43 protein-coding genes are annotated in these 56,640 nt (G+C 58.7%); 36 read left to right on the top strand and 7 right to left on the bottom strand.

From position 1 onward, the window contains the following. The 16 genes from ACWI6D_RS03795 to ACWI6D_RS03720 form a co-directional block, all read left to right on the top strand. Positions 1-773: S1C family serine protease (locus ACWI6D_RS03795; protein ID WP_449133709.1), on the top strand; the 773-nt coding region annotated here is incomplete at its 5' end. A gap of 558 nt (positions 774-1,331) precedes the next feature. Then, complete coding sequence (locus ACWI6D_RS03790) at positions 1,332-1,862, top strand: signal peptidase I (RefSeq protein WP_302937641.1); 531 nt, start codon at positions 1,332-1,334, stop codon at positions 1,860-1,862. Between the two features lie 84 nt (positions 1,863-1,946). Then, a complete protein-coding gene (locus tag ACWI6D_RS03785) occupies positions 1,947-2,672 on the top strand; it encodes a SipW-dependent-type signal peptide-containing protein (protein ID WP_449133708.1) in 726 nt (241 codons plus the stop codon). Positions 2,673-2,781: 109 nt separating this feature from the next. Further along, positions 2,782-3,501 carry a hypothetical protein gene (locus tag ACWI6D_RS03780; RefSeq protein ID WP_449133707.1) on the top strand — a complete coding sequence of 240 codons (720 nt, stop codon included), beginning with the start codon at positions 2,782-2,784 and terminating at the stop codon, positions 3,499-3,501. A gap of 3 nt (positions 3,502-3,504) precedes the next feature. Continuing rightward, positions 3,505-9,021: a hypothetical protein gene (locus ACWI6D_RS03775; RefSeq protein ID WP_449133706.1), complete on the top strand. Its 5,517-nt coding sequence runs from the start codon at positions 3,505-3,507 to the stop codon at positions 9,019-9,021. Position 9,022: 1 nt separating this feature from the next. Beyond that, positions 9,023-9,616, top strand: coding sequence for a hypothetical protein (locus ACWI6D_RS03770; RefSeq protein ID WP_337368094.1), 594 nt, complete (start codon positions 9,023-9,025; stop codon positions 9,614-9,616). Continuing rightward, on the top strand, positions 9,613-10,353 hold the full coding sequence (locus ACWI6D_RS03765; protein WP_449133705.1) for a hypothetical protein: 741 nt from the start codon (positions 9,613-9,615) through the stop codon (positions 10,351-10,353). The genes ACWI6D_RS03770 and ACWI6D_RS03765 overlap by 4 nt, the downstream gene beginning before the upstream one ends. A gap of 171 nt (positions 10,354-10,524) precedes the next feature. Further along, positions 10,525-11,940: an L-cystine transporter gene (locus ACWI6D_RS03760; protein ID WP_449133704.1), complete on the top strand. Its 1,416-nt coding sequence runs from the start codon at positions 10,525-10,527 to the stop codon at positions 11,938-11,940. A gap of 118 nt (positions 11,941-12,058) precedes the next feature. Further along, a complete protein-coding gene (gene pyrH / locus ACWI6D_RS03755) occupies positions 12,059-12,775 on the top strand; it encodes a UMP kinase (protein WP_129423858.1) in 717 nt (238 codons plus the stop codon). A 63-nt stretch (positions 12,776-12,838) separates the two neighbouring features. Continuing rightward, entirely contained in the window at positions 12,839-13,381 is a 543-nt protein-coding gene (gene frr / locus ACWI6D_RS03750) for a ribosome recycling factor (RefSeq protein ID WP_423826684.1), read from the top strand. A 341-nt stretch (positions 13,382-13,722) separates the two neighbouring features. Beyond that, complete coding sequence (locus tag ACWI6D_RS03745; RefSeq protein WP_449133703.1) at positions 13,723-14,505, top strand: isoprenyl transferase; 783 nt, start codon at positions 13,723-13,725, stop codon at positions 14,503-14,505. Continuing rightward, on the top strand, positions 14,506-15,474 hold the full coding sequence (locus ACWI6D_RS03740; RefSeq protein WP_302937656.1) for a phosphatidate cytidylyltransferase: 969 nt from the start codon (positions 14,506-14,508) through the stop codon (positions 15,472-15,474). Between the two features lie 81 nt (positions 15,475-15,555). Further along, positions 15,556-16,770: a 1-deoxy-D-xylulose-5-phosphate reductoisomerase gene (dxr, locus tag ACWI6D_RS03735; protein WP_449133702.1), complete on the top strand. Its 1,215-nt coding sequence runs from the start codon at positions 15,556-15,558 to the stop codon at positions 16,768-16,770. A 416-nt stretch (positions 16,771-17,186) separates the two neighbouring features. Then, positions 17,187-18,302, top strand: a complete 1,116-nt coding sequence (locus ACWI6D_RS03730; RefSeq protein ID WP_449133701.1) for a site-2 protease family protein — start codon at positions 17,187-17,189, stop codon at positions 18,300-18,302. 184 nt (positions 18,303-18,486) lie between these two features. Beyond that, a complete protein-coding gene (gene ispG / locus ACWI6D_RS03725; protein ID WP_337368100.1) occupies positions 18,487-19,623 on the top strand; it encodes a flavodoxin-dependent (E)-4-hydroxy-3-methylbut-2-enyl-diphosphate synthase in 1,137 nt (378 codons plus the stop codon). Beyond that, on the top strand, positions 19,624-21,384 hold the full coding sequence (locus ACWI6D_RS03720) for a proline--tRNA ligase (protein ID WP_449133700.1): 1,761 nt from the start codon (positions 19,624-19,626) through the stop codon (positions 21,382-21,384). A 121-nt stretch (positions 21,385-21,505) separates the two neighbouring features. On the opposite strand, the gene ACWI6D_RS03715 is transcribed toward ACWI6D_RS03720, so the two are convergent. Beyond that, positions 21,506-22,396: a LysR family transcriptional regulator gene (locus ACWI6D_RS03715; protein WP_288284246.1), complete on the bottom strand. Its 891-nt coding sequence runs from the start codon at positions 22,394-22,396 to the stop codon at positions 21,506-21,508. A gap of 281 nt (positions 22,397-22,677) precedes the next feature. On the opposite strand from ACWI6D_RS03715, the gene ACWI6D_RS03710 reads away from it, so the two are divergent. From ACWI6D_RS03710 to ACWI6D_RS03700, 3 genes are all read left to right on the top strand, one after another. Then, positions 22,678-23,646 (top strand): DMT family transporter, encoded by a 969-nt coding sequence (locus ACWI6D_RS03710; protein ID WP_449133699.1) that lies wholly within the window; start codon positions 22,678-22,680, stop codon positions 23,644-23,646. A gap of 114 nt (positions 23,647-23,760) precedes the next feature. Next, on the top strand, positions 23,761-24,147 hold the full coding sequence (locus ACWI6D_RS03705) for a phasin family protein (RefSeq protein WP_302937668.1): 387 nt from the start codon (positions 23,761-23,763) through the stop codon (positions 24,145-24,147). Positions 24,148-24,164: 17 nt separating this feature from the next. After that, a complete protein-coding gene (locus ACWI6D_RS03700) occupies positions 24,165-25,820 on the top strand; it encodes an ABC1 kinase family protein (RefSeq protein ID WP_449133698.1) in 1,656 nt (551 codons plus the stop codon). A gap of 182 nt (positions 25,821-26,002) precedes the next feature. Here ACWI6D_RS03700 and ACWI6D_RS03695 read toward each other — a convergent pair whose 3' ends face one another. From ACWI6D_RS03695 to ACWI6D_RS03685, 3 genes are all read right to left on the bottom strand, one after another. Continuing rightward, entirely contained in the window at positions 26,003-26,419 is a 417-nt protein-coding gene (locus ACWI6D_RS03695) for a hypothetical protein (protein WP_302718814.1), read from the bottom strand. 123 nt (positions 26,420-26,542) lie between these two features. Then, positions 26,543-27,175: an N-acetyltransferase family protein gene (locus ACWI6D_RS03690; RefSeq protein ID WP_449133697.1), complete on the bottom strand. Its 633-nt coding sequence runs from the start codon at positions 27,173-27,175 to the stop codon at positions 26,543-26,545. 72 nt (positions 27,176-27,247) lie between these two features. After that, entirely contained in the window at positions 27,248-27,928 is a 681-nt protein-coding gene (locus tag ACWI6D_RS03685) for an iron chelate uptake ABC transporter family permease subunit (RefSeq protein ID WP_449133696.1), read from the bottom strand. A 604-nt stretch (positions 27,929-28,532) separates the two neighbouring features. Between ACWI6D_RS03685 and pheS the strand changes: the two genes are divergently transcribed. From pheS to ACWI6D_RS03660, 5 genes are all read left to right on the top strand, one after another. Further along, complete coding sequence (gene pheS, locus ACWI6D_RS03680; RefSeq protein ID WP_129423886.1) at positions 28,533-29,615, top strand: phenylalanine--tRNA ligase subunit alpha; 1,083 nt, start codon at positions 28,533-28,535, stop codon at positions 29,613-29,615. A gap of 13 nt (positions 29,616-29,628) precedes the next feature. Continuing rightward, a complete protein-coding gene (gene pheT / locus ACWI6D_RS03675; RefSeq protein WP_449133695.1) occupies positions 29,629-32,124 on the top strand; it encodes a phenylalanine--tRNA ligase subunit beta in 2,496 nt (831 codons plus the stop codon). A 225-nt stretch (positions 32,125-32,349) separates the two neighbouring features. After that, the gene (locus ACWI6D_RS03670) at positions 32,350-33,234 is read left to right on the top strand and encodes a methionyl aminopeptidase (protein WP_302937683.1); all 885 of its coding nucleotides are present in this window, start codon (positions 32,350-32,352) and stop codon (positions 33,232-33,234) included. A 235-nt stretch (positions 33,235-33,469) separates the two neighbouring features. Continuing rightward, a complete protein-coding gene (locus ACWI6D_RS03665; protein ID WP_449133694.1) occupies positions 33,470-33,760 on the top strand; it encodes a hypothetical protein in 291 nt (96 codons plus the stop codon). Further along, entirely contained in the window at positions 33,747-34,589 is an 843-nt protein-coding gene (locus ACWI6D_RS03660; RefSeq protein WP_449133693.1) for a hypothetical protein, read from the top strand. The genes ACWI6D_RS03665 and ACWI6D_RS03660 overlap by 14 nt, the downstream gene beginning before the upstream one ends. A 47-nt stretch (positions 34,590-34,636) precedes the next feature. Here ACWI6D_RS03660 and ACWI6D_RS03655 read toward each other — a convergent pair whose 3' ends face one another. Next, positions 34,637-35,065, bottom strand: coding sequence for an FKBP-type peptidyl-prolyl cis-trans isomerase (locus ACWI6D_RS03655; protein WP_129423896.1), 429 nt, complete (start codon positions 35,063-35,065; stop codon positions 34,637-34,639). A gap of 117 nt (positions 35,066-35,182) precedes the next feature. Beyond that, positions 35,183-36,475, bottom strand: coding sequence for a glutamate-cysteine ligase family protein (locus ACWI6D_RS03650; RefSeq protein ID WP_449133692.1), 1,293 nt, complete (start codon positions 36,473-36,475; stop codon positions 35,183-35,185). A gap of 170 nt (positions 36,476-36,645) precedes the next feature. On the opposite strand from ACWI6D_RS03650, the gene ACWI6D_RS03645 reads away from it, so the two are divergent. The 10 genes from ACWI6D_RS03645 to ACWI6D_RS03600 all read left to right on the top strand — a co-directional run bounded on the left by ACWI6D_RS03645 (position 36,646) and on the right by ACWI6D_RS03600 (position 49,869). Next, positions 36,646-38,469 (top strand): polysaccharide biosynthesis protein, encoded by a 1,824-nt coding sequence (locus ACWI6D_RS03645; protein ID WP_236648260.1) that lies wholly within the window; start codon positions 36,646-36,648, stop codon positions 38,467-38,469. Next, the gene (gene argC / locus ACWI6D_RS03640; protein ID WP_302937694.1) at positions 38,466-39,530 is read left to right on the top strand and encodes an N-acetyl-gamma-glutamyl-phosphate reductase; all 1,065 of its coding nucleotides are present in this window, start codon (positions 38,466-38,468) and stop codon (positions 39,528-39,530) included. The genes ACWI6D_RS03645 and argC overlap by 4 nt, the downstream gene beginning before the upstream one ends. 49 nt (positions 39,531-39,579) lie before the next feature. Next, positions 39,580-40,902 (top strand): bifunctional glutamate N-acetyltransferase/amino-acid acetyltransferase ArgJ, encoded by a 1,323-nt coding sequence (gene argJ, locus ACWI6D_RS03635; protein ID WP_449133710.1) that lies wholly within the window; start codon positions 39,580-39,582, stop codon positions 40,900-40,902. Further along, positions 40,899-41,891 carry an acetylglutamate kinase gene (gene argB / locus ACWI6D_RS03630; RefSeq protein WP_302937697.1) on the top strand — a complete coding sequence of 331 codons (993 nt, stop codon included), beginning with the start codon at positions 40,899-40,901 and terminating at the stop codon, positions 41,889-41,891. Before argJ ends, argB begins: the two co-directional genes overlap by 4 nt. A 41-nt stretch (positions 41,892-41,932) precedes the next feature. Then, positions 41,933-43,192, top strand: coding sequence for an aspartate aminotransferase family protein (locus ACWI6D_RS03625; protein ID WP_449133691.1), 1,260 nt, complete (start codon positions 41,933-41,935; stop codon positions 43,190-43,192). Positions 43,193-43,466: 274 nt separating this feature from the next. After that, the gene (locus ACWI6D_RS03620; protein ID WP_129423908.1) at positions 43,467-43,895 is read left to right on the top strand and encodes an arginine repressor; all 429 of its coding nucleotides are present in this window, start codon (positions 43,467-43,469) and stop codon (positions 43,893-43,895) included. Between the two features lie 250 nt (positions 43,896-44,145). Next, entirely contained in the window at positions 44,146-45,480 is a 1,335-nt protein-coding gene (locus ACWI6D_RS03615) for an argininosuccinate synthase (RefSeq protein WP_288284226.1), read from the top strand. 4 nt (positions 45,481-45,484) lie between these two features. Next, the gene (argH, locus tag ACWI6D_RS03610; protein ID WP_449133690.1) at positions 45,485-46,873 is read left to right on the top strand and encodes an argininosuccinate lyase; all 1,389 of its coding nucleotides are present in this window, start codon (positions 45,485-45,487) and stop codon (positions 46,871-46,873) included. A gap of 170 nt (positions 46,874-47,043) precedes the next feature. Then, entirely contained in the window at positions 47,044-49,323 is a 2,280-nt protein-coding gene (locus tag ACWI6D_RS03605; RefSeq protein ID WP_449133689.1) for a transglycosylase domain-containing protein, read from the top strand. 36 nt (positions 49,324-49,359) lie between these two features. Beyond that, positions 49,360-49,869 carry a hypothetical protein gene (locus ACWI6D_RS03600; RefSeq protein ID WP_129423914.1) on the top strand — a complete coding sequence of 170 codons (510 nt, stop codon included), beginning with the start codon at positions 49,360-49,362 and terminating at the stop codon, positions 49,867-49,869. A gap of 156 nt (positions 49,870-50,025) precedes the next feature. On the opposite strand, the gene ACWI6D_RS03595 is transcribed toward ACWI6D_RS03600, so the two are convergent. Next, on the bottom strand, positions 50,026-52,122 hold the full coding sequence (locus ACWI6D_RS03595; RefSeq protein ID WP_449133688.1) for a transglycosylase domain-containing protein: 2,097 nt from the start codon (positions 52,120-52,122) through the stop codon (positions 50,026-50,028). A gap of 228 nt (positions 52,123-52,350) precedes the next feature. On the opposite strand from ACWI6D_RS03595, the gene ACWI6D_RS03590 reads away from it, so the two are divergent. Together ACWI6D_RS03590 and tyrS are read left to right on the top strand one after the other, a co-directional pair. Continuing rightward, positions 52,351-54,867 (top strand): DUF3656 domain-containing U32 family peptidase, encoded by a 2,517-nt coding sequence (locus ACWI6D_RS03590; protein ID WP_449133687.1) that lies wholly within the window; start codon positions 52,351-52,353, stop codon positions 54,865-54,867. Positions 54,868-54,916: 49 nt separating this feature from the next. Further along, positions 54,917-56,128 carry a tyrosine--tRNA ligase gene (gene tyrS / locus ACWI6D_RS03585; RefSeq protein ID WP_129423920.1) on the top strand — a complete coding sequence of 404 codons (1,212 nt, stop codon included), beginning with the start codon at positions 54,917-54,919 and terminating at the stop codon, positions 56,126-56,128. Positions 56,129-56,640: the final 512 nt, after the last annotated feature.

Genomic DNA, 56,640 nt, shown 5'->3' with positions numbered 1-56,640 from the left:
TGTCCATCGGCAGCCCGTTCGGCCTCGAGCAGTCCGTGGCAACCGGCATCGTGTCGGCCACCAGCCGTTCGCAGATCATGAGCAACGCCGAAAGCAGCGGCAGCGATGGCTATGGCTACGGTTACGGTAACTCGTCCAGCCAGTCTGGCGGCTACACCATCTACCCGAACATGATTCAAACCGACGCGGCCATCAACCCGGGCAACTCCGGCGGCGCGCTGGTTGACTCCAACGGCAAGCTCATCGGCATCAACACGCTGATCACGTCGTACTCCGGCAACTACTCCGGCGTCGGCTTCGCCATCCCGGTGAACTACGCCGTCAACATCGCGCAGCAGATCATCGAAGGCAAAACGCCCACGCACGCGCAGCTTGGCGTGTCGCTTTCAACGGTGAACTCGCAAAACGCGAAGCGCTACGGCCTGAAGGCTGACAGCGGTGCGTACATTGCCGCGGTCAGCGCGGGCTCCGGTGCGGCCGATGCGGGCCTTGAGGAAGGTGACATCGTCACGAAGTTCGACGGCAACACGGTTGATTCCGCCAGCGACCTGATGCTTGACGTGCGCTCGAAGAACCCCGGCGACACGGTGACGCTTGAGGTGAACCGCAACGGCGAAACGAAGCAGCTGCAGGTGACGCTTGGTTCCGACGAGTCCTCGCAGGCTGCGCCCACCACGCAGAACTCCAGCAAGAACGGCTCTAGCTCGGGTTCGAACGAGCTGTTGAACCGTCTGTTCAACAACGGTTCGTCTAGCCAAGGCAACGCTGCCTAAGCTGTAACGGGGCCACGTGCCCTGGGGCTGCCCGGTATCCGGGCGGCCCCGCGCAGGCCGCGCCATGCGCGCAGTCTTCGCGGGGCCAACCACCCCCGTTCCTTTCTCTCCCTTTCCCTTTTTTCGAAGAAGGCGGCCACTTCCCGGGCCGCCTTCTTCATGTTTGGGGCCAGTTCTTTTGCATGTATGCAGAATAATTCCCATTCGATGACCAGCGATGCTTTGAATGCGGAAACACTGATCGAATAGGCAAATGAACAGGAACTTCTTTCGCTGCGGCTTGATGGGCGTGCCGCATTTTTGCTTCTTGCGCAACAACAAGAAATGTTTCGAACAAACAAATATATCTACAAACTAGGATTTATTGTTGACTTTTAGGTACGGGGGGGGGTACGGTGAAAACCGTGAGGACATAAATCCGAACAGGATTCAAGTAACTCTACTCCAATTTTACTGTGAAGCCATTTTTTTATTCACAAGCGGAGACGGCAAAAGGCTTCCGCGAAATTTCTTAGAGCTGGCTGCGGCTGACCCTGGAAGAAAGGAAGGGGCGCCGACATGCTGAAACGTTGTATCAGCAGTCTGGCGCGGGCGTTAGGGGGATTGCTTGCAGCTGCGCTTGTCGCACTCGTCGTTGTCTCGCTGGTTCCGCGCCTCTTTGGATATACACCGTATGCGGTGCTGTCCGGATCCATGGAGCCGGAATACCCTGTTGGCTCGCTGATTTTCGTCCATTCGGTTGATGCGGAAACGCTTCAACCCGGTGATACCGCTACGTTTCACCGCTCCGATGGCGCGGTGGTAACGCACCAGGTTTACGAAGTGGACGCTGATGCCAAGTTGATCGGCACGCAAGGGATTGCGAACGTCAACGCTGATGGAACTATTGCTCATGACGCTGAGAAAACGCCGTTTTCGCAGGTCATTGGATCTCCTGTTTTTTGCATTCCCTATTTGGGCTACGTCAATGCGTACTGCACGACGCCGCCCGGTTTATGCGTGGTCGTTGCCGTAGCGGTCCTGTTGCTGGCTGCATCGGCTTTGCTTGGCAAGGGCGGCGAAGGGGATGCCCGTAAAAGCGCGCGCTGAGAAGGAGCGCGCGTTAAGCGGGTAAGGGTTGCGCTGACGACGGGCACGCGTCGGCAACGCGAAAGCAATCGAAAGGAATCCATGATGGAAAAGGCGAAGATTTCAAAGAAACGCACCGCAATTGTAGCAGCGGTGCTGTGCCTGGCGCTTGCAGCTGGCCTGGGCACGTACGCGTGGTTGACCGCGCAAAGCAGCTTGACGAACACCTTTACGGTGGGCAGCATCAACAACCCGGATCACAAGCCCGATTCGACAAATCCTGACCAGCCGGGCGGTGGTGATTGGGACGTTACCGGCAATTTGATCGAGACGAAGTGGATTGATAACTCCAAACTGACTCCTGGTGCAAGCATCGCCAAGAACCCGAACGTTGGCCTTGGCAAGGGCAGCGACAACTCCTACGTGTTCGTTTACGTTAAGAACGCGCTGGTCACAGCAGGTACGGACCCTGCAAATACGCCGTACTTCACCATCAGCAATGGCTGGACTGCTGTTGAGGGTCAGGTGCAGACGAATGGTACCACCGGTCAGTATATGAGCGGTCTGTTTATGTACACGAAGTCGTCGGCTACCCCCTCTACGGTCCCTGGCTTGCTTACCGCTAGCGAAACGACCGATGTGTTCACCGGCGAGCTGTTTAGCAACGTCGTTGTTCCTGGCTCGTTGACGAAGGACATGGTCAATGGCGCAAATCCGACCATGACGGTTTCCTGCTACATCTTTGGTGGCGATCAAGCTAACGGCGGTACTGACGCAGCCGTAAACGCTCTCGCTCAGGCAAAGGTTTGGGCCGCAAAGCAGGCCGCCTAAGTAGCCAAAACCACCAACAACTCAGCGTTCGAGCCCGAGCGGTCGTGCTAGCCGTCCGGGCTCTGGACGTTGGGCCTTTCGAATTCAACCCCCCGACGGGAGCATCACCATGGGGAACACTTCGCATTTGCGCGAGCAATCCGGCTTCGCTGCGCATTCGACGCGTACGGCCGCGGTCTCGCTTGCATCCAACAATCAGAAACGCATCTTCAATCTGGCCGCATTGGTGGCGCTGGCTTTGGCGGCGCTGCTGGCGGTATTCGGTACCGCCGCATTCACGGTTGGCACGGCTCCGGCCGACAACGTCATCACCTTCGGCAGCGTGAAGATGCGCGTCTGCGAGTTTACGCTCAACGACAGCGGCAGCGAAGTCCCGTTCGATGCGTCCGCTTCGGGCGATTATCCGGCAACAAAGGTTTCTTCGGGGGCAATCAGCCGTATCGTTCGCGTCCAAAACGCCGGCAGCGAGCCCATGTACGTGCGAGCTCGCTTGGCTATGCGCTCTGTTTCGCCTGATGGGAAAACCGCCGATGCCGGAAACGTCGTTCGCCTGAACCTGAACGATTCCGCCGATGCGCCATGGGTGGATGGCGGCGATGGCTGGTACTACTACCGCGGAACGGCGGCAAACCGCGGCGTTGTGAATGCTGGCGAGTACACGGAAAACCTCTTGAACTCAGTGAACTTCGTGGGCAATTACCAAGCGGCTGCGCAAGGCGGAAGCTTCCAGCTGGTCGTTGATGCCCAAGCGGTGCAAGCCAAAAACCAACAAGAAGACGGGACGCCCCTCGACGTGCTTGACGTTGCGGGATGGCCGGAAGCGAGGTAGGCCGTGGAAAAGGGAACAAGCAAGATTGTGCAGCTTGGCATCGCGGCCGTGTTCGCTTTGCTGCTGGCTTTGGTTGCTTGCTGCGCGCTGAAGCCGGCGCAACAAGCATATGCTGACGAGACGGCCGACTCGGGTACGCAGCCCGAAGCTGTGGAAGAGAAGCACATCACCAGCGCGAATGACTTCCTTGCGCTGGTTGCCTTGTCGCGGGAGCGCGACACGTCTAACTGGGTCGTGTACTTGGACAACGACATCACGCTGGGCGACAGCGATATGCAGATGATCGTGAAGGACACGGTGAAGCACCTGTCGCTTGGCAACTCCGAGCACCCGTTTGCAGGCACGTTCGACGGGCAAAACCACACCGTGACGGGCTTGAAGTACGCGAACAACGCGTTTGACCCCGAGCGCGATACGGGCTTCTTCGCCGAAACGAAGGGCGCTACCATTAAGAACTTCCTGGTGAAAGACGCGGATGTGTGGGCCGATTTCCGCGGCGGCATCATCGTGGGCAAAGCGGTTGACACCCATATCGAAAACGTTATGGTCATGGAAAGTACCCTGCATGTGACCTGCGCAAACAATGCATTGAACCTCATCACGAATGCCGGTTTCGAAGGCGGCCTTATTGCCGGCGAACTGTCCGGCTGCACGCTGTATAACTGCGAAGTGCGCGGCGGCCGCGCCGTGAACAGCACAACATCGGGCGTTCAAGCGCTTGGCGGCGAAGGTCTGTACATGGCGGCGCTTGCCGGGTACGTGGACAATTCGACCATCGAGTACAGCCGCGTTACGCCAACGCGCAACGAGGACGGATCGGTGGCGCAGTGCACCGACGTTACCAATAAATACGATGTTGTCGTTGGCGCTTTGGGCGGCAACAACGTGTATGCTTCTGGCTTCGTGGGCCGCATGGGCGGCGGCGCGAAGGTGATCGATTGCTTCTCTACTGCTTCGTGCTATAGCTACTCGGCGTCGTATGTGGGCGTGGTTGCCGTAACGCTGGCGTGGTCGGGCGGCTTGGCAGGTCGCATCGACAAGGCGGACGGCAACGTGATAGAGCGCAGCCACTTTGCTGGCGATCTGAGCTCGCGGCAGTACAACCCTGTTGCCGTTATCCCCATCATCCAAAACGACGTGAACCTTGGTGGCATTGCCGGCCGTGCAAGCGTGGGCGACGCCACCATTACCGACTGCTATTTCAAGCCGAGTGTTAGCTTGAACGGATCAAGCCAGGGCACGGCGGCGAACAAGAAAATCTATGCGTTGGCGAATGACAAAACCGCATCCGGGGCGTCGTTTGGCCCGTGGGACGATGACCGCTACGTTTCTCGCGAGCTGTGGGAAAGCCATGCGTATGACTTTTCAGGCGGAATTGCGCGCTCTACGGACAACGATGCCTACGTTGGCGCAGGTCACGGCAATGCGTGGGCTATGGATTACAAGCTTGGCATTCCCGTGCACGGCGCAAGCGTGAGGGCGACGCTTGATTTCCCGGGTGCGGGCACGGTGGATATCAAGGCTACGAAGCTGGGCGTTGACCAGGCTACGGCCGATCCGTACAACTTTGCAGTGTCGGCGATTCTTGCGGGCACGGCGCAGGGCCTTGCCATGGGCGACACGTCGGTGACATTCGGGCAAGGCACCACGCAGCCCTCTGGTTTAAGCGCAGACAACGGCGGCTACCGCTTCGTGGGCTGGTTCCGCGAGCCCGGTGTTATGGTGACGTCGATTGACGAGGATAACGCCTGGTTCAACGGCAAAACCGACAGCGACGCCATTGAGGCGGGCAAGCAGGTGGAAGCAAATACCGCGCACGATGCAACGTCGACGTATACCGCGGATAACGCTGAAGGCAACAATGGCTTTGCGGGCGATGATCTGTTTATTGCCTCGTATCAGGCTCAGGTGCTGTTCCGTGATGCCAACGGAGTGGTACTTACGGCGGAAACGGGCGTTGAGAACACCGACACCAGCAACGACTGGTATCGGTATGCAACTGGCATCACGCCGGCAATTCCCCAGGTGAAGCCGGCGTCTGAAAGTGCAACATTCATTGGCTGGACAACGAAGGCGAATACCGAAACCGGTTCGAACGGCGGTTACGTGGGCATTTCGTCGACGGATTTGGCGGCTTTGAAGAACGACGGCGCATTCTATCCCGCAGGGCAGACGATCGTAGTGACAAAACCTGCTGATTTCTACCCGGTGTATTCCGATTACGCGTCCAACGTCATCACGGTGTGCGAAGGCAACGAGCAGGATAGCTTGGACGACGCCTCGCAGCGCATTGGTGTTGCCAGAACGAAGGTTGTTTCCGCGTCGACCACTGCATCTACCGAATACACCGTACAGGTGCTGGATGCATCGGGCAAGGCGCTGTCCGAAGACGGCGCGCTGCCCGACGGATATCGCTTCCTGGGTTGGTACGAAACGAAGCAGGTGAACGGGCAAGACGTTGAGGTGCGCGTAAGCAGGGATTCCAGCTACACGTTGCCCGCAGGCGTTGACCTTACGGTGCCGCACACGTACACGGCGCGTTTCGAGTATCGCGTAGACTATTACGGCACCACCACGCGCCTTCAGGATTGCGAGCTCAACAACCCCTTCGTGAAGAAGAACGCTGACGGCACGTTCTCGGCTATTTCGTATGCATCGAATTGGCAGCAGTACAAGTCGGCGTTTGTCGAGCGCAAGGATGCGCCGCTTGATTCGCAGGACGCGTTCGACAGCTGGCACGAGGGCCCGGGCACGGTTGACCGCGGTAAAACGTGTTCGGCTCCAGAGGTGACGTCATCGAAACTGGTCACCGAGCCGTTTACCGTGCACGCGCACGTGGTGGGCGACAACACGACCTATGACATTGCCATTACCGACGATTTCCCGGGTGCGGCGTCGCTCTCCAATACAAGCAGCCCGGGACTTACTAGCTTCGCGGTTGCCGCTAGTGTGAACAGTGGCTATAAATTCCTGTTCTGGGATTGGGAACGTAGCGATATGGGGACCGACAGTACGGATGTAAGTACCGACAACCCTTGGACGACTGGTATTCACCACTCGAATCGTACTTATCTCTATACAGCGCATCTGGTGGCTCAAGTGAACTTCTATTGGAAGAGCGGTGACGTTGTAAATCGACCCATCAACGGAAGGCGCTACCAAGAGAAGCTTCTCGGCGGCGAAGACCATGTGTATACGTATCCTTTTAGCGGGAAGAGCATCGCGAATTGGCAGCATTCGGGCAATCCACAACCTTCAAACGACGAGATGGCTCAGAAGGCTCCCGGCTATAAATTCCTAGGCTGGATAACCACCGCCGAGGTCGAGAAGGACTCTGACGTTTGGAACTACATCTACGACGTGAACGGCGATTCGTTCACCACAAGCGACCCGGCAAAAGCCGCGCCATACCTGGTGACGGACGACTACGTGTGCACGCAACCTCAGGATGTGTATCCGGTGTACGCGAAGTACAACGTGAACTACGACACGAACCTGCATCGCGCCGGTTTTACGGGCACCGATACGGTGAATGCCCCGAACTGGCAGATTACCCCGACCCTCACGGAAACTGATGGTGTTTCGACGGCGTCCGTTGAGCCCGACATCGCCACGACCGTCTACAAGAACGGCACCGAGAAATATGTGCTTGAGAAGGTTGAACTGGAGTGCCCCGACGGCGCAATCCGGCACCTTTACGGTTCGGGCGACGATGGCAACACGTATGCGGCAACCATTGAGGCGGGCGGCTCGTACGCATTTGTTGCCTACTACGCGCCCTTAGCTGTGGTGTATCACCTGAACGCAACCGACATCGACGGCAAGGTGGCGCAACGCGGCGACACGCTGGGCAGTCTTGACGGCGGCATTCCCAAGCCAACGTTCAATGTGGGCGATATTGATGCGGCTGATGGCAACGCGTTCCATGCGTTTGTGGGATGGACGGCGGACAAGCCTGACGGCAATGCCAAGTACGTGATTTGGTCGCAGGCAACGGATATGGTGGACGAGTCAACGGTGGTGAATGCTCCCATGGAGCTGTTCCCGGTGTATCGAGCCACCACGGTGGTTGTGAACTCGAATATCGATTCGGTGCTTGATGACCCATCAAGCGTGCGCGGGCTGACGCGCACGGCGTCGGGCGATCAGGTGTCGCTGCAGGTGAAGGCCGCCGCCGAAGTTCAAGGCAACAACAGCAAAACGTACGACTTCGTTGGATGGTCGCGCGACTACAACGCCGAAGATGGATCGTATACGCTGATGACCAGCGAAAAGGACTATGTGCTCGAAGGATCGGAACCCTTTGCGACGGGCGTGACGTATACGGCGGTGTACAAAGAAACGCCATGGAAGGTGCGCTATCACGGCGCGGACGGCGACGTGCTTTATGAGGCCTCGGTTGACGAGGGCAGCGCCCGTGCGGCAGCGGGATTCGTGCACCAGGTTGAGGTGCCCGTCGTGGACGAAAACGGCAAGCCCGTGTACGACGCCGACGGCAATCAGGAGACTACGGTTAAGAGCGTGGCTTACGACTCGGATGCTTACGTTGACGTGGCGCAAGAACTTGCGGCGCGTGCCGCCGACCACGGCGGAGACTGCAAGGAAATGTTCCTTGAGTGGCACTGGCTTAAGGCTGACGGCACGGTGGAAACGTGGGATCAGTTCAAAAACCAGCCCATCACGGGCGACATGGACCTGTATCCCATGACGTTTTACGTGGTTGCTCACGACACTTCGAACAGCGCTGTTATGGATGCCAAGAACAACGTGACCAGTCAACTTAAGTGGCAGCTTGACCCGAACGCGTCAGGCGAGGTGACGGACGTTTCGGACGGTGCTCCTATTAAGGCATGCTTTGCGGATGCGTTCGACGGGACGCAGCTGACCATCTCGGTTGTTCGCGTGCGCTACGAGCGCGATACGGCGGGTAACCTTGTTGCAAACCAGGAGAAGGTGGACGGCAAGAACGTATCGCTGTACAGCGCGGGTTCGGGTGCTGGCTCGTTCGCGCTTGAGGACAAGCTGGGCACGAAAATCACCGGTGTCGACGATCAGGGTTCTGGCAATGCCGTGTTCGATTTTCCCGCAACGCATACGGTGACCCTGGTGAAGCAGGTGACGGATTCCTCAGCGGCCGGCATGACGTTTAGGTTCAAGGTGACGAAAGAGGCCACGGACTCTCAGCCTGCCCAAATGCGCGACGTGTCCGTGATGGTAAGCGCAACCCCGTCGGCGTATGTTGGCGGCGTGGCGGTGTACTCGGGGGCGGCGAAGATTTCCGTTCCGTCGGGCACGTATACCGTTGTCGAGGACGATGCGTGGGCATGGCGCTATAGCAGCTCGTTGTCGGTTGCGGATTCGGCCCCTGCGTCAAGCGTGACTATGCGGGTGTCGGCGGCAACAAGCGAAAACGATGCAACGGTGACGTGCGTGAACACGCGCACGCACCTGAAGTGGCTTGATGGGGACGCACGTGCAAAGAACGTGTGGTCAGACGGCGTGGTAGGGAAGGCGGAATAGCATGCGCTTTCGGAAAAGAACGGCTGTCGTCGCGCTCGCATGCTTGCTGTGCCTGGCGTGCGTTGGCGGCGCGCTTGCTTGGCTTTCGGCAACGGGCGTGCTGGTGAACCAGTTCGGAATAGGAACGATCTCGCCAGCGGTTGACGAGAAGCTCGATGGCGCGGTGAAAAGCGATGTGCGGGCCAAAAACGATGGTACCGCCCCTGCATTTCTTCGCGCGCAGGTTGATATGTATTGGCAAGATGACGCAGGCGTGCAACTTTGGGAGGAGCCTGAGGAAGGGACCGATTACAGCATAGCGTGGGGGTCCGACGTTTCAGCGGGCGGCTCCACTTCGGCTGAAGGCGCCTGGGTAAAGGGCGCCGATGGCTTTTGGTATTGGACTGCTTCGGTGGCCCCGCTTGGCGAAAGCGGCCAGCTTATTAAGACTGTCAGCGAAAACGGAACGCACGACGGAAGGCACCTGGTCGTTGATGTTGAGGTGCAGGGCATTCAATCGTCGCCCGAACAAGCGGTTTCGGACGCTTGGGGCTGCACGGTGAGCAACGGACTTCTTGTGCCTCCGTCCGGTCAGGCGAAGGGGGAGCGGCAATGAACGGCTTCGCTTTGCGGCTGAAAGGCCGCCGCCCGCTGCTTTTTGCAGCGTTGTTGACTGCTTGCGCGCTGCTGTGCCTTGCGCTGTTTGCGGGGCGCGCGTTCGCGGATGCAGAAACGCCGACGATTGCCTATGATGGCGCTGCCAGGCAGCTGACGGTGCAAGGCGCCCAGGGATCTGCTACGGCAACGGATTTGTTCCCTGCGTTCAAGAACTTGATGCCTGGCGATAAGCGTCAGCAAGATGTTGCTGTGCGTGTGAGTGGCGTTGATTCCGAGGTCAGCGTGTACGCGAAGGCCGTTGTTGATGACGAAACTGCGCAAGCGCTGGTGCCCGTTACCCTTTCTGCCTCCGTTTCTGGCGATGGCGGTGAAATGACGCTCGATGAAGGCTCTGCTGGAAGCGTGTTCTCTGATAGCGTTTGCATTGCGAAGTTCACAGCTGACGGTCAGGCGACGCTGCATTTGCAATTGCAGGTGCCGGTTTCGGTTTCGAATGAGCTGGCAAGCGCGAACGAGCAGGTTCGCTGGGAGATCACGGCAGAAGACGATTCCGGAACCATCGAGCCCACCACGCCTGCTCCTTCAGGTGGCGTTTCTGCAGGGGCGGGGCTAGCAAGCCATTTGACGCAAACGGGCGATAACCTTGCGGCGGTTGTTGCGCTGCTTGTCGGAATAGCCGCAGCGGCTGTGGCGCTATCTGCCTTCGCTGTTTTCTGCATTCGGCGAAAACGATGATGCATTCTCTTGAATAAAAGTAAGCAATCCTATTGAACTACTAGGCGAAGTAGGCGCATAATATTCGGCACGCAAAACAAGGGGCGTGGCGATGTACGCACGGGCGGCGGCTGAAAGAGCCGCCGCCCGTTTGTTCGCCGGCGCGCCCTGCAACCAAAGGAGACGAGAATCATGTCTTTTGACGTAGTGGGACCGGTGCTTGGTGTGCTGGTCATCTTCGCCGCGCTGCTTGCAGTGCTGTGGTACCTGAACCGCAAAGCGAAGAAAAGCTTCACGTTCCGCGTGTTCACCGCGCTTGGCCTGGGCATTGTTCTGGGCGCGGGCATTCAGCTGGCACTTGGCCGCGGCAGCGACGCCGCAACGGTGGCGCTCGACTGGATGTCGTTGGTGGGCACCGGCTACATCGATTTGCTGCGCATGCTGGTTATGCCGCTGGTGTTCGTGGCCATCGTCGGTGCGTTCACGCGCACGAAGGCCGTTGACAACCTGGGCAAAATCGGCGGCTCGGTGCTGGCCGTGCTGCTGATCACCGTGGCCATTGCCGCGCTGTTCGGCTGGGCCACCATCGCGCTGTCGGGCCTGGCCGGCGCCGACTTCACGCAGGGCTCGGTTGACGCCACGAAGCTTGACGCGCTGCAGACGCGCCAGGGCAAGGTTGCCGACACCACCATTCCGCAGACCATCCTGTCCATGATTCCCGTCAACGTGTTCGCCGACCTGGCCGGCACGCGTTCCACGTCCACCATCGCCGTGGTCATCTTCTCGGCCATCGTGGGCCTGGCGTATCTGAAGCTGCGCGACCGCGACTCCGAGCAGGCGCAGTTCTTCAACAACCTCATCGACAGCCTGTATGGCATTGTCATGTGCATCGTGAAGATGGTGGTGGGCCTGACCCCGTACGGCGTGCTGGCGCTTATTGCCAACGTCATGGCCACCAGCGACTACGCCGCCATCCTTGACCTGGGAAAATTCATCATCTTCAGCTACGTGGCCATCATCGCCATGTTCCTGGTGCACCTGCTTATCCTGGCCGGCAACCGCGTCAGCCCCGTCGTGTACCTGAAGAAGGCGTTCCCCGTGCTATCGTTCGCGTTCGTGTCCCGCACCAGCGCCGGCGCCCTGCCCATGAACATCGAGACGCAGTCCAAGGCGCTTGGCGTTGACCCGGCAACGGCGAACTTCGCGGCCAGCTTCGGCATGTCCATCGGCCAGAACGGCTGCGCGGGCATTTACCCGGCCATGATGGCAACGCTCATCGCACCGACCGTGGGCATCAACGTGTTCGATCCCACGTGGGTCATCGGGCTGATTGCCGTCATCGTCATCAGCTCGTTCGGCGTGGCCGGTGTTGGCGGCGGCGCCACGTTCGCCAGTCTAATCGTGCTGGGCACCATGGGCCTGCCCATCGAGATCGTGGGCCTGATGGCGTCCGTTGAACCGCTTATCGACATGGGCCGTACCGCCTTGAACGTCAGCGACTCCATGGTTGCCGGCGTCACGTCGTCGAACTTCACGGGCGGGCTTGACCGCGACAGGTACAACAACCCCGAGGCAACGGTCAGCGCCGATTTCACTGAAACCGCTTAAGCGCTCTTTGTCCTTTGCGTGAATCGCCAAGAAACGGCCGCCATCATAGGCGGCCGTTTTCATTTTCAGGTAAGATAGGCAAGCTAAGCGAATCCAAGTTAACCGGGAGGTTTTACCTATGGCCGAGGAATACCGATATAAGCGCGTGCTGTTGAAGCTGTCCGGCGAGGCATTGGCAGGTGACCTCGGTTATGGCATCGACCCGAAGGTGGTCGATTCGCTGGCTGACGAAATCGCCGACGTGGTGCACGACGGCGTGCAGCTGGCCATCGTCGTGGGCGGCGGCAACATCTTCCGCGGCGTGTCCGGCGCCACCGAGGGCATGGACCGCGCGCAGGCCGACTACATCGGCATGCTGGCCACGGTCATGAACGCCCTGGCGCTGCAGGACGCCTTCGAGCGCCACGGTATTTTCAGCCGCGTGCAAAGCGCCATCAATATGCAGGAAGTGTCCGAGCCCTACATCCGCCGTCGTGCCATCCGCCACATGGAGAAGGGCCGTGTGGTCATCCTGGCCGCCGGCACTGGCAACCCGTACTTCACCACCGACACCACTGCGGCGCTGCGCGCGTGCGAGCTGGACGTCGACGTGCTGATGAAGGCCACGAAGGTTGACGGCGTGTACGACGCCGACCCGGTGAAGAACCCCGACGCCAAGCGCTACGACCGCATCAGCTACATGGAGGTGCTGTCGCAGGGTCTCAACGTCATGGATTCCACGGCTACCAGCCTGTGCATGGACAACAACGTGCCCATGATCGTGTTCGACCTGACCGTTGAAGGTAACATTTCCCGCGCGCTTAAGGGCGAAAACGTGGGAACCACGGTAGAATAGGCATATGCGCGCCCGCTTGGGGGCGGGCGTTTAAGGAAAGGAACCACAATGATCGACGAGATCATGCTGGAAACCGAGGAGAAGATGCAGCGCGCCCTGGGCGGCCTGCACAACGCGTTCGGCACCGTGCGCACGGGCCGCGCGAACGCCATGATCCTCGACCGCATCAAAGTTGACTACTACGGCGTGCCCACTCCCATCAACCAGATGGCCGGCGTGAAAACGCCCGACGCGCATCTGCTGGTCATCGAGCCTTGGGACAAGGGCGTTCTGGGTGCCATCGAGCACGCCATCCTGGAAAGCGACCTGGGTGTCACGCCGAACAACGATGGCTCGGTCATCCGTCTGCCGTTCCCGGCGCTGACGGAGGATCGTCGTCGTGAACTGGTGAAACAGTGCAAGGAATACGCCGAGGAAGCGCGCGTGGCCGTGCGCAACGCTCGCCGTGACGGCAACAGCCACGTGGCGAAGTGCGTCAAGGAAGACAACCTTCCCGAAGACGAGCAGCGCCGCGCCGAGGCTGAGATCCAGAAGCTCACGGACAAGTACGTTGCCGAAGTGGATGCTGCCTTCAAAAAGAAGGAAGCAGAAGTAATGGAGATCTAGGTGGTTTCGCCGGCCTGCCGGCCGGCGAATTTACTCGACGCTGCGGGGCGCTCTCGCACCCCGCCTTCGTCCTCAGCTTCACGGGCATGGCCAGAAGGCCTATGCCCGCTTGCTTCGAACGAATTCGGGGCACGAGAGCGCCCCTCGCTGACTCTTCGCTGCCTATGGCGTTTTCGATTCGTTCGTGGGATTTTCGGTGCTTGCTGGGGTTGGAGGGGTTTGGCTCCTGCGTTTGCGTCGAAGGTTTCCGTTTCATTTTGCAAGGCTTTCTTGCTGCTTTTTTGTTTGCCAACCTGCGGGGGTCCTGCAGGTTGGCTTTCCGGTATATATGAGGTTCGCTTATGAATAAGCCGCTTGATTACATTTTCCCGAATCCGCCCGAGGGGCTTGACCTGGGGGCGCTTGATCTGGACAACATCCCGCAGCACGTGGCCGTCATCATGGACGGAAACGGGCGTTGGGCGAAAAAGCGCGCCATGAACCGCCTGAAGGGTCACAAGGCCGGTATCGAAGCGGTTCGCGAAACCATTCGCTGCGCTTTTGACCTGGGCGTTCGCTACCTTACCATCTACTCGTTCTCCACGGAGAACTGGAAGCGCCCGCAGGACGAGGTTGTGGGGCTTATGGACCTGTTCGCCAAAACCATGCTGGCCGAGGTCGATGGGCTGCACGAGGAAAACGTGCGTGTGCGAACCATCGGCGACCTGTCGGCGCTGCCGGCCGAAACGCGCGAGGCGTTCGAGGAAGCGTGGCAGAAGACGCGCAACAACACTGGCATGACGCTGGTGGTGGCCGTGAACTACGGCTCGCGCCAGGAAATCCTCAATGCGGCCGAGGCGTGCGTGCGCCGTGCGTTGGCGCGTGCCGCGGAAGGCGAGGACCCTACGGTTGCCTTGACCGAGGCCGATTTTGCGCGCGGCCTGTACACGGCCGACATTCCCGATCCCGAGGTGGTCATCCGCACGTCGGGCGAGCTGCGTTTGTCGAACTTTTTGCTGTGGCAGGTGGCGTATTCCGAGTTTGTGATCACCGATACGCTGTGGCCTGATTTCGACCGCTATGAGTTTTTGCGCTGCCTGCTTGCCTACCAGGGCCGCGACCGTCGCTTCGGGGCGGTGAAATAGGTGGTGCAGCGCCAGGCGGACAACCGGGATGCGCGCTCGCAGGAGCAAGCGGCAGGCCAGGCGCAGGCCGCCGACGAGCGTTCACGCGGCGAGCGTTTGAAAGACTATGCGTACGCTAAAACGCCGCAAAAGTTCAAAAACGCATCTGACCTGCAGGTTCGCTTCCGCACGGGTTTCGTGTACGTTACGGTTTCCGTGCTGTGCATCCTTATCAACGACTGGACCACGCTGGCGCTTTTGTGCGCCACGGCGGCATTGTGCGCGGGCGAGTTCTACTACATGCTGCGCGCCGATGCAAAGCTTCCCAACGAGATGCTCGGCATCATCGCTGCGGCGCTGTATCCCATAAGCGTGTACTTTTTAGGCCTGCAAGGCGCGTTGCTGGTAAGCCTGGCGCTGCTTTTGGCGCTTCTTGTGTGGTACGTGTTCTGGATGCGCGCCCGCATTCCCGATGTGGGCGTCAGCTTTTTCGGCGCGGCGTACTGCGGCATGCTGCTGTCTAGCTTGGTACTGGTGCGTCAAGCGCTGCCGCACCCTTGGGGCGGCGTGCTGGTGCTCGGCATCTTCTTGAGCGTGTGGGCGAACGACTCGTTCGCGTATTTGGTGGGCAGCAAGTTCGGCAAGCACAAGCTGGCGCCCCGCGTTTCACCGAAAAAAAGCTGGGAAGGCTTTTTCGCCGGCTTGGCCGGGTCGGCCCTGTTCTGGTGCTTGTTCACGCTCATTCCGGGCGTGAACCTGTCCATTCCCATGGCGCTTGTGTTCGGCGTGGTCAGCGGCCTGTGCGGCGTGCTGGGCGATTTGGCGGAAAGCCGCATCAAGCGCAACGTCGGGTTCAAGGACTCGGGTACGTTGTTGCCGGGCCACGGCGGCTTGCTCGACCGCTGCGATAGCTTGTTTTTGGTGGCGGTGGCTTCGGCGATTTTGCTGGTAGCGGGTAACTGCATCCCGTTCACCTGGCATTTCATGTAGGTGTTCAGGCGTTCGGGCTGGCGTTGCGCTGCAGCGCTGGCCCGAACCTTTTTCGTTTCGGGCTTACAAACGGAGGCTGTTATGAGGCGCATAGTTGTTTTAGGGTCCACAGGTTCTATCGGCACGCAAACGGTGGATGTGGTTCGCCAGCATCCCGACGAACTGGAAATCGTCGGCCTGGCGGTGAACACGCGTGTTGCCGACATGCTGGAACAGGCGCGCGCCCACAACGTGCACAACCTTGCCGTGGGCGATGAACGCTTGGCTGCCGACGCCGTGGCGGCCGATGTGCGCGAGCAGGCGGGCAGCCAGGGCATATGGGGCTTCGGCATGGACGCCGTGGTCAACCTGGTGCGCCTGCCCGAGGTCGACGTGGTGGTAAACGCGTTGGTGGGCGCAGCGGGCCTGCGCGCAAGCTACGAGACGCTGGCTGCGGGCAAGGTGCTGGCGCTGGCGAACAAGGAAAGCCTGGTGGTGGGCGGCGACTTGATCATGCCGCTGGCGGCGCAGGTAGATGCGCAGCGCCGGCAGGCGGGTGTGGCCCCGAAGGTGGGTCCGGCAGGCGCGCTTATGCCCATCGACTCCGAGCACGGCGCCATCTATCAGTGTCTGTTGGGCGAATCCGAGCGCGAGGTGTCGCGCTTGTGGGTAACGGCTTCGGGTGGCCCGTTCCGCGGCAGGAAGCGCACGGATCTGGAGGGCATCACACCTGCTCAGGCGCTGAAACATCCCACGTGGAACATGGGCGCGAAAATCTCGATTGACTCGTCTACGCTTATGAACAAGGGACTGGAAGTCATCGAGGCGCATCATCTGTTCAACATGCCCTACGACAAGATCAGCGTGGTGGTGCAGCCGCAAAGCGCCATCCATTCCATGGTGGAGTTCACGGACGGCAGCGTGAAGGCGCATCTGGGCACCACCGACATGCGCATTCCCATCCAGTTCGCGCTCAGCTACCCTGCGCGCTGGGCTGCGCCGGTCGAGCCGCTTGATTTCACGAAGCTGGGCAGCCTTGAGTTCGCGCCGGCCGACACGGACACGTTCCGCTGCCTGGCGCTTGCTCGCCACGCGGGTACGGTTGGCGGCACGCTGCCGTGCGTCATGAACGCGGCGAACGAAGTGGCCGTGGCGGCATTTTTGGCCGAGCAGGGCAGCTATCTGGGCATCGCCGAATGCGTGGAGGCGGTTATGGACGCGCACGAACGCGAAGGCGTGCAGCGCGTCGAAAGCCTCGAACAGCTGCAAGAGCTGGACGCCTGGGCGCGCGAAACCGCTCGCAAATCGGTGCGTTAACTGGGCATCTTGAGATAAAGAGGCGCGCCAGACTTGCTTTCGCGTGCCGTGTCGTCGGTACGCCTGTTGTGGGTGGGTTGGACGTTGCGGGGACTGGTTTTTGCCGTGCATGTACCGGTTGTGGTGGTTTTCGGAGGCCTAATAAGAAACTGTGGGATAAAAACCCAGGTCGCTGGCTTTTCAAATTGCCTTAGGCGTGGACAAACCGCCCACAACGGGGCTAAGGAGTCTTCCTGATTCGTTAGCTAAAGCGTTTCTTTACGTGAGAAGGGCGCATCCGCAATGTTCCTCGTGTAGTTCTGGTTCCGCTTCGGTAACGGGGCGGAACCTCTTTTTATAATGGATCGGATTGAAATTGCGCGCCGGCGTGCTTGCGGCGCGTGTCGCTTCCTCTTCAAGCAAAAGGAGCTTTGCCTGTGGACGTTGTCCTGATGATTCTGTATTGCACCATCGTGCTGGGCATTCTGGTGGTCATTCACGAAGGCGGCCACTATCTGGCCTCGCGTGCGTTCGGCGTGCGCGTCACCGAATTCATGCTGGGTATGCCCGGCCCGAACATCGGCTTCAAGAAATGGGGCACGAAGTTCGGCGTCACGCCTATCCTGCTTGGCGGCTATGCGCGCGTGTGCGGCATGGAGCCGGGCGAGATGAGCCCGCATCTTGAGCCGGTGCTTGCGGCGCTGTATCGCCGCGGCACGGCGAACATGGAAGACATCGCCGCAGATTGCGGCATCACCGACGACGAGGCGCTTGAAGCGCTTGACGAGCTGGTGGAATGGGGCAGCTGCACGGGCCCCACGAAGAAAGACGAGTACAACACGTACCGCGCCATGGAGGTTATCCCCACCAAAAAGCAGATCAAGGCCGCCCGCGAAGCGGGCCTGCCGGAGCCGGCGCGCTACGAAGAGGGCCAGGCGCGCCCGGTCGACGATGCGCACGCGCTGTTCGAAAGCGAATACCGGCAGCAGTACCGTAGCCTGCCGTTTTGGAAACGCACGGTCATTTTGTTGGCGGGCATCGCGGTGAACCTGCTGTTCGCCATCGTGGTGTTCGTGGTGCTGTTTAGCGTCATCGGCTTCGATGTGCAGCTGCAATCGGGCGAGGTCACGCACATGACGGTGGACCCCGGCCGCGCCATCGTGGCGGGCTTTACATACATCGGCATGGTGGCTCAGGCCGTAGCGGGCCTGTTCAACCCCGCAACCGCGGCGCAAACCGTGTCCGATTCGTCGTCGGTGGTGGGCATTGCCGTTATGTCCAAGCAGTTTGCCGACGCGGGCCTGGCGCCGTTCATGGAGTTCATGGCCATGATCTCGGTGTCGCTGGGCATCATGAACCTGCTGCCCATCCCGCCGCTTGACGGTGGTCGCTTCGTCATCGAGGTGTTCCAGAAGCTGTCGAAGAAAGTGGTGTCGCTGCGCGCCATGAGCGCCATGAGCATGGCAGGCATGGCGCTGTTCGTGGTGTTTTTCCTGGTTATGGTGAACCAAGACGTGCAACGCATCATCTCGGGCACGTTCTTCGGGCAGTAAGCGCAGGCGCGCAGCGTTCGTTGGCCCCAGGCACCTTCCGCGCTTTTCGAAGGCGGCCTTGCTTGAACGGCAAGGCCGCCTTTGTTGCGTTTTGGCGACAATTCCCGTGTTTGCAGCAACTTATTCGCCTGTTGCTTCTATACGTTTCGGCAACGCTGCGCCCGGCGCTGGTAGAATACGCGCTATGGAAAATTACGAACATAAGGCGAACGGGTGCGCTGCAGCCTCTTCGGAGGACGCGGCGTTTTCGTCTACGCCGGACGCAACGCGTCCCAATCAAAAAACGCACCAGGTCATGGTGGGCAACGTGCCGCTTGGCGGCGGCGCCCCCGTTGTGGTGCAATCCATGCTCAACGCGCAGGCCGACAGCGTGGAGGAAAACCTTGCGCAAATCCAGCGCCTGGCCGATGCCGGCTGCGAAGTGGTGCGCATGGCCATCCCGCGGCGCAACTGCTTGGACACGTTCCAAGCAGTATGCGAAGCATCGCCGCTGCCGGTGGTGGCCGACGTGCACTTTGACGCCACTATCGCCATCGAGGCGGCTCGGCGCGGCGCAGCGAAGCTGCGCATCAACCCCGGCAACATCGGCGGTCTGGCAAAAACCGACGCCGTGCTTGACGCGGCGGGCGAAGCAGGCATTCCCATTCGCATCGGCGTGAACGCCGGTTCGCTTGACCAGCAGCTTGCTGCGCGCAGCGACCTGACGTTGCCGCAGAAGCTGGCCGCTTCGGCGCGCCAATACGTGGAATACTGCGAAGGCCGCGGTTTTCACGACCTGGTGGTCAGCGCGAAGGCGCACGACGTCATGACCACGGTGCGCACGTATCGCCAGCTGGCCCACGACATCCCGCACATTCCGCTGCACATCGGCATCACCGAGGCGGGCACCACGTTCCAAGGCGTCATCAAAAGCGCCTCGGGGCTGGGCATCCTGCTTGAGCAGGGCATCGGCGACACCATGCGCATTTCGCTCACCGACGATCCTGTTACGGAAATGCGCGCGTGCTGGACGCTGCTTGGCGCGCTTGACCTGCGCAGACGCAACCCCGAACTCATCAGCTGCCCCACATGCGGCCGTTGCCAGGTGAACCTTATCGGCCTGGCGAACGAGGTGGAGCAGCGCATTTCCGGCTTGAACAAGCCGCTGAAGGTTGCCGTTATGGGCTGCGTGGTGAACGGCCCGGGCGAGGCGGCCGACGCCGACATCGGCGTGGCGTGCGGCAAGGGCGCGGGCATCGTGTTCCGCCACGGCAAAACCGTTCGCAAAGTGGAAGAAAGCGCCATCGTCGACGCTTTAATGGAAGAGATAAAGGAACTGTAAATGACGAACCCCAACATCACGCGCATGAGCACCTTGTACGCTCCCACGCTGAAAGAAGACCCCACCGACGCCGAGATTGCCAGCCACAAGCTGCTGCTGCGCGCCGGCTTCATCCGCAAAACGGCCGCGGGCATCTACACGTTCTTGCCGCTGGGCAAGCGCGTGCTGTCGAAGATCGAGAACATCGTGCGCGAGGAAATGGACGCGTGCGATGCGCAGGAAATCCGCATGCCCATGCTGCAGCCCGAAGAGCTGTGGCAGGAATCCGGCCGCGCCGACGCGTACGGTCCCGAGCGCATGCGCCTGAACGATCGCCACGACCACGAGTTCTGCCTTGGCCCCACGCACGAGGAGCTCATCACGGCGCTGGTGCGCGCCGAGCTGCGCTCGTACAAGCAACTGCCGCTGAACATGTATCAGATTCAAACGAAGTTCCGCGACGAGATTCGCCCGCGCTTCGGCTTGCTGCGCAGCCGCGAGTTCGTCATGAAGGATGGCTACAGCTTCCACGATTCTCAGGAGTCGCTGCAGGAAGAATACGACAAGATGTATGCGGCCTACGAGCGCATTTGCGAGCGCTGCGGGCTTGAGTATCGTCCCGTGCAGGCCGACGCCGGCCAAATCGGCGGCGCGGTAACCTGCGAGTTCCACGCGCTTGCCGAAGCGGGCGAGTCGGCGCTGGTGTACTGCGACTGCGGTTACGCCGCCAGCGACGAGGTGGGCGAGGGCATGGCGCGCCCCACGGTGTATGACGTGCCCGAAATGAAGAAGGTTGCCACGCCCGGCGTGCACACCATCGCTGAGCTGGCCGAATTCCTGAACATCCCCGAAACGTCCACGGTCAAGGCCTTGTCCGGCAAAAACGACGAAGGCAAGCTGGTGGTGCTGTTCGTGCCCGGCGACCACGAGGTCAACGAGGAGAAGGCGGCTCGCGTGGCCGGTGGCTTCACGCTGCTTACCGACGAGGACATGGAGACCTACGGTCTGCACAAGGGTTCCATGGGCCCGGTGGGCCTTCCCGAGCAGGCTTACGTCATTGCGGCGAACAGCTTGAAGGCCGTGCCGAAGTGGGTTGTGGGCGCCAACGAGGACGGCTACCACTATGTGGGCGCTGAACTGGGCAAAGACTTCCAGGTTGACGAATGGGCCGACATCATCACCGTCAAGCCCGGCGACTGCTGCCCGAAGTGCGGCCTGGAATTGAAGGGCGCGCGCGGCATCGAGGTGGCGCAGGTGTTCCAGCTTGGAGACAAGTACTCGCGCGCCATGGGCGCCACGTTCATGAACAAGGACGGCAAGGAGCAGCCGTTCATCATGGGCTGCTACGGCGTGGGCGTGTCTCGTACTCTGGCTGCCATCATCGAGCAGCACAACGACGAAAACGGCATGATTTGGCCGATGTCGGTGGCGCCGGCGCACGTGTGCATCCTGCCGTTGGCAACCGGCGACGACTTGGTGCAGCCCGCTGCCGAGAAGCTGGCCGAAGAGCTGGCGAACCTGGGCCTGGAAGTGGTTATCGACGACCGCAAGGAACGCGCTGGCGTGAAATTCGCCGAAGCGGACCTGATGGGCTGGCCGCTGCAGGTCATCATGGGCAAGCGCGGCCTGGCAGAGGGCAAGGTCGAGATCAAGCGCCGTTCCACGGGTGAGCGTCGCGACATCTCGCTGGACGCGCTGCGCGAGGCGCTCAGCTTCGCGAAGGGCGCGCAGCGCCGCTGGGGCAACAGCCTCAACGCGTTCTCGCCTCTGTTCGCCGACTAGGGAAGCGCACAGGCAGTTGCAAGCGAAAGGGCGGCCAGCTGGCCGCCCTTTTTCGCCTCTGGGGTGGTCTCGAGTTTCGGCTCGGCAGCGGTACGCAGGCCATCCGCTGCGTTGCCGGCCGCTAGCTTTCCTGGTGATAGCGATTCGCCACCCAGGTGCGGGTGGTTTCGATGAACGCGCGCGTGGCCGCCGATGCCGTTTCCATGGAACGCACGGCAATGGCTATCTCGCGCGTGGTTTCCACCTGCGGCGGAACCACGGCCAAAGGAAACGGCGTGGTGTCCAACAGCAGGCTGGACAAAACGCTGAAGCCCAGCCCCGCGCTTACCATGCTCATAACGGCGTAGTCGTTGTCGATGGTGAACCGCACGTGCGGGTCTACGCCGTTGTTGCGAAACACCGCGGCCATCTCGGAAAGCGTGCCGCTTTGCAGGCAGATGTAGGGCTCTTCGGCAAGCGTGCGCGCGGGAACGTGTGCGGCGTTGGCCAGCGCATGGTTAGGCGGCAGCAGCACCATTAGTGGGTCGTGGTACAGCGAAAAGGCCTCAAGTGGCTGCTTGATGGGCACCACGAAGAACCCGCAGTCAACGTCGCCGCGCCAAACGGCCTGCTCAAGATCGTCTTCGTTGTCAAGGCACACCAATTGCAAATCGATGCCGGGATGCTTCGCCAAAAACGTTTTGGCAATGCCGGGGAACCACTGGATGGAAACGCTGGTGAACGCGGCAACGCGCACCACGCCGCTTTCAAGGTGCTTCAGCTCGGCAATGCGCCCGGCCAGCTGACGCTCGTCGTTGCAGATGTTGCGGATCCAGGGCAGCAGTTCGGCGCCTTCGCTGGTAAGGTGCGCGCCGCCGTAATCGCGCACGAACAGCGGGATGCCCAGCTCGCGCTCCATGGAGCTGATAAGGTAGCTGATGCCGGCCTGCGTGTAGCCCAGGTCGTGCGCGGCTTGCTTGAAGCTGCCGGTTTCGGCGATGTGCAAAAACGCCTCGTACTTTTGGTTCGCCATGCGTATCTCCTGTCGCTTGCGGTGACTTGCGAGGGAAATGTGAACGGCAAGGCCATTCGCCTGCTATTGTGGCAAGAATTGTTCACGTGTACAAGGTATTTACCTGCAAAGATAAGGGTTTCTTTATTTCATTGTAAGAATTGCCCGTTTTACTTTCATTAGGCAAAGCCATACCATACGAATCAATCCGGAACAACGTTATAGGAAAAAGCCCCCTTGCAGGGCTTGGCATTTTGCGCGTCTTATAATGCGGCGCGCGTAGGAAAGGAACGCGAAAAAACATGGCGAACGCAACGAAAAGATGGCTGTTCATTGCCTTGGTGGTGCTGCAGACCGTGATTTTCGGCTTCGGCAACGTGCTCACGAAAATCGCCTACAGCGACATCACGCCGCTGTGGTGCCTTGTGCTGCGCTTTAGCCTGGCGCTTGTCGTGTTCGGCGCCCTGTTCGGGCACCGCATCGTGCGTCAGTTGCGGCAGGTCAGCGTGCGTTCGTGGTTGCCGGCGGCGGTGTGCATGGCACTTTCCTACATTGCGTGCAACGTGGCGCTCGACCTGACCACGGCCACGAACGTGGGCTTTTTGGTGGCGTTGCCGGTGGTGTTTGCGCCGCTTCTGTCGTCGCTGGTGAACCGCAAGCGCTATCCGGTGGCGTTCCTGCCGTTTCAGGGCGCCGTGGTGGTGGGGCTGTTCCTGCTGTGCGGCAACGGCGGCACGTTGACGTTCGGGCTGGGCGAGGCGCTGGCGTTGCTGTCGTCGGTGGCGCTTGCCGGCGCGCTGGTGTTCGGCGAGCGCGGCCTGGAAAACCTTGACGTCTGCACCGTTGCGGGCACCCAAATTGCGGCAACGCTGGTCATTTCGTTGGCGTTTGCCCTGGTGGCGGAGCCGGTGGTCAACATTGCCGCCGTCACGCCGCTTGCATGGGACACCATCGCGTTTCTGGCGCTTGCCTCAACGTGCCTGACATTCTTCCTGCAAAACAAGGCGCTGACGGTGTTGAAATCGTCCACGGTTTCGCTGCTGCTTACCGGCGAGCCGGTGTTCACGGCTGTGTTCTCGCTTCCCATGCTCGGCGAGATGCTCGACGGGCGCGGGCTTGCCGGAGCCGCCATCATCGTGGTGGCAGTGGCGTGCGCAACCATGCTCGAAGGCCGCAAGGACAAGCAGCCCGCGGCGGCGCCCGCGTTCGATATCGCGGAATTCCCTCACGCTGTCATCGAGCCGACGTGGCGCGACCGCCGGGCAGCGTAAGGTATCGGTTCGCTTTCAAGTCGGCAATAGCCGTTGTCCCTCCCGTCGCAATAGTGCATCATGGTAGGATAAGGCCCGCGTATCGGGCGCCGTTTCGAAAAAGGGGAGGCTGTTATGGCTACGATCGGTGATGGTTTCAAAGACATTTTCCTGGCAGGCGTTGGCGCCATGGCCATTACGGGCGAGAAGGCGAAAGACCTGGTAGATACGCTCATCTCGAAGGGTGAGCTGACGGTAGACCAAGGCAAGCAGATCAACACGGAGCTTAAGCGCAAGGCTGATGCGGCTGTTGAGTCCATGCGCTTCGACGCGCTTGAAGCCCGCATGTCGGTCATGACGCCCGAAGAGCGCGCTGCGTTCGCCGCGAAGGCGGCAGAAATTGCCGCCCGTCCCGTGGCTGCGCCGGCAACCGAAGAGCAGCCTGCGGCTGAAGCCGAGCCCGCCGAAGCTGCTGCCGCGCCCGAAACGGCCGAGGAAGCTCCTGCAGCTGCTGCTGAATAGCGGGGCTGTGCGCTTTCATGGCAGAAAACACATTCCTGAAATACTTTTTCGGCTCCGGTGCCACGCTTGACCCCGAAGGCCAGTTCGACCTCACGCGCAAAACGCGCATCCGCAGGTTGCGTGAGTTCTACACCATCATGCAGAAGCACCACTTCACGAAGGGGTTCACGCCGGAATCGTTTCGGTCCATGCTTGAGGATTTGGGCCCAAGCTTCGTGAAAATCGGGCAGACGTTGTCAACGCGTTCCGAAATTCTGCCGAAAGCGTATTGCGACGAGCTGAAGAAGCTGCAGGCTAGCAGCGACCCGCTGCCGTTTGACGAAATGCTTGCCGCCATGGACGACATCTACGGGGCGCAGCGCACGCAGCTGTTCGCGGAAATCGATCCAACGCCGCTCGGCAGCGCTTCGCTGGCGCAGGTGCACAAGGCGAGCCTGGCCGACGGCAGCGTTGTTGCGGTGAAAATCCAGCGGCCGGGCGTTCGCGCCACCATGGCGCAGGACATCGACATCATGCGCATCGTTGCGCGGCAGGCCTCGCGCGTCATGAAAGACGACCAAATGCTTGACGTGCGCGACGTGGTCGAGGAACTGTGGGCAACGTTCCTGGAGGAAACCGACTTCAAGCGAGAAGCGGCCAATTTGCAGGAATTCGCGCTGCTGAACAAAGACGTCAACTATATTGCCTGCCCGAAGGTGTATCCCGAGCTGTGCCGCGAAAACATCCTGGTCATGGAATACGTCGACGGCATTCCCATCAACAACTTCGACAAGTTGCGCGCCGCAGGCTACGACTTGGAGGAAATCGGCAAGAAAATCCTGGACAACTATGCCACGCAGGTGCTTGACCACGGGTTTTTCCACGCCGACCCTCATCCGGGCAACATGCTTGTGCGCGACGGGAAAATCGTGTACATCGACTTGGGCATGATGGGCCGCTTGTCGGCGCGCGACCGCGCGGGGTTCGGCGCCATCATCAACGCGGTGGGCATGCAAAGCTCGTCCGAGCTGAAAGACGCGCTTCTGGCGTTCGCCATCCAGCGCGACAACGGGGCCATCGACCACACGCGCTTTCTGGCCGACCTGGATTTGCTGCTGAAAGATTACGGCTCGTGCGACGTGTCCGAAATCGATGTGGGCCAGCTGCTTACCGACATCCTCAACCTTACACGCCAGTGCAAGGTTACGCTGCCGCCGTCCATCACCAGCGTTTCGCGCGGCATCGTCACGCTTGAAGGCACGGTCATGCCGCTTATTCCGAACGAGAGCATGGTATCCATCATCAACGCGCACATTCAGCGCACGAAGGATCCGAAAAGCGAGCTGATCGATGCCATGCAGGACCTAACGCTTGCGTTGCGCGGCGCGGGCAAAGGATCGCTTGATACGGCGAAGTATGCGGGGCAGGCGCTGCGCATGTTCACGCGCGGCCAGGTGAAGGTGAACATGGAGGTGCTTGGCTCGGAAGCCCCCATGAGCAGCTTGGCGCTTATCGTGAATCGCTTGACGCTTGGCATCATCATTGCCGGCTTGTTCATCGGCTCGTCCATGGTGGCGCTGTCTTCCATGGAACCGCGCTGGCTGGGCGTGCCCGTGCTGTCGTTCTTCGGCTATTTGGGCGCGTTTATCTTATCCGTGTGGGTGGTGTCCGATATTCTGCGCAAGCGCAGATAGCGGCATGGTTTTAGCTGTGCGATAACAGGGACGGCGTTTCGGAAAAGGGGGAGGGGGAACGGCGCCTTATCGTCTTGACGAACCTGTTTTCTTCCTGCCGCTTTCCGAGCCGGCTGCAGCCTAGTAAAAGAAAAGCGCCCGAACAGGCGCTTTTCTGCGTTGCTGACCCTGTTGAGCGGCAGCTACGACTTCATCTGCGTTTCTTTCTTGCACTTCGGGCACACCACGCGCAGCGTGCCTTTGCCGCGCGGCACGGACAACTCCTGCCCACAGCCTTTGCAGCGGAAGTATTTCGTGGTCTTGCGGTTTACCCACTTCTTTTTCGCCAGTTCATAGCTGCGCCGCGGCTTGGCCGTTACGCGCAGGTACGTTTGGTTCTCGCTTGAGCGCTTCGAAATGTTTTTCGAGCACGTACGCCATATGGCTATGACCAGCGCAATCAGCGCAATGTAGGATAGCCATCCGCAGTGCGGGAAAATGGAAAGCAGCATGGTGATGATGCCCAGCGCCACCAGGCCGTTTGAAAAATCGTCGTTGCCGTAACGTCCTTGCATCCAAACGGCCATTTTGTACGTCATGCGTTGAAAGAACTGCTTCATCGTGGTGCCTTCGCTTCATAGTCGGAAACCAACGCGCCTCGCAGGGTGAGTTTGAAGCCCTGCGAGGCGCGATTCATACTGTATGGCTATCGCGCTTGCGCGTCATGCGATTTTGCGGCGCTGTTACGCAACGGTTGCCTTGTCTTCGCATGTTCGACGAATGCTGTCGTTGGCGGCGTCCAAAATGCGCCCGACCGTTTCCGGTTGCGTGCGGCATAGCTGGGGAAACGGCACTGGTGCGGCGGGATCGTCATTAAACGCGTCGGCCAGGTACTTCACGTACCACGTGACGTCATGCCAGGCACCGCACGTGAATCCGGCGTGGCGCTGTAGGCCCATTACTTCGAACCCGAAGGAGTTGTGCAGCCGTTCGCTGGGAACGTTTGGGCTGGTCACAATGCCATATACAACTTTGATGCCCTGCGCAGCGCACGAATCGATAAGCGCACGGTACAGCGCGCTGCCCAGGCGATGACCTTGCGCAGCCGGTGCCAGGTACACGGAAAGCTCTGCGTTCCACTGGAAAGCGGCACGCTCGCGCAGCTCGTGCGCATAGGCATAACCCACAATGGCCCCGTCAAGCTCGGCAACCAGGAAGGGGTGCGCCGCCAGGATGCCGTCCGTGCGTGTTTGAAAGGCTTCGCGCGAGGGGACGTCCTCCTCGAACGTGATGGGCGTCTCGATGTACGGCGTATAGATGTCCAGAATGGCGTCGGAATCCGCGCTGGTTGCAAGGCGAATAACGGGGGTGGTCATGAAAAGAGGCTCCTTATCGCAAGTGGATAGGAGCCCCATGATATCACTGGCGTGTGGCAAAGCCGTTGCGCGCTACGCGGGGTTCTTCGCGGCAAGGATGAGCTCGACGTCGCTGTCGGTCAAGCTGTAATTCAGGTACGTCTTGTAGAAGTCCTTCACCTTGCTGTTGATGTCAAGGTCGCTGAACAGTTCGGGGTGCAGCGTAGCGGCAGCCCATTTAAGGCCGCACAGCACCAGCAGCAGAATCTGGCTTCCGCCGCGCCTGATGCTGCGGGCGCTGAAATACGTCAGCCCTACGGCGATGAAGCCCATGATAAACGCCATGACTTGCACCGCATGGTTGTCGAAGTTCCACAGCAGTGCCAGCGCGGCGCCAAACGATGCGCCCAAAATATCAGGCGATACCATAGGATTTCTGAACAGGCCCTGATAGCTTGCGCCCGAAATGGCAAGCGCCGCGCCAATAAGCAGGGCGGCAACCTCGCGCGGAAGGCGCACGTTAAGCACGATGTTCGTGGCCATATCGGAATAGCTTGCGCCCGTGCCCAGCAGCGCGTTCGCAAGGATTCCCACCACGTCGCTTGGCGTTACGCCCGCGCGGCCCGCGCCAAGCGCAAGCACGAACAGCACCACAAGCGCTGCGCAGCATGCAATGGCCAGCACGGCATTGACCTTGCGGTGAGCGAAGTACGAGGCAGTGCCGCTTTGCTTTGCGGGTACTGCAGCCTCGCAGCCGTCTGGCTTCGCTGTCACTTCCGTTGTTGGTGACGGCTTTCTCGAATCCGAATGGCCATCGGCCTCGAGAAGCCGTCGTTCGCCCGCTTCATCCTGAAAACACCTCGAATCGCGTGGAAGAGCTCGAACGAATACGGAAGTGTATCGCGGGTTGCACCAGGTGCTGGGCGCCTTGACGTTCGGGCGCAAGGGCACGTCTGCGGCGGTGCCTTCGCTGCGCGTGCGCGCGGCGTGAAAAAATGCCCACTCACGCGTTCGTTGCGGTATACTTCATGGGCACATGCAACGACGAAGACAGCAGCTCGCATCATTGCGGTCGGCAGAGACGGGTTTCATCGGCTGAAAGAACCCGGGCGGCAAGCAAGCTGATTCCCTTCCGAGCATCGCAGTTGAACGCGGGGCGCTTTTGCGCGGACGTTTACGTAGGCTGCGACGGCCGCTTCCCGTCACGAAGCAAATGAAGCGGGCGGTTCGCGCTTTAAGCACGCAGCTGCCAACCAAGGTGGTACCGCGAGAGCCTTCTCTCGTCCTTGGACTGGGAAACCCCAGGCCAATGGCGAAGAGGGCTCTTTTTTATTGGGTCGCGAATGCGGACGAACTAAAACAGAAAGGGATCGGACACATGGCAATCGTGGACGAACTTGCGGCGTTGCGCGAAAGCACGCTTGCTGCCATCAGCGCGGCGGCTGACACTTCCGCGCTTGACGAGGTGCGCGTGGCCGTGCTGGGCAAGGCCGGTACGCTGACGGGCTACCTGCGCAGCATGGGCCAGGTGGCGAAAGAAGAGCGCGCCGCCGTCGGCAAAACGGTGAACGAGGTGCGCAACGTGGTGGAGGCTGCGCTTGAAGATCGCAAGCGCGCGCTTGAGGCGCAGGAGCTCGAGGCTGCCATCAGCGCGGCGGCCGTCGACGTGACGCTTCCGGGCCGCAGCCAGCAGGTTGGCACGCGCCACCTTATCAATCGCATCACCGACGAAATTTCCGAGATCTTCTTGGGCTTGGGCTACACCGTTGCGCAAGGCCCCGAGGTGGAAACCGATTATTACAACTTCGAGGCCCTGAACGCCCCGGCCGATCACCCCAGCCGCAGCATGCAGGACACGTTCTACGTGGTGGACCGCTCGGGCGAGGCGTCGGCGGTGCGCGGCGAATCGAAGGTGCTGCTGCGCACGCAAACCTCAGGCGTGCAGGTGCACGTCATGGAGCAGCAAAAGCCGCCCATCTACATCATCGCGCCGGGCAAAGTGTATCGCCGCGACGTTGCCGACCCCAGCCACTTGCCGCAGTTTACGCAGGTTGAGGGCCTGGTTGTAGACAAGGGCATCACGTTTGGCGACCTGAAGGGCACGCTGGACTACTTCTGCAAGCAAATGTTCGGTCCCGACCGCAAAACGCGTTTCCGCGCTCACTACTTCCCGTTTACCGAGCCCTCTGCCGAAGCCGACGTCAGCTGCGGCGTGTGCGGTGGCACGGGCCATCTGCACGACGGCGAGCGCTGCCGCATGTGCAAGGGCACGGGCTGGCTGGAAATCCTGGGCTGCGGCATGGTCGACCCGAACGTGCTCAGCATGTCCGGCGTTGACCCCGAGCAGTACTCGGGCTTCGCGTTCGGCGTGGGCGTCGAGCGTGTTGCATGCCTGAAGTACAACGTCCCCGACCTGCGTATGCTCCTTGAGGGTGACATGCGCTTCCTTCGCCAGTTCTAAGGAGTAAACAGCAATGAAAGTATCGCTGAAATGGCTGAACGAATACGTTGAGGTGCCCACGGACATCAAGGCGTTCTGCGACAAGCTTGACCTGACGGGCACGGGCGTAGAAGGCGTTGAAACGCTTGGCGCCACGTTCGACCATGTGGTCACCGCCAAGGTTCTGAAGAAGGAGCACCATCCCGATTCCGATCACATGTGGGTGTGCTCCGTTGACGTGGGGGAGCAAAACCTCGGCAAGGACGGCAAACCCGAGCCGCTGCAAATCGTGTGCGGTGCGCAGAACTTCAACGAAGGCGACCACATCGTCACCGCCATGGTGGGCGCCGAGCTTCCCGGCGACGTGAAAATCAAGAAGTCCAAGCTGCGCGGCGTTGCCAGCTGCGGCATGAACTGCTCTGCGCGCGAGCTGGGCTTCGGCTCCGACCACAGCGGCATCATGATTCTGCCCGAGGATGCCCCGGTGGGCGTGCCGTTTGCGGAATATGTCGGGCTTACCGACACGGTGCTTGACCTGGAAATCACTCCGAACCGCCCCGACAGCCTTTCCATTGCCGGCCTGGCACGCGAGGTGGGCGCCATGTACCGTCGCGATTGGAAAGACCCGCTGCCCGAGATGGCGGCGAAGCTTCAGCTTGATGCCTCGGCAACGCCCATTGACGAAGAGGTTAAGATCACCATCGACGACGCCGTGCGCTGCCCGCGCTATACGGCGCGCGTCATTCGCGGCTGCAAAGTTGGCCCCAGCCCTGACTGGATGGTCGAGCGTCTTTCGGCCATCGGACAGCGTTCCATCAACAATATCGTTGACGTTACTAACTATATTCTGTTCCTGTTCGGCCAGCCGCTGCACGCGTTTGACCTGGACAAGCTGAAGAACGCCGACGGCCATGCGCACATCGTGGTGCGCGCCGCGCAAGACGGCGAGCCGCTGACCACGCTTGATGGCGAGAAGCGTACGCTCACCAGCGACATGACCGTCATCTCCACGCCCGAGCGCGGCGCGGTGGCGCTTGCGGGCGTCATGGGCGGTCTTGACACCGAAGTCACCGACGAAACGGTCGACATCTTGCTGGAGGCGGCAACGTTCGAGGCGGGTCGCACCAGCCGCACCAGCCGTAACCTGGGTCTTATCAGCGAAAGCTCCATGCGCTACGAGCGCGGCGTGGACGACCACGACATCGACGTGCGTTCGGCTGCCGCGGCGGCGCTTATCGCCGAAGTTGCAGGTGGCACGGTCAGCGCCTGCTCGGCCAATGACCTGGGCATCATCGACCAGTGGCCGCTTGTTTCCGAAGAGGCGCATCTGAAGTTCCGCATCCCGCGCTTCTGCGGCATGATGGGCGCGCAGATCCCGCGCGAGTTCATCGTCGAGATTCTCGAGCGCCTGGGTTGCAAGGTTTCCGATTCCGCCGATCCCGACGTGCTTGACGTGGTGTCGCCGACGTTCCGTCCCGACCTGCCGCGCGAAATCGACCTGTACGAGGAGGTGCTGCGCCTGTACGGCATGGACCTTATCCCCGAAACGCTGCCGGGCGGCCGCGGGCGCTTTGGCGTTCGCTCGCACATGGAGCACGTGCTGGCCACCATCAACCGCACCATGTGCGCCAGCGGCCTGAACGAAACCATGACGTATTCGTTCGCCGAACCTACCGAGCTCGACCGCCTGCGCATGCCCAAGGACGGTCTTGGCGATGCCGTGGAGCTGATCAACCCCATGAACGCCGACCAGTCGGTCATGCGCCAAAGCATCATCCCTGGCCTTCTGCGCTCGGTTGCGCACAACCAGGCGCGCGGCGTGAAGAACATCCAGCTCTACGAGCAGGGCATGGTGTTCTACGCGCACGAGGGCAAAAAGCAGCCGAAGGAGCGTCGCAAGCTTGCCGGCGTCATGGCGGGCGCGTTTGCCGATGCGGGCTGGAATCAGCAGCCGGCGGCGTTCGACTTCTTCGACGGCAAGGGCGCCGTGGAAAACCTCATGCGCGAGCTGGCCATCCCGAAGGTTCGCTACAAGGCGCTTTCCGCTGACGAGGCTCCGCATTTGCAGCCTGGTCGCGCCGCGCAGGTGCTTACGGGCGGTACGGTGCTTGGCTGGGTTGGCGAGGTGCATCCTTTGGCTTGCTCTGCCTACGATGCGCAGGCGCCCGTTGTGGCGTTCGAACTTGACGTGGACGCGCTGGCGAAGGCTGCTCGCCCGGCGCGCGACTACGTTGACGTGCCCACGTTCCCCGCAGTGTCCATTGACCAGGCATTTGTGGTGGACGAGTCCGTTACGCACGAGCGCCTGGAGCAGTGCATGACGTCTGCTGGCGGCAAGCTTTTGTCCGATGTGCGTCTGTTCGACGTGTATCGCGACGAGGAGCGCATCGGCGCCGGCAAGAAGTCCATGGCGTATGCGCTGACGTATCGCGCAGCTGACCGCACGCTCACCAGCGAAGAGGTTGACAAGGCGCATGCGAAGCTTGTGAAGAAGGTCTGCGGCGCCACGGGGGCCGAGGTTCGCGGCTAGCTGTCTGCGGCAGCGCTGACTGCAGGTAGGACCGGCGCGGCTTGCGAAAAGCGAAACGAAGCGGAAAGCCGTCGAGCATTCGGCGGCTTTCCTTATTTGCGGCAGCGCGTTTTGCTGGGAGAGTGGCCGCAGTCTACTTTGCGCACGGCGTCTGTATTCGCGTGGTTTTAAGGTTTAGCCGAAGCTAACAGCGTTACAATAGGCCGCAAAACGAAAGGAAATCGCATGTACGACAATCTCAAAAGCCCCGGGCGCAACGACGAATGCTGGTGCGGCAGCGGGCGTAAGTATAAGAAGTGCCACCTTGATTCCGATGAGCGTCTGCAGGAGCTTTACGAGCAGGGTTTCGAAGTTCCGCAGCGCAGCCTGCTGAAAACCGCTGCAGATATCGAGGGCATCAAGAAAAGCGCGGCCATTAACATCGGCGTGCTTGATTACGTGGCCGAACGCATCGGGCCGGGCATTTCCACCGAGGAAATCGACAAGTGGATTTACGACTACACCGTCGAGCACGGCGGCATTCCTGCCGATTTGAACTACGAGGGTTATCCGAAAAGCGTGTGCACATCCATCAACGAAGTGGTGTGCCATGGAATCCCCTCGCCCGACGACGTGCTGAAAGACGGCGACATCGTTAACGTGGACTGCTCCACCATCCTCAACGGCTATTTCTCCGATTCGTCCCGCATGTTCTGCATCGGTAACGTTTCGGACGAGAAGCGCCGTTTGGTGGAGGAAACGAAGAAGGCGCTTGAGGCGGGCCTTGCCGCGGTCAAGCCGTGGGGGCTGCTCGGCGACGTGGGCGCTGCGGTTCACGAGTACGCGCACGCGCAGGGGTTCTCGGTTGTGCGCGAGTTCGGCGGCCACGGTATTGGGCTTGAGTTCCATGAAGACCCGTTCGTAAGCCACGTGTCCGAGCCGGGCACCGGCATGGTGCTTGCGCCGGGCAGCTGCTTCACCATCGAGCCCATGATCAATATGGGTGCGCATGACATCGACATGTCCGACCCGAACGGCTGGACGGTTCGCACAGCCGATCGCATGCCTTCCGCTCAGTGGGAGGTTCAGCTTGTGGTAACGGAAACGGGCTACGAGCTCCTGAGCTGGTAAGAAGCTGCTAGATGGCCTCTTTGGATTGAACCAGCATCCAAAGAGGCCATTTTTTTGCAATTTCATACGAACAAACGTACGTGTCTATGCTATACTAGCGCCATCGCATAAGAGCCAGTGCAAACGCTCCCCTATAACCGGGGGTTGTCCATAGATGGCAGCGGTGTTCCTCGCTGCCCGTACCACGTTTGCAAGATCCTCTTCACCCTTGGAACAGAATAAGTAGGTGTTCTCCATGGTCGAAATCGGCTCTCGCTCGTGCTGCTCTCATCCGCAGGCTTTGGTTGTTATAGCCGCCATTCCGTTGTGCCAGGCAAAAGCGCTGCAAAGTGTGCTGGAAGACGAGTGCCTTGATAATTGCTCCGGCGGCAGGCTCGGCAACATGTTGTGCAATGAAGATGTGTTCAGTGCTGATCAATGGTATGAACAGGAATTTCTCGATTGTCTGCCATTGCGATGTGCGTGCGTCATGGATTGCCAGGACGCCATCTGCCTCATGCAGGAGGTGGGCCATGTCGTGCTCTAAGTTGCTTTGGGATGAGCAGGTCCTCTCGCGCAAACAAGTTCCAACCGTCCAAGATGCCCTTGCGTGCTGCGATAAGCAAACGTTGCTCTATGTGGTAGAACGCACCTTTGCCTCGCGTATGCCTGGGTGGGAAACCGCAACGCCTCAGCAACGTCGAGTGGCGCGAAAGCGCATGGCCAGGGCGCTTGACGCCATGCGGCAATGCCAGGTCAAACGCAAAGAAGGCAAATCGTATTGCGTGTTTCCCCGGGAAGAATTCGTGGTGCACATCTCAGGTGGCCGAAGCGTCATAGAGCGCGTGCTGCAAGGGCGCGTGGTCGATGTGTCTTCTCGGCACAATTGCCCTGAAGGCGTACAGAATATGCTGACGTTTGGGTGCAAACCTTGGGCTGTTGCGCTTGCGTATCGTATCTGGCTTGAGGGCCCGTGGAATTGCCAGGAGCGCTATATGGTGCTGGCAAGCGTGTTTTGGCAGCTCACGCATCAGGGGTTTGAGGAACCTTGTGAACTTCCCCTAGAAAGCGAATCGCGCTCAAACGGTTTTTATCAGGTCTATGGCACATGCTCGCCGCTATCGTCAAAACCGCTTTGCGGGCCACGCGCTTTAGAGGCAAATTGCTATGGGTGGGATCGCATGCAAGATCGTGCTGTTTCACTTAATGAAGACTGCGTAAGCAAGGCGGAGTTCATGGGCCTTGGCGTTCCCGAGGCGCTTGAGGAAACGTACAAAGAAAGGCTTATCACTCGCGTTGCTCAGCTCAACAGCATCGGCCAGCAAGATCTTCAAGCGCGCGTCGTTCGCTTCTCGCAGCGCCTGCGCGCAGCATAAAAAGGCCGCCATAGCGGCGGCCTGAAATGCACTTTGAAAACGAAAGACTAGCCTTCAATTTCAACAAGCGTAATCTCGAAGTTAAGATCCTTGCCGGCAAGCTCGTGGTTCATGTCGAACGTCACAATGCCGTTTTCAATGCCCTGAACGAAAACGGGGAAAGGCTGACCGGTCGGGCCCTGCATGTACACGGTCTGGCCAACGGGAAGCTGGTCGCCATTGGGAATGTTCTCCAAGGGAATGCGCTGCACCAGTTCCTCGTTGCGCTCACCGTAGGCGTCGGCTGCGGGAATGTACACCGTTTTGGTTTCGCCTTGCTCCATGGTCTCAACGGCGGCGTCGAAACCGGGGATCATCTGTCCGGCCATGCACGTGAACTCCAACGGCTCGCCGCGGTCGAGGGAAGAGTCGAACTTCGTTCCGTCGTCCAAGGTGCCGGTGTAGTGAACCTTAACCTTTTTGCCCTTGTTGCTCATGGGTGTCTCCAATCGTTAGGTAAATGCTCGGTTCAGTCTACCCGAGTCTTCCGCCTTGTCCGTCACGAATTGCGGCGCGTTCGAAAAAGTTTCCGTTTCGTTGACCGTCGAAGAGCTTTAGCTCTCGGCGATATCGGCCAGGGTTGTGCGGTTTTGAACTAGTTGCATAAGCGGTTCAAGATACGTGGCATCTTCTGCTGAAAGGGCTTTTAGCGCAATGCCCATAATGCTGTCGCACAATTCCGCTGCAGGCTTTCCGTAAACAACGGCATCGTAGCCGTGCTGCATAAGTTCGTCCTTTGCGGCCTCAAAGCTTTCTGCGGTAACGCCCTCGAACAAAGTATCCAATGCATCAAGGCTGTTTTCGCTATAGAACAGCCCCTTGATCAGCGCTGCATAAGCAATGACATAGGGGGTGGGCATGGAGTCGGCAGGGCGAATCTCCAAGTAGGTCTTCAGGCGAACATCGGGGAACTGCATGGAAACAGCATGCTCGATTTCCTGGTTCGTCATGGTTTGGTTTGCGTAGATCTCGCCAAAGGTTTTTTCGCTGTAAGCCCAGCCGCCGTCCTGGGGCATCACTATGGCGGGGGTGTCCAAAACAAACTGGGCATAGCGCTCAAGCGTGAAGTCTTTGTTAAGCGCTCCCGGAACAAGTCCGCAGCGGTCGCGGTCTGTGTGCCTCCAAACGTCGGTTCTCATCAGCTTGTGTGTGCGGGGCTTCCCCTCAAATATGGGGGAGTTATCGCATATCAGGCTCAGCAACGGAACTAAGGCATACGCAAGGCGCATTTTCCGCAGGCAGTCATCAATGCTGGTGTAATCAATGGAAATCTGCGTAGAAGCGCTACCTCGCATCATGCAGGGGCCGTAAGAATCCTTTGCGCTCAGATAACGGTTCATGAAGTCGTATCGCTGTTTGGGGATAAGTTCGAGGCTTCGTGCGGTTGCGCTGGGGTGATATCCCTGCGCAACAATGCACATCCCGTTTTGCGCAAGCAGGTTTTGAAGCGTGTTCTCGTACGCTGAAAACACTTTGCTTGCATGCTCAAGCGTGTCGAACGGGCCTGCGGACAGCTCGACTTGCGCAGCGGGTTCGATGGTGATGGCTTCTCCGCGCCGTGCTACACCCAGAAGGTCGCCTTCGCTGTCTACGGTTTTTTCGGGGTAGCTTTCGGAAAGCTGCGAAAGCAGCCAGGCAACGCCATGCTCCTCGCTGTACGACACGGGCGAGTTGTCGTTGCGTACAACAATTTGCTCAAGCTCTATGCCAAGCTTTCCGTGGCTTCCATGAGGTTTGATGCCGCTTTCGAAAAAGCGGACCAATGCATCGATATTGCTTTGTCTTGCAGGCTGCGACATGGGACAATGCTCGGTTTCGTCGCTAGATTGGCGGGCTGTAGTATTCATGAAACAAGCTCCTTAGCCGGTAATATCGCTGCAATAATACGACACTTTGGATACAATAAACCCTCAGTCGGCAGCCTTTGTAGGTAATCTGACACTATGAACTGTTCTATTTGATGAAGATGAAGACGGGGCCGGGTTTGGACGTGCATATCACAAAAAGAACAGCGCTTTTGTTGCTGCTCGACATCGTTGCTACGTATATTTCGTATTGGCTTGCTTCCATCCTCACGAACGTGAAGGGTGAAGTGTTCGTCAACAACGAGATTTACTTCGTTCTTGGCATTCTGGCATGCATCAATGTGCTGGTGCTTGCTGCATTTCGCTTGTACAACAACCTCTGGGAATACGCCAGCATTGACGAGGTCGTTCAAATCGTGGGGGCAACGGTGCTTGGCACCCTTGGAGGCGCCGCGTTCCTGTGGATTATCGGCACGCGGCTTCCCATCAGGGTGTTTGTCGTATCGTGCTTTTTGCTGATTTTCTTCATGGGCGGCATGCGGTTTATATTCCGTTATATGCGCCAAAAGGGGCGCGCCTTCGTGTCGTCGCAGCGCACGTGCGATCGTCCTCGTACGCTTGTTGTCGGCGCGGGCGAAACGGGTTCCTTGGCAATCGGGCGCATGGCGTCGAAAGACCCGCTGATGCCCGGTATTCCCATCATCGCAACGGATGATGATCCCGCAAAGCGTGGTCAGCGCATTCACGGCGTTAAGGTTGGCGGGTCAACCAAAGACATCGTTGATTTGGTCGATCGCTACGACATCCAACAAATCGTCGTTGCCATTCCGTCGTCTACGCCTGAAGAGCGCAAGCGCATTTACGGCGAATGCACGAAAACCGATTGCCGTTTGCGCACGCTTCCGAACGTACGCGCCCTGTCCCTTGACGAAATCGGCGACGTTAGTCTGCGCGATGTTGACGTTGCAGACCTGCTTGGTCGCGAGGAAATCGTTTTGAACACGCGTGCGGTTTCGGGCTATATCGCGGGGGAAACGGTGCTTGTCACCGGCGGCGGCGGCTCTATTGGCAGTGAACTGTGCCGGCAGCTTTGCACGGTTGCGCCTGCGCGCATCATCATTTTCGACATCTACGAGAACGATGCCTACATGCTGCGCAACGAGTTGCTTTCCGAATACAGCGACATCGAGATCATCATTGAAATCGGCAACGTGTGTGACATCGATCGCGTAAACGAGGTATTTGCGAAGTATCGTCCCGGCGCGGTGTTCCATGCGGCGGCTCACAAGCACGTTCCGCTTATGGAGCACTGCCCCCGAGAGGCGGTGCACAATAACGTTTTCGGCACTCTTAACGTTGTTCGTGCTGCCGATGCATACGGCGCTGCTCGATTCATCTTCATCTCCACCGATAAAGCGGTGAATCCCACTAGCGTCATGGGCGCAACGAAGCGCATGGGCGAGATGGTCGTTCAGTACTATGCCCATTCTTCGAAAACCATCTTCACGGCCGTCCGGTTCGGCAACGTACTTGGCTCGAACGGCAGCGTCATCCCCGTATTCCAGCGGCAGATCGCTGCGGGTGGCCCTGTTACCGTTACGCATCCCGATATCGAGCGCTTCTTCATGACCATCCCCGAAGCGTCGCGTCTTGTCATCCAGGCGGGAGGCATGGCTCGCGGGGGCGAAATCTTCATTCTCGATATGGGCGAGCCCGTGAAGATCGTTGATTTGGCAAAAGGTTTGATTCAGTTGCAAGGTCTCATGCCTGACGTCGACATCAAAATCGAGTTTACGGGCTTGCGCGAAGGTGAGAAGATGTACGAGGAACTGCTCATGGACGAGGAGAGCACGCTTCCTACTGATAACCAGTCCATCATGATTTCAACGGGGCAGGAAATCAGCTACGATCAGGTTGCCGCAAAGCTCGATGAGCTTGAGAACGCATTATCAGCAACCGATGAGGAAGCGATTCGCATGCTCGAACAGGCGGTCCCAACGTATCATTACACCTCGAACGGGAAGGGTATCGTATGAGCATCAAATGCGGCATTGTGGGAGCGGCGGGCTTCGCCGGCGTCGAACTGATTCGCGTGGCGCTTCGGCACCCTGAGTTCGAGTTGGTTGCGGTAACTTCTAACGAACTGGCAGGAACGCCTGTTGCGAAGGAGTACCCGTGCTTTACGGGCGCAACGGATTTGGTGTTCACGAAACACGACGATCCCGCAATCGATGAGTGCGACCTCGTGTTTCTTGCTGTTCCCCATACGGCGGCAATGGCAATGGCTCCGAAAATCGTCAACCGCGGCGGCGTGGTGGTCGATATCTCGGCAGACTTTCGCTTGAAAGACCCCGCGGTTTACGAGCAATGGTACAAAGTCCCTCATACGCAAACCGAACTTCTGAAACGCGCAGCATTTGGCTTGCCTGAGCTGTTCCCCGATGATCTTGCGCGCGCGGCGCAGGAAAGGGCGCAGGGTAAAGGCGCTCTGGTCGGTTGCGCTGGCTGCTATCCTACGGCAACGTCGCTTGCCGCCGCTCCTGCGGTGCGCATGGGCCTTGTTGCCGACAACGCGCCGGTTGTGGTTGATGCAATCTCTGGCGTCACGGGTGCTGGCAAAAAGGCAACGGCACGCACTCATTTTTGCTTTGCCGATGAAAACCTTGAAGCATACGGCGTTGCCACGCATCGCCATACGCCGGAAATCGAGCAAATTTTGGGCATTCCCGGCAGGCTGGTGTTTACGCCGCATCTGGCTCCGTTGAACAGGGGCCTGCTTTCAACGGTCAATCTGCCCCTTGCGGCGGATGCAACTCGAGATGCCCAAGAAATCATCGAGCAATATAAGCGCTATTACCAGGACAGCACTTTTGTCACGGTGCTCGATAAGGGCGTTATGCCGAAAACGTCGTCGGTCGTGGGCACGAATTGCGCCCATATCGGCTTGGCCGTCAATGAGCGCGTAGGAATGCTTATTGCCGTCGGTGCAATCGATAATCTGGGCAAAGGCGCGGCGGATCAAGCCGTTCAGTGCGCCAACATCGTTTGGGGATTGCCCGAAAACCTTGGCCTTGATACAGTGGCAGTTCCGGTGTAGGGGATTTATTGTTGCGGGGCTTTAGGCTCCGGGAGAGAAGCGCATTATGATGAATTCCGTTCCCTCTTCAGGTTCCGAAGCGGATGTCGCGCCATTAGGAAACGCAAGTACGGCCGAGCGCTATGCCGACTTGCCGTTTCTCCCGAATGGCGGAGTGGCATCTGCAAAAGGGTTTAAGGCTTGTGGCATCCATGCAGGTTTCCGTGCTGATCCAAAGCGGTTGGATTTTGCGCTGGTTGCCGCAGACCAGCCGGCGGCATGCGCTGCCGTGTTCACCACGAACGTGTTCTGCTCGGCGCCGGTAACGGTGTCTAAGGAACGCTTGGGCGGCGTTGGGTACGGAACAGTCCGTGCGGTAGCTATCAACTCTGGTATTGCGAATGCGGCCACGGGGGATAAGGGCCTCGATACCGCTCGTCAATCATCGGCAATCGTGGCAGATGCGCTTGGTTGCCCGGCAGAAGAAGTGCTGGTGGCTTCAACGGGCGTTATCGGCCAGCATCTTCAGATGGAGCCGTTCGAAACGGGGTCCGAGAAGGCGGTTTCCGCTCTCTCGTCTGCTGGCGGCCATGACGCGGCTTGCGCCATCATGACAACGGACACGCATCCGAAAGAATATGCCGTTTCCTTCAGTGGTTCTGGCATCGGTTACGAAGGCTGTTCGTTTACCGTTGGAGGCATGGCCAAAGGGTCTGGCATGATTATGCCGAACATGGCAACGATGATTTCCGTTATCACCACCGATGCTCCTATTGCGGCAAATGATCTGCATACGGCGCTTAAAGCGGCGGTTGACATGAGCTTCAATAAAATCACTGTCGATTCAGACACGTCTACGAACGATTCCTGTTTCTTGTTGGCAAGCGGAGAAGCCGCTAAGCCGGGTGCTGCCTACATGGTTCCTGGAACCCCGGCTTTCTCGGCGTTCGAGCACGCGCTTCGCACCGTTTGCATCGCGCTTGCTCGCACGATGGCAACTGATGGCGAAGGGGCAACGCGCCTTATCACCGTTAACGTTGCTGGCGCGAAAACCGTCGAAGACGCCGATGCGGCTGCGCGAACGGTTGCGAACTCACCCCTGGTGAAAACGGCTATTTATGGGCACGATGCCAATTGGGGCCGCATTGCCGCTGCACTTGGACGATCGGGCGCAGCATTCGATCAGGAGTCGGTTGGTATCGACATCATGGGCCTGCCGGTGTGCCGTCAGGGTTTGACGGTTCCCTTCGACGAGGAAGAGGCGCTTCGACGATTCGAGTCGCCTGATGTGGTTATTGATATCAATCTCGGCGCAGGCGACGAAGCTACAACTATGTGGACGTGCGACTTCTCGCATGAATATGTCACGATTAACGGAGATTATCGCTCATGAAATACGCAAAAGACACGCGCCCCGAGGGCGCTTCCATTGAGGCAGCTGAAATCCTTGTTGAGGCTTTGCCTTGGATTAAAAACATCACTGGCAAAACCGTTGTCATCAAGTACGGCGGTTCGGCTATGGTCGACGAGAAGCTACGCGCCGATGTCATGAGCGACATCGTGCTGCTGAAAATCGTTGGCGTCAATCCGGTCATCGTTCACGGTGGCGGCAATGCCATTTCTCGTGCTATGGATATGCTGAACCTTCCGGTCGAGTTCAAGGATGGTCAGCGAGTCACGTCCCCTGAAGCTATGAACGTGGTTCGCACGGTGCTGATGGGCGAAGTGAATCAAGAGCTCGTCGAAGCGCTTAATCGTCATGGCAATTTCGCCGTGGGCGTATCGGGTGCGGATGCTGGCGTCATTGTTGCGGAGCAGGCAAGCCCCGAGCTGGGCCGTGTTGGTCGCATCACGCGAATCAATCGCCCCTTGCTGGACGACCTGGTTTCTTCCGACTACATTCCCGTTATCGCGTCGGTCGCCCTTGGCGAGGACGGTGGCTTCTACAACGTGAACGCGGATATGGTGGCGGGCCACATTGCTGCTGCGATTGGCGCTCACAAGGTGGTGTTCCTCACCGACGTTGACGGCCTGTATGAAAACTTCGAGGACAAAAGTTCGCTCATTTCCAACCTTACGGTCTTTGAGGCGCGTTACATGGTTGAGAACAACGTGGTTTCTACGGGCATGATTCCCAAGCTAAAGTCATGCATTCATGCACTTGAAAACGGTGTTCAGCGAGCTCACATTATCAACGGAACCACGCCTCATTCGCTGCTGCTTGAACTTTTGACCAGCACAGGCGTTGGCACCACCATGCATTCAACGGAAGAAGCGTACCGGTTCGATAACCACCCTCTGGGCAAGTTCGCTTCAAAGCTGCTTGAGAATCGCGACCAAAGTCAACCTGCGCAATCCACGCAAAGCAGCCAGAATCGTTAGCAAGCACTTGCAGGCGCACACTATTAGGAAGAGCGAATCAAATGTCTTTAGCTGAACAGCAAAAACTTGAATCTCAATACGTCATGCATACCTTTGGGCGCAAGCCAGTCGAGCTTGTTTCTGGAAAGGGAATGGTGGTCGAAGACGCCGACGGCAATAGCTACCTCGACTTCATTGCGGGTATCGGTGTCTGCTGCTTGGGCCACTGCCACCCGGCAATTGTCGATGCTTTGCAAAAGCAGACCGAACGCCTTATGCACGTAAGCAACTATTACTACATCGAGGGCCGTGGTCAGCTTGCTCGCCAGCTTTCGGCGCTGCTTAATGGCGGGGATGCCGATGCTCCCGAGCCGTGGCAGACGTTCTTTGCCAATTCCGGTGCAGAAGCCAACGAGTGTGCAATCAAGCTGGCGCGCCTGTACGCGCGCAAAAGCGCCGAGGAGAAAGCTCGCGAAGCTGGTGCGTCTGATGAGCAGGCAAAGCAAGCCTTTGAGGCGGCTCCGCGCACTATCGTCGTCCTTGATCGCAGCTTCCATGGTCGTACGCTTGCCACGCTTGCCGCAACGGCTCAGCCGGCAAAGCAGGAGGCATTTCAGCCTCTGCCCGGTGGCTTTGTGAGCACGCCCATAAACGATGTTGACGCGCTCAAAGCTTTGTTCGAACAGCAGGGTGCTGGCATTTGCGCTGTTATGCTCGAATGCATTCAGGGCGAAAGCGGCGTTCATCTTTGCACGCAGGAATTCCTGCAGGCCGTTCGCGACCTGACGAACCAGTACGGTGCGCTTATGGTGTGCGACGAGGTTCAGACGGGCATCTATCGTTGTGGAGCTCCGTTTGCTTTCCAGCATTTCGGCGTTACGCCCGACATCGTCACCATGGCAAAGGGTATTGCGGCAGGCATGCCGATGGGAGCGTGCGCGGCGCCTCGCCACATCGCCGAAGCCTTCCAGCCCGGCGATCACGGCACCACGTTCGGCGGCAGCTGTCTTGCCATTGCGGCGGCGCAGGCAACGCTGAACACCCTTGCGGATGGCTTCACTCAGCATGTCAACGAGGTTGGTGCCTATATGAGGGAAAAGCTTGCTACGGTGCCTCATGTGAAAGAGGTGCGCGGCGTGGGCTTTATGAACGCTGTCGATCTTGACGAAAGCGTTGATGCTCCTGCATTGGTTACGGCGGCACTGAAAGAAGGGCTGCTTCTGAATGCGACGGGTGCACATACGTTGCGCTTCCTTCCTCCGCTCGTGTGTGAAAAATCGGACATCGACACCATGGTGCAGCGCCTGAGCGCGATGCTGTAACGCGTTTCCGCATAATCTCAATAAGGCCCGGTCGACCTTCGTTACTGGTTTGGCCGGGCCATTTTGCGCAATGCTGTTATTGGGATGCGGCAAAACTGGTAAACTGAAGTGCGCAAACCACACGTTTTTCTATTTTCATCGTCAATACAACCACTTCTTGCGGTATCATCTATTGCATATTCCGTTTGTGGCTTGCACTATATTGCATAACGCAAAAGGATATTGCAGGAAACCGTATACGATGTCCTATCCATAGGACAGAGAGCATTCAGGCATGAGAAAACGGCAACAACGACATGACGTTATTCGCGATATCATTCGCGAAAACAATGTCAAAACGCAGCGCGATCTTGCAAGCCAGCTGCAGGCTGCCGGCTATGAGTGCACTCAGGCCACCATCTCTCGTGACATTATGGATATGGGTCTCGTTAAATCTCGGGAAGGCTATTACGTCCTTCCCGAGGAAATGCGTCTTCAGCGCATGGTTTCCGAATTGGTCGAAGAGGTGCACGTAGCAGGCAATATGGTGGTTGTGAAAACGTTTTCCGGCGGTGCTGCCGGCGTTTCCGCTGCTCTTGATAAAGCTTGCTTGCGTGGCGCGCTTGGCACCGTTGCCGGCGACAACACCATTATGATTGCTGCAGAAAGCCCCGAGGCTGCAATCGAGGTCAAAAAAGCCATCGACCGTCTGCGACGACGATAGTCGCATAGCATCCGTCGCGAGAACGGTCACTCTCGCATACCCATGTTTGTTACAAGCTGTTACGTTGTTAGTTTGCGCCAAATATCTGTCGTAGACTGCTGCAAGCGGTGTGCCAAGGGACAGCTGTCCTTCTGGCGCCGCTAGAAAACCTGTTATCAGCTGCCTGGCATTCCGGGGCATGTCTGCGCAACGCGGCAAGCGTGGGAAACGTGTTGTCAATTAAGCCGAACATACGGAAGGATTTTTTATCATGGCTGAGCAAAGGGAAAAGGTTGTCCTTGCATATTCTGGCGGTTTGGACACGTCATGCTGCATCAAGTGGTTGCAGGACGAGAAAAACCTCGACGTTATCGCCGTTGTGGGTGATGTGGGGCAGGAGCATGACGGCCTGGAGAAAATCAAGCAGAAGGCCCTGCGCGTCGGCGCGCTCGATTGCCTGGTCGTTGACATGCGTCAGATGTTCGCTCAGGAGTATCTGACGAAGGCATTGGCTGCAAATGCCATGTATGAGAACAAATATCCCCTGGTGTCTGCGCTGTCCCGTCCGCTGATTTCCAAGCACTTGGTGGACGCCGCTCACAAGTTCGGTGCAAAGTACGTTGCTCATGGTTGCACGGGCAAGGGCAATGATCAGGTTCGTTTCGAATCAAGCATCACTATGCTCGACCCGTCTCTTGAGATTCTCGCTCCCGTGCGTGAGTGGGACTTGCTGACGCGCCCCGATGAAATCGAGTGGGCTGAAAAGCATGGCGTTGAAGTGGGTGCCACGAAGGATTCCCCGTATTCTATTGATGACAACCTGTGGGGTCGCGCTATCGAGTGCGGCGTGCTGGAGGACCCGTGGGCCGAGCCGCCGACGGACATCTACACCATGACCACGGACCCCACGAAGGCTCCCGACGAGCCCGAGTACGTTGAGCTGACGTTTGCCCGTGGCGTTCCCTATGCCATCAACGGCAACCAGAAAAGCTATCTGGGCATTATTTACGAATTGAACGCTATTGCCGGCAAGCACGGCTATGGCCGCATCGACATGGTTGAGAACCGCCTGGTGGGCGTGAAAAGCCGTGAGTGCTATGAGGCGCCGGCCGCCATGGCACTGATTCTTGCGCACAAAGCGCTGGAAGATTTGGTGCTCGAGCGCGAAGTGCTGCACAACAAGCTTGACCTTGAGCAGACGTGGGCTCGCTGCGTGTACAACGGCCAGTGGTTCTCGCCTTTGAAGGAGGCTATCGACGCATTTATGGCCTCCACCCAGCGCTGCCTGTACGGCTCGGTGCGCCTGAAGTTCTACAAGGGTTCTTGCACGGTTGTTGGCCGCAAGTCCGCATACTCGCTGTATGATCAGTCCTTGGCAACTTACGACAAGGGCGACACGTTCAACCGCAGCGCCGCTGAAGGCTTTATCCAGATCCAGACGCTTTCCACCAGGACGTGGGCGGTCAATCGCCGCAAGGAAGGCGCTCCTGCTGAGCTGTTCGACGCCCAGAACCAGCAAGGTCCCCTGAAGCGCGGCCGCTACGAGGACGTTACTCCTCTGTGGCGTCAGGCCGAAAAGCCCGCTGCAAACAAGGAAACGGAGTAGTCCCATGGCTTTATGGTCGGGACGTTTCACTGAAAACGTAAGCGAATTTACGCAGCGCTTTGGCGCTTCCTTGCCGGTTGACAAGGCTTTGTATGCTCAGGATATCGCCGGCTCGAAAGCGCATGCGCACATGCTGGCGAAGGTCGGCGTCATTTCGCATGAAGACGCTGATGCCATTGATTCCGGTCTCGAGCGCGTGAAGAATCGCATAGAGTCGGGGGACTTCACGTTCGACATTAACGATGAAGACATTCACATGTCCGTCGAACGAGCTTTGACGGCGGACATCGGCGATGCGGGCGCACGTCTCCATACCGGAAGAAGCCGCAACGACCAGGTGGCAACAGACACGCGTTTGTTTGCGAAAAAGCGCGCGCATGACCTCATGCACGCCAACGTTGCGCTGCGTCATGCGCTCGTTGAGCAAGCCGAGAAGCACTTCGACGTCATTTTGCCTGGCTATACGCATATGCAGCATGCCCAACCGGTGTTGTTCTCGCATCATATGCTTGCCTACGTGTGGATGCTTACGCGCGATTTCGAGCGTCTTGCGGCAGCTGAGCGCGCGGCGGATGCAAGTCCGCTTGGCGCGGCAGCGCTGGCCGGAACCACCTATCCGCTCGACCGCCAGATGACGGCGGCGGAGCTTGGCTTCAGTAAGGTAATCCCCAATTCGCTTGATGCTGTTTCTGATCGCGATTTCTTGCTCGATCTTGATTATGCCTGCGCGGTAAGTTGCATGCACCTGTCGCGCTTATGCGAAGAGCTTGTGCTGTGGTCAACGTCGGAGTTCGGTTTCATTGAGCTGTCGGACTCCTTCTCAACGGGGTCGTCCATTATGCCCCAGAAGAAAAACCCCGATTTCGCCGAACTCATTCGTGGCAAAACAGGGCGCGTCGTCGGCAATCTGGTTTCGCTGCTGGTTACCATGAAGGCGTTGCCGCTTGCCTACAACAAAGACTTGCAGGAAGACAAGTACGGCGTCATCGACTCGGCAAAAACGCTAGAGGACTGCTTGCAGTGCGCTGCCGGAATGATTGAGACCATGCAGATCAAACCGGACAGCATGATGGCGCAGGCGAAGAAGGGCCACCTGGCCGCAACGGACGTTGCTGACTATCTGGCAAAGAAGGGCCTGCCGTTCCGCCATGCTCACGAAGTGGTTGGTCGCCTCGTGCTGTTATGCGAACAGCGAGGTTGCAACCTCGATGACTTGTCCCTTGAAGACTTCAAGGCAGCAAGTCCGCTGTTCGAGGAAGATATTACGTCTGCGTTGGACCTGGAAAGCATCGTGAAGGCCCGAACAACGGAAGGCGGAACAGGCAACAGCGTTGTTCGTCAACAGCTTGATCAGGCAAAAACCGTGCTTGCAAATGACGAAGCTTCTTTGTAAATAACGGCATCTTGCAAAAGCTCAAGAGCATCAGATCCCAATAAAGGCCTTGAAGCCGCTAAATCATCGGCGGCTTCAAGGCCTTCTCTTACTTTTTTGCTACGAACTTGTGTGCTTTGAATTCTGATTTTCCCCCGATGGTACAATGAGCCGAGTTTTGGAGGTGGTTTGTGGCTTCTCGATCGATAAAGAGCAGGCCGAGCATTAAGAAAAAGCACCCCGTTGTTGGTGTGCTTGCGGTGCTTAGCGTTCTTGTTGCGTGTTGTGTTGCGGGCGCTATCGGTGTGTTCGCGCTTTGCAATTCATGGATAGGCGATCTTAGCGATTACGATGTCTCGGAGGTTTCCGAGCTCAATTCCGCCATGCCTACAACTGTGCTGGCTTCTGATGAAACGACTCAGCTTGCGCGCTTTCAAGTGGAAAACCGCGACCCTGTTGAGCTTGATGGTATCAGCAAATATGTTTTGCAGGGTACAGTTGCCACGGAGGATGAACGTTTTTACGAGCACGGTGGCTTCGATTTAGTCGGCATTGCGCGTGCGGCGTTCGTTACGCTTACCGGTTCCGGTCGAGAGGGCGCATCGACAATCACGCAGCAGTTCATTCGCAATACCATTTTGTCTGACGAGATGAACGACATTTCGCTGAAGCGTAAAGTGCGCGAAATGTACCTGTCCGTTAAGCTTGAAGAGCAGTATTCCAAAAACGATATCCTGCTCATGTATCTCAATACCGTGAATTATGGGTCTGGCGCATACGGCATTCAGGCGGCGTCGCAGCGCTATTTTTCTAAAGACGCCACAGACTTAACGCTTGCCGAAGCGGCAGCGTTGGTTGGTATTCCTCAGTCTCCCACGTATAACAATCCTATCGATTATCCCGACAACTGCTTTGCGCGCCGAAATCTTGTGCTCGATCGCATGCTTTCGAACGGATATATATCGCAAGAGGAGCATGATGCGGCGAAGGCGGAGGCTCTGGTGCTGAATCCGTCCACGCCTACATCCGACGGCATTGAAAAATACCCTTACTTCACTAGCTACGTGAAAAACGTGCTTTCCGATCAGTATTCCCAGCTTGACGTGTTTAAGGGTGGGCTGACAGTTGTCACCTCGCTTGACATCGACACGCAAGAGGCGGCGGAATCGGCCATTCGTGCCAAGGAAAATGCACTTGGCGAAGCCATTAGCGGATCGATGGTTGCCATTGACCCCGACAATGGGTTTATTCGAGCCCTGGTAGGCGGCAAAGATTGGGAAACGCAGAAGACGAATCTTGCAACAGGCGAAGGCACCAACGGGGGACGTCCTTGCGGATCGGCCTTTAAAACGTTTACGCTTATCGCTTCACTTGAGGAAGGTATTGATCCTCAAACCATGGTTGATTGTTCATCGCCTGCGGTTATTCCCGACACCGATTACGACAATAGCAATCCGCTGCAAAACTACGACAACAACAATTATGGTACGCGCAGCATCGCTCGTGCATTTGCTGTATCGTCGAATACGGGTTTCGTCCGACTTCAGATGGCGCTTGGCACTCAGAAGGTTATTGGTGTGGCTAAGAAGATGGGCATAACCTCAACGCTGAACGCCAACCCTTCGCTTACGCTGGGCCAGTCGAACGTCACCATGCTTGACATGGCCGATGCATATGCGTGCATTGCGAACGGTGGGACGCGCTATGATGCTCAGCCGATCATGAAGATTTACGACAGCAAGAACAATCTTATCGTCGACAACACGAACCCAGCGGGCACGCAGGTTATCTCCGCTGAAGTAGCCCATGCCGCTACCGAGGTTATGAAGGGCGTTGTGAACACTTCTGAAGGTACCGGCACACTTGCAAAGCTCGACAACGGTCAGGCAGTTGCTGCGAAGACGGGTACTTCTAGCGAATATCACGATATTACGTTTTGCGGCATCACCCCGCAGCTTTCTGTGGCAATTTGGTTTGGCGACCCATCGAACACCGAAACCATTCCTTCGAATGTGAACGCGGCCGATGTCTTCCATAATTTCATGACAGCTGCGCTTTATGGGCAGGCAACGGAAAGCTTTCCCTCGGCGGCCGATCCTTCCTACAAACCGTTCTCGAACGCAACGTATCACGTTGGTTCAAGCTGGAGCGGCTCAAGCGGCTACAACACCAATTCCTGGTCAAACTCCACAGGCAACTCCGGCTCTTATGGCTCAAATGCGAATGGAACGGGAACCGGTGATGCTAATAACTACGGAAATGACTCTACAGGTGGTTCAACCTCCGGCACGGGTTCGGGTACTGGTGCTGGCGTAGGTGCCGGTACGGGAACGTCTGGGGGAACCGGAGCCGGTGCAGGAACAGGTGCGGGCACTGGCGCAGGAGCGTCGAACGGTGCAGCAGCTGGTGGTTCCGGCAATTCGGGAGGAACCTCAACTGGCGCTACTGGTGCTGGTAGCTCGGGAGCCTAATAGCTTTTGTTTGATTTGTCATCAGATAGGAACGATATGAAACTTCAGACTCTTTCGAAAGCGATAGCGCTGGCTAGTGCTGGAATCCTCGGTATGGGTGTTCTCGGCGGATGCGCCGCGCAGCAGACGTCTGCCGTTACCGAAGCGCAATCCGAAAATCGTGCGTACATGACGCAAGTCAACCAAACTATGGAAACGCTGAAGGACAGGCTCGCCAGTTTTTCGGATGCCGTATCCCGTGGCGATGTGGTGAACATGCGCACGCAAGCTGATAACGCCTTCAAGGCGCTGGACTCTTTGAGCTCGCAAGATGCTCCTGATTCATTGAAGGACATCAAGCAGCAGTATGTTGATGGCTGCGCCGACCTTGAAACGGCGCTCAGCGACTACGTGACCCTTTATGCGGAAATCGACAGTGCAACCGACACTCAACCGTTCGACTGGTCTTCGTATGACGAACGGCTCGCCGCTATCCAGTCTTCGTACGACTCTGGTATCGCAAAGCTGGAGGCGGGAGACAAGGCTGCGGCAGACTTGAACGGCTAGACAGTTTCGCTCAAGCAGTTGCGACTCTATCAAACAGTCAAAGAGAAGGGCGCCTCGCAAGCAAGCGAGGTGCCCTTCTCGGCGTTTTGCGACGGCGCGCAGCAGGGGGTGACCATCAGCGAGAATACCAAACACGGTCGCATGGAAGAATGACGGCTACGAAGTTTTCGGCCCCGTTGAAAGCACGATCACTATCATTCCGTCGCTTGCCACGTATTGACGAATCACCGTATCCTTTGCAACCGTTCCGGAATATTCGGTCACGTAGCCAGCCTTCCAGTCTGCCAGCAGGGTTTTCGCTTCGGTAAGCGTTTTGCCCATGGTGTCAGGTGGCGTGCCTGCATCGTCTGAATTTGCGGTTTTCGATCCTTCCGAAATGCTTGTCGGGGTTTGCGAATCAGGGGCTTCTGCAGCGTCCTCGTCGGCCCCAAGCTTCGCTTTTTGCGTCTCATTGAACGCGTTGTTGTACGAGGGGTCTTTTGTTTCGGGGAATTGCTCGATGCTTCTGCCGGAAGTTGCCTGGTCCATGAAATCTTTCCAAAGCGCATTGCAGTTCAGCTGTTCACCCGATGAGATGCTTCCTGCGGGGTTGCCGATCCACGTAGCAACGGAGAGCGAAGGTGTATAGCCCACAAGCCAGTGATCGGCAAAATCCGTAGATGTTCCGGTCTTTCCCGCTACCGGCTGTCCGCTTTCCAATTTGGCGCCTTGCGCGGTTCCATCGCTTGCTTCAAATACTTGGCGAAGGGACTTCGTCGTTGCCCCGGCAACTTCTTCGCTAATTACGCGCTCGGAAGAATCTTGCGCTTCGTAGATAACGCTGCCGTCTTTATCTTCGATTTTGGTGATAACCAAAGGCGTGCGCTTTACGCCACCGCTGGCAAGCGTTGCGTACGCGCTGGCCATGTCAAGTGGCGTCACGCTCGCAACGCCAAGTGTTGTGGTGTAAACGGTTGAAAGCGGCGACGTTACTCCAAGTCGTTTAGCCATGTCGTTAGTGGCAGCTTGTCCAATTTCTTCGGAAAGGCGTAGGTATCCGGTATTCGACGACACGGCGGTTGCGCTCTCGATGCTTCGAATGCCGTAGTCAATGTTCGCGAAATTCTCGAAGGCTTGTTCTTTACCGTCAATCTCTTTTGTCATCGGTGAGGTGCAGTCGATGCGGGTTTTCGGCGAGATGCCTTTCTCAATGGCGGCGGCAAGTGTGAATGCCTTGAACGTCGAGCCTGCCTGACGGCCCGATCCGCCCGTACCCGTGGCAATATTTACCTGGCTAGATTTGTAGTCTCCACCGCCAACCATAGCCTTGACTTGGCCGGTCTTAGGGTCAATGGCAACAAGCGCGGTATCAAGCTCGCTGCTCATACGGGCGCGCTGCGCATCGCATGCGGCTTCCGCTTTGTCTTGCAACGTTGTATCAAGCGTCGTGTAAATAGTCAGCCCGCCTTCAAACAGGTCGGCATATGAGCATCCGTAAGGATTGTTCTCCTCCATAAGCAAGCTGCGTACATAGCTGGTGAAGTAGGGGTAGGCGTAAATGCCGTCTTCGGGTACCTCGGGAGCCAAGTTAAGTCCCAGCGGCTCAGCCTGTGCCGCATCGTGCTCTTCTTGCGAGATATCGCCTGCGGAAAGCATGCGATCAAGCACCAAATTCCGTCGCGAAAGGCAGGCATCGGGGTATGTCTTCGGGTTCAAGAACGTGGGGGATTGCGGAATACCGGCAAGTGTTGCCGCCTGCGCAATCGTCAAGTTGGCAGCAGTCGTTTGGAAATAATTCTCCGCCGCCGCCTCGATGCCGTAGCAGCCGTCACCGTAGTTGACGGTGTTCAGGTACATCATCAGCAGCTCGTCTTTGCTGTATTCCTTTTCCATGTTCAGCGCCAGCTGAGCTTCGCGGATTTTTCGCTCGATCGAGATGTCGTTCGCTTCCTGCGTCAGCAACGTGTTGCGCACAAGCTGCTGCGTAATGGTGGAGGCGCCTTCCAGGCTGCCGCCCGCAAGGTTGTTCACGAGCGCGCGAGCGATGCCCGGCAGGTCAACGCCATTGTGCTCGTAGAATCGAACATCCTCGGTATCAACGGTGGCATGCTTGACGTAGTCGGAAACTTCGTCCGACTCAACGGGGTCGCGCTTTTCCAGCTGGAATTCCGCAAGCGTGGTCGTTCCATCTCCCGCATACATCACCGATTCTTGCGCATGGCTCGTAAAGGCGGTGTTATCGATGCTGGGCAAATCTTCGGTCCAGCCGTTCATGACGCGTAAAGCCCCTTGAATGCCCCAATAGCCCACGAAGCAAGTGCTCGCCAGAGCTACAAGGATCATCCAGGGGATGGCATGGGTGCGCATTTCGCGCTGTTTTCGTCTTAGTTTCATTGCTCGATTATACTACCCTCACATTATTTCTATTCGACGTACGGCGGCATCCAGCGGCATTGCAAAACTCGCCTTGCCCTGCGCCCGGGCGTATACGGGGGTTGTTTTATGAATCGTGAAGTGGAATTGCTGGCGCCAGCTGGCGGCATGGCGGCGTTTCATGCCGCAATTCAGGGCGGTGCCGATGCGGTCTATCTGGGCTTGCAGTCGTTTAACGCTCGGCGCGGCGCTGACAATTTCACGTTGGAAACGTTTGCGGATGCTTGCGCGTACGCTCACCTGCGCGGCGTCAACGTGTACGTTACGCTGAACACGGCAATTCTGCCGAACGAGGTCAACGATGCGCTTGAAACCGCTCGCCAGGCATATCGTGCCGGCGCAGACGCGTTCATCGTCCAGGACATCGGCATCGCCTCCGAGCTGGTGCGCACGCTCCCGCAGGCACGCCTGCACGTGTCAACGCAAATGAACACGCACAATGAAGCCGGCGTTCGCGCGGCGGCAGAACTTGGCGCCAAGCGCATCACGCTTGCGCGCGAACTATCGCTTCCTGAAATCGAGCACCTGGTGGGCGTGGCAGACGAACTCGGCGTCGAAATCGAAACATTTGCGCATGGTGCGCTTTGCGTGTGCTATTCGGGCCAGTGCTTCATGTCGTCGCTCATCGGCGGGCGTTCGGCGAACCGCGGTCTTTGCGCGCAGGCTTGCCGTCTGCCGTACACGCTGCACAACGTCGCGAAAAACAAGCCGCTTCCCGCGCCGGGCGAGCACCTGCTCTCTCCGCAGGACCTATGCACTATCGACTTGCTTCCCGATCTGGTACGCGCAGGGGTTTCGTCGCTGAAAATTGAAGGTCGCATGAAGTCGCCCGAGTATGTGCTTGCGGTTACGCAGGTATATCGCGAAGTGCTCGATCGCGTGCTGACAGCGCGCGATGCGGCGCAAGAAAGCGACAGCGCGTCATGGGCTGCGCAGCCTGCAACGGAAGAAGAGCATCAGAAGCTGGCCGAAGCATTCTCCCGCGGCTTCACCACCGCCTACCTTGAAGGCCATCGCGGCAACGAAATCATGAGCTACGGACGCCCCAACAATCGCGGCGTGTTCATCGGGCGCGTTGCATCGGTGCGCAATGGCAAGGCTGCCGTTGTCGCCGATCAGGAAATCGTCGCGGGCGATGTCCTCGAATTCTGGACGAACAAGGGCCATTTCGCCTATACCGTCTCGCAGGTTGAGAGGGACCGCAACGGCAACGTTTTGCTTGCGCCGGAGCGCGCCGTGGGCAAGGGCGACCGCGTCTTTCGCGTGCGCAGCGCGAAGGCGGCGTTCGTCGACGACGACAAGCTGCCTCGTGTGCTCGTCGATGGCGTTGCTCGCTTGCGCATCGGGCAGCCCTTGCGCGTGGAGTTTCGCCTGGCAGACGCGCCGGGCAACGGTCGCGCCTATCGGGCTGCCGTCAAGCGCTTCGCCTGCCAACCTCTGCCGGCGGGCGTTGCCGAGGGCCCAAACGTCGAGGCGGCCCGTACGAAAGCGGTTGCCGAAGCGGACGTTCGTGCTCACATCGACCGCATGGGCCAAACGCCGTTTGAGCTCGCATCGCTCGTCGTCGAAATCGATGAAGGAGTCGGCATCGGCTTCTCCCAGCTGCATCATGTGCGCGCAGCGGCGCTCGAATCCCTCAAGCAGCAATTGCTCGAAGGCGTGACCGCCCGTCCGCTTCCGCGTGTCGAGCCGCTTCCCGATGTGCGTCCTGCCAACGTGGGCGGCGTTCATGTTGCCGCACTCGTAACGAACCCCGCTTGCGCCAAAGCCGCGAAGCGCGCCGGTGCGGACGTGCTGTACGTTCCGGCCGTCAACCTTGAGCATGGCCAGGCAACGGTGGCGGGCCAACTGACCGCAACCGTCGAGCAAGCAAGCTACCCGAAGCAGTGCACGGTTGTGCTCCCCGTCGTGTGCCACGACAACTGCAAACTTACGCGCGAGCAGGCATGCGGCTTCGACGCGTGGCGAAGCGTGCACGCCGACCAGCCTGTCGTAGCGGAGGGCCTTGGCATGCTCTCGCGGGCAATGGCGCAAGGCGGGCTCGTTGAGGTGGGGCCGCACCTGCCCATCACCAACAAACTCGCACTCCGCAAGGCTGCAGAGCTCGGCGCGCGCCGTGTATGGCTTTCCCCCGAGTTGAACCTGGCGCAAATTGCCGAATTGGCGAAGGAGTCGCCGGTTGAACTGGGACTTACCGTAATCGGCCGCCAGGAACTCATGACAACGGAGCACTGCATGCTCATGAGCCAAGGCCCCTGCGCACAAAACTGCGCTTCGTGCGCTCGCCGCAAAAGCCCGCACTTCCTCAAAGATCGAAAAGGCTACGATTTTCCCGTTGTCACCGACCAGCTGGGCAGAAGCCACCTTTACAACAGCGTGCAGCTCGATGTCGTCCATGCTCTGCCGGACATCATCCAGGCGGGTGTGTCGTGGCTGATGGTCGATGCCACTATGCTCAACGTCGAGGAAACCACGCAGGCTGTGCAAAGGGTTGTGCGCGCGCGTAACATCGCGCACGCGCAAGGCGCCGCCCTGCCTAAAGAGCCCGGTTGCACCAGCGGCCATCTGTTCCGAGGAGTGCAATAACCCGCATATGCTAGAATCGCGAGCATACGCGTCATAGAAAGAGGAAATCATGCTGTCCGCAGAAGAACAACTGCACATCATCGCATCAGGCGCTGCGCAAATCGTGCCCGAAAATGGCCTGCTCGAAAAGCTCAAGCGTGGCAAGCCGCTCAACATCAAACTCGGCGTCGACCCCACCAGCCCCGACTTGCACTTGGGCCACGCCGTGCCGCTGCGCAAAATGCGCCAGTTCCAAGACCTCGGCCACAACGTCACGCTCATCATCGGCAACGGCACCGCCATGATCGGCGATCCGTCCGGCAAAAACACCACGCGCCCGCAGCTCTCTCAAGAGCAGGTGCAGGCAAACGCTGAGACCTACGTTGCCCAGGCAATGAAAATCCTCGATCCCGAAAAGACGAAGATCGTCTACAACGCTGACTGGATTCTCTCGCTCGATCTCAAGCAGCTGCTCGGCCTGCTCAGCAAGTTCACGGTTGCCCGCATCCTTGAGCGCGACGACTTCACGAAGCGCTATCAATCGCAAACGCCTATTGCCCTGCACGAGTTCCTCTATCCCGTTATGCAGGCATACGACTCGGTCATGGTGAAGGCCGACGTGGAAATGGGCGGCACCGACCAGCTGTTTAACCTGCTTGCCGGGCGCGACCTCATGGAGAAAATGGACATGGAGCCCCAAATCGCGCTGACCATGCCGCTTCTCGAAGGCACCGACGGCGTGCGCAAGATGTCCAAGAGCTACGGCAATTACGTGGGCCTCACCGACGAGCCGAACGACATGTTCGGCAAGGTCATGTCCATCCCCGATGAACTCATGATCAAGTACTACCGCCTGGCGTCCACGCTTCCGGTGGCGGAAATCGATCAGCTCGAGAAGGACCTCGCCGAGGACAAACTGCATCCTAATAAGGTGAAGCGTGCCTTGGCCCGCAACATCGTCACGGCGTACTACGACGAAGAAGCAGCCCAGCAGGCCGAGGCCGATTTCGACCTGAAGTTCAAAGAGCATGGCTTCCCGGAGGACGCTCCCACGTTCGAGGCCGATCTCACGCCTGGCGAAGACGGCACGGTGTACTTCGCAAAGCTGCTGGTAAATGCAAAGGTTGCTCAAAGCGTGTCAGAAGCAAGGCGACTCATCGATGGCGGCGGTGTAAAGATCAACGGCGAAGCGCTCGCGCCGAAGTCGTACAATCTCAAGCCCGAGCAGCTGCAAGGCGCCGAAATCCAGGCAGGCAAAAAGAAGTTCCTGCGCCTGGTGTAGCTTTAAAACGCAAGACAAGGCGGGGCCGAGCAATCGGCCCCGCCTTATATATTGGCGAGAAGCGGGGACCGGGATCCGGCAGGGAAGGAGCGGCCTCCTCACCCCCCGCGAGGACTCCGACCCCGCAAGAAGCGGGAGCGGCGGGCCTTCCCATCTTCGGGTATAGGGCGGAAGGCCAAGCGGTCTCGGCGAGGGCGGCCGCCCCCCGGGCGCCACCCGCAGGAGGCGACTCCCCGAATGCGCTGCGCGCCCCAAAACCCAAATATGTAGGAAACGTGGAGAAACCGCCCAACAGAAAATAGTCCTTGCATCGGGGCGGTGAGGCGCGTATTATTCAATCTTGCGCCAAGCGCGAAAGCGCGAAGGCCGAAAGCCGCGGGGGAGACCCCGCAGGCGGGAACCTTGAGAACCGGATACTGGACAAGAGACGATCACAATAGCCAGTGAAGCCAGCGCAGGCAGGGCCTACCTACTTTGAGCCCGCCTGCCCCGGATTTACAATTTCTTTTAAA

The organism is Senegalimassilia sp. (assembly GCF_977052095.1).
Note: the sequence above shows the minus strand (reverse complement) of the source record. Positions and strands in the feature narration are given on the sequence as shown.

What these genes read in the sequence shown, in the direction of transcription:
- pyrH (WP_129423858.1), top strand. Translation starts at nt 12,059, where the DNA reads ATGGCCGAGGAATACCGATATAAGCGCGTGCTGTTGAAGCTGTCCGGC.
- ACWI6D_RS03715 (WP_288284246.1), bottom strand. Translation starts at nt 22,396, where the DNA reads ATGGCGAACCAAAAGTACGAGGCGTTTTTGCACATCGCCGAAACCGGC.
- ACWI6D_RS03615 (WP_288284226.1), top strand. Translation starts at nt 44,146, where the DNA reads ATGGCTGAGCAAAGGGAAAAGGTTGTCCTTGCATATTCTGGCGGTTTG.
- argH (WP_449133690.1), top strand. Translation starts at nt 45,485, where the DNA reads ATGGCTTTATGGTCGGGACGTTTCACTGAAAACGTAAGCGAATTTACG.
- ACWI6D_RS03720 (WP_449133700.1), top strand. Translation starts at nt 19,624, where the DNA reads ATGACGAACCCCAACATCACGCGCATGAGCACCTTGTACGCTCCCACG.
- ACWI6D_RS03620 (WP_129423908.1), top strand. Translation starts at nt 43,467, where the DNA reads ATGAGAAAACGGCAACAACGACATGACGTTATTCGCGATATCATTCGC.
- ACWI6D_RS03790 (WP_302937641.1), top strand. Translation starts at nt 1,332, where the DNA reads ATGCTGAAACGTTGTATCAGCAGTCTGGCGCGGGCGTTAGGGGGATTG.
- ACWI6D_RS03625 (WP_449133691.1), top strand. Translation starts at nt 41,933, where the DNA reads ATGTCTTTAGCTGAACAGCAAAAACTTGAATCTCAATACGTCATGCAT.
- ACWI6D_RS03745 (WP_449133703.1), top strand. Translation starts at nt 13,723, where the DNA reads ATGAATAAGCCGCTTGATTACATTTTCCCGAATCCGCCCGAGGGGCTT.
- ACWI6D_RS03760 (WP_449133704.1), top strand. Translation starts at nt 10,525, where the DNA reads ATGTCTTTTGACGTAGTGGGACCGGTGCTTGGTGTGCTGGTCATCTTC.
- ACWI6D_RS03690 (WP_449133697.1), bottom strand. Translation starts at nt 27,175, where the DNA reads ATGACCACCCCCGTTATTCGCCTTGCAACCAGCGCGGATTCCGACGCC.
- tyrS (WP_129423920.1), top strand. Translation starts at nt 54,917, where the DNA reads ATGCTGTCCGCAGAAGAACAACTGCACATCATCGCATCAGGCGCTGCG.
- ACWI6D_RS03600 (WP_129423914.1), top strand. Translation starts at nt 49,360, where the DNA reads ATGAAACTTCAGACTCTTTCGAAAGCGATAGCGCTGGCTAGTGCTGGA.
- dxr (WP_449133702.1), top strand. Translation starts at nt 15,556, where the DNA reads ATGAGGCGCATAGTTGTTTTAGGGTCCACAGGTTCTATCGGCACGCAA.
- ACWI6D_RS03650 (WP_449133692.1), bottom strand. Translation starts at nt 36,475, where the DNA reads ATGAATACTACAGCCCGCCAATCTAGCGACGAAACCGAGCATTGTCCC.
- ACWI6D_RS03705 (WP_302937668.1), top strand. Translation starts at nt 23,761, where the DNA reads ATGGCTACGATCGGTGATGGTTTCAAAGACATTTTCCTGGCAGGCGTT.
- ACWI6D_RS03700 (WP_449133698.1), top strand. Translation starts at nt 24,165, where the DNA reads ATGGCAGAAAACACATTCCTGAAATACTTTTTCGGCTCCGGTGCCACG.
- pheT (WP_449133695.1), top strand. Translation starts at nt 29,629, where the DNA reads ATGAAAGTATCGCTGAAATGGCTGAACGAATACGTTGAGGTGCCCACG.
- ACWI6D_RS03665 (WP_449133694.1), top strand. Translation starts at nt 33,470, where the DNA reads ATGGTCGAAATCGGCTCTCGCTCGTGCTGCTCTCATCCGCAGGCTTTG.
- pheS (WP_129423886.1), top strand. Translation starts at nt 28,533, where the DNA reads ATGGCAATCGTGGACGAACTTGCGGCGTTGCGCGAAAGCACGCTTGCT.
- ACWI6D_RS03765 (WP_449133705.1), top strand. Translation starts at nt 9,613, where the DNA reads ATGAACGGCTTCGCTTTGCGGCTGAAAGGCCGCCGCCCGCTGCTTTTT.
- ACWI6D_RS03590 (WP_449133687.1), top strand. Translation starts at nt 52,351, where the DNA reads ATGAATCGTGAAGTGGAATTGCTGGCGCCAGCTGGCGGCATGGCGGCG.
- ACWI6D_RS03780 (WP_449133707.1), top strand. Translation starts at nt 2,782, where the DNA reads ATGGGGAACACTTCGCATTTGCGCGAGCAATCCGGCTTCGCTGCGCAT.
- argJ (WP_449133710.1), top strand. Translation starts at nt 39,580, where the DNA reads ATGAATTCCGTTCCCTCTTCAGGTTCCGAAGCGGATGTCGCGCCATTA.
- ACWI6D_RS03670 (WP_302937683.1), top strand. Translation starts at nt 32,350, where the DNA reads ATGTACGACAATCTCAAAAGCCCCGGGCGCAACGACGAATGCTGGTGC.
- ispG (WP_337368100.1), top strand. Translation starts at nt 18,487, where the DNA reads ATGGAAAATTACGAACATAAGGCGAACGGGTGCGCTGCAGCCTCTTCG.
- ACWI6D_RS03710 (WP_449133699.1), top strand. Translation starts at nt 22,678, where the DNA reads ATGGCGAACGCAACGAAAAGATGGCTGTTCATTGCCTTGGTGGTGCTG.
- argB (WP_302937697.1), top strand. Translation starts at nt 40,899, where the DNA reads ATGAAATACGCAAAAGACACGCGCCCCGAGGGCGCTTCCATTGAGGCA.
- ACWI6D_RS03595 (WP_449133688.1), bottom strand. Translation starts at nt 52,122, where the DNA reads ATGAACGGCTGGACCGAAGATTTGCCCAGCATCGATAACACCGCCTTT.
- ACWI6D_RS03785 (WP_449133708.1), top strand. Translation starts at nt 1,947, where the DNA reads ATGGAAAAGGCGAAGATTTCAAAGAAACGCACCGCAATTGTAGCAGCG.
- argC (WP_302937694.1), top strand. Translation starts at nt 38,466, where the DNA reads ATGAGCATCAAATGCGGCATTGTGGGAGCGGCGGGCTTCGCCGGCGTC.
- ACWI6D_RS03770 (WP_337368094.1), top strand. Translation starts at nt 9,023, where the DNA reads ATGCGCTTTCGGAAAAGAACGGCTGTCGTCGCGCTCGCATGCTTGCTG.
- frr (WP_423826684.1), top strand. Translation starts at nt 12,839, where the DNA reads ATGCTGGAAACCGAGGAGAAGATGCAGCGCGCCCTGGGCGGCCTGCAC.
- ACWI6D_RS03660 (WP_449133693.1), top strand. Translation starts at nt 33,747, where the DNA reads ATGTCGTGCTCTAAGTTGCTTTGGGATGAGCAGGTCCTCTCGCGCAAA.
- ACWI6D_RS03695 (WP_302718814.1), bottom strand. Translation starts at nt 26,419, where the DNA reads ATGAAGCAGTTCTTTCAACGCATGACGTACAAAATGGCCGTTTGGATG.
- ACWI6D_RS03655 (WP_129423896.1), bottom strand. Translation starts at nt 35,065, where the DNA reads ATGAGCAACAAGGGCAAAAAGGTTAAGGTTCACTACACCGGCACCTTG.